Annotated in this window: 49 protein-coding genes and 1 pseudogene (1 of these 50 running past the window's edge); 24 read left to right on the forward strand and 26 right to left on the reverse strand. The window is 41.4% G+C overall.

The annotated features are described in order from the left end of the window. Nucleotides 1–480 precede the first annotated feature (480 nt). The 6 genes from ACKI4H_RS05750 to ACKI4H_RS05775 all read left to right on the forward strand — a co-directional run bounded on the left by ACKI4H_RS05750 (nt 481) and on the right by ACKI4H_RS05775 (nt 4982). The gene (locus tag ACKI4H_RS05750) at nt 481–1440 is read left to right on the forward strand and encodes a VacJ family lipoprotein (RefSeq protein ID WP_407304400.1); all 960 of its coding nucleotides are present in this window, start codon (nt 481–483) and stop codon (nt 1438–1440) included. A 110-nt stretch (nt 1441–1550) separates the two neighbouring features. Further along, nucleotides 1551–2519 carry an RsbU family protein phosphatase GigA gene (gigA, locus tag ACKI4H_RS05755; protein WP_407304402.1) on the forward strand — a complete coding sequence of 323 codons (969 nt, stop codon included), beginning with the start codon at nt 1551–1553 and terminating at the stop codon, nt 2517–2519. Nucleotides 2520–2632: 113 nt separating this feature from the next. Further along, nucleotides 2633–3151, forward strand: a complete 519-nt coding sequence (gene gigB / locus ACKI4H_RS05760) for an anti-anti-sigma factor GigB (protein WP_407304403.1) — start codon at nt 2633–2635, stop codon at nt 3149–3151. A 21-nt stretch (nt 3152–3172) separates the two neighbouring features. Beyond that, complete coding sequence (locus ACKI4H_RS05765) at nt 3173–3997, forward strand: carbon-nitrogen hydrolase family protein (RefSeq protein ID WP_407304404.1); 825 nt, start codon at nt 3173–3175, stop codon at nt 3995–3997. A 117-nt stretch (nt 3998–4114) separates the two neighbouring features. Continuing rightward, a complete protein-coding gene (locus ACKI4H_RS05770) occupies nt 4115–4540 on the forward strand; it encodes an organic hydroperoxide resistance protein (RefSeq protein WP_284066167.1) in 426 nt (141 codons plus the stop codon). 238 nt (nt 4541–4778) lie between these two features. Further along, a complete protein-coding gene (locus ACKI4H_RS05775; RefSeq protein ID WP_407304455.1) occupies nt 4779–4982 on the forward strand; it encodes a DUF4951 domain-containing protein in 204 nt (67 codons plus the stop codon). Here ACKI4H_RS05775 and gspE read toward each other — a convergent pair. Continuing rightward, nucleotides 4960–6447 carry a type II secretion system ATPase GspE gene (gspE, locus tag ACKI4H_RS05780; RefSeq protein ID WP_407304405.1) on the reverse strand — a complete coding sequence of 496 codons (1488 nt, stop codon included), beginning with the start codon at nt 6445–6447 and terminating at the stop codon, nt 4960–4962. The two genes, ACKI4H_RS05775 and gspE, sit on opposite strands and share 23 nt — an antisense overlap. 108 nt (nt 6448–6555) lie before the next feature. On the opposite strand from gspE, the gene ACKI4H_RS05785 reads away from it, so the two are divergent. Then, nucleotides 6556–7368, forward strand: coding sequence for a hypothetical protein (locus ACKI4H_RS05785; RefSeq protein ID WP_407304457.1), 813 nt, complete (start codon nt 6556–6558; stop codon nt 7366–7368). 8 nt (nt 7369–7376) lie between these two features. Continuing rightward, a complete protein-coding gene (locus tag ACKI4H_RS05790; RefSeq protein WP_407304406.1) occupies nt 7377–8303 on the forward strand; it encodes a mechanosensitive ion channel family protein in 927 nt (308 codons plus the stop codon). Nucleotides 8304–8424: 121 nt separating this feature from the next. On the opposite strand, the gene ACKI4H_RS05795 is transcribed toward ACKI4H_RS05790, so the two are convergent. Then, entirely contained in the window at nt 8425–11118 is a 2694-nt protein-coding gene (locus ACKI4H_RS05795) for a DUF2339 domain-containing protein (protein WP_407304407.1), read from the reverse strand. 163 nt (nt 11119–11281) lie between these two features. Between ACKI4H_RS05795 and polA the strand changes: the two genes are divergently transcribed. Beyond that, a complete protein-coding gene (polA, locus tag ACKI4H_RS05800) occupies nt 11282–14047 on the forward strand; it encodes a DNA polymerase I (RefSeq protein ID WP_407304409.1) in 2766 nt (921 codons plus the stop codon). Between the two features lie 221 nt (nt 14048–14268). Here polA and ACKI4H_RS05805 read toward each other — a convergent pair whose 3' ends face one another. From ACKI4H_RS05805 to ppx, 5 genes are read right to left on the reverse strand one after another with little or no spacing between them, the layout of a single operon-like run. After that, the gene (locus tag ACKI4H_RS05805; RefSeq protein WP_067721822.1) at nt 14269–14838 is read right to left on the reverse strand and encodes a YggT family protein; all 570 of its coding nucleotides are present in this window, start codon (nt 14836–14838) and stop codon (nt 14269–14271) included. 27 nt (nt 14839–14865) lie between these two features. After that, entirely contained in the window at nt 14866–15696 is an 831-nt protein-coding gene (proC, locus tag ACKI4H_RS05810) for a pyrroline-5-carboxylate reductase (RefSeq protein ID WP_407304410.1), read from the reverse strand. 28 nt (nt 15697–15724) lie between these two features. Next, nucleotides 15725–17074, reverse strand: coding sequence for a tRNA lysidine(34) synthetase TilS (tilS, locus tag ACKI4H_RS05815; protein ID WP_407304413.1), 1350 nt, complete (start codon nt 17072–17074; stop codon nt 15725–15727). Then, entirely contained in the window at nt 17011–17835 is an 825-nt protein-coding gene (locus ACKI4H_RS05820) for an acetyl-CoA carboxylase carboxyltransferase subunit alpha (RefSeq protein WP_407304414.1), read from the reverse strand. Before ACKI4H_RS05820 ends, tilS begins: the two co-directional genes overlap by 64 nt. A gap of 50 nt (nt 17836–17885) precedes the next feature. Then, a complete protein-coding gene (gene ppx / locus ACKI4H_RS05825) occupies nt 17886–19406 on the reverse strand; it encodes an exopolyphosphatase (protein ID WP_407304415.1) in 1521 nt (506 codons plus the stop codon). Nucleotides 19407–19665: 259 nt separating this feature from the next. On the opposite strand from ppx, the gene trxA reads away from it, so the two are divergent. The 3 genes from trxA to ACKI4H_RS05840 all read left to right on the forward strand — a co-directional run bounded on the left by trxA (nt 19666) and on the right by ACKI4H_RS05840 (nt 22307). Next, complete coding sequence (trxA, locus tag ACKI4H_RS05830; RefSeq protein ID WP_086175779.1) at nt 19666–19992, forward strand: thioredoxin; 327 nt, start codon at nt 19666–19668, stop codon at nt 19990–19992. Nucleotides 19993–20321: 329 nt separating this feature from the next. After that, nucleotides 20322–21590: a transcription termination factor Rho gene (gene rho, locus ACKI4H_RS05835; RefSeq protein ID WP_407304417.1), complete on the forward strand. Its 1269-nt coding sequence runs from the start codon at nt 20322–20324 to the stop codon at nt 21588–21590. 420 nt (nt 21591–22010) lie between these two features. Beyond that, on the forward strand, nt 22011–22307 hold the full coding sequence (locus ACKI4H_RS05840; RefSeq protein ID WP_407304418.1) for a hypothetical protein: 297 nt from the start codon (nt 22011–22013) through the stop codon (nt 22305–22307). A 187-nt stretch (nt 22308–22494) separates the two neighbouring features. On the opposite strand, the gene ACKI4H_RS05845 is transcribed toward ACKI4H_RS05840, so the two are convergent. The 3 genes from ACKI4H_RS05845 to pheS form a co-directional block, all read right to left on the reverse strand. Next, nucleotides 22495–22791, reverse strand: a complete 297-nt coding sequence (locus ACKI4H_RS05845) for an integration host factor subunit alpha (RefSeq protein WP_004649746.1) — start codon at nt 22789–22791, stop codon at nt 22495–22497. Continuing rightward, on the reverse strand, nt 22788–25169 hold the full coding sequence (pheT, locus tag ACKI4H_RS05850; protein ID WP_407304419.1) for a phenylalanine--tRNA ligase subunit beta: 2382 nt from the start codon (nt 25167–25169) through the stop codon (nt 22788–22790). The genes ACKI4H_RS05845 and pheT overlap by 4 nt, the downstream gene beginning before the upstream one ends. Nucleotides 25170–25317: 148 nt before the next feature. Then, nucleotides 25318–26298 (reverse strand): phenylalanine--tRNA ligase subunit alpha, encoded by a 981-nt coding sequence (gene pheS, locus ACKI4H_RS05855; RefSeq protein ID WP_407304420.1) that lies wholly within the window; start codon nt 26296–26298, stop codon nt 25318–25320. Nucleotides 26299–26454: 156 nt separating this feature from the next. Between pheS and ACKI4H_RS05860 the strand changes: the two genes are divergently transcribed. Beyond that, on the forward strand, nt 26455–27498 hold the full coding sequence (locus ACKI4H_RS05860; RefSeq protein ID WP_407304458.1) for a hypothetical protein: 1044 nt from the start codon (nt 26455–26457) through the stop codon (nt 27496–27498). A 129-nt stretch (nt 27499–27627) separates the two neighbouring features. On the opposite strand, the gene ACKI4H_RS05865 is transcribed toward ACKI4H_RS05860, so the two are convergent. From ACKI4H_RS05865 to orn, 3 genes are all read right to left on the reverse strand, one after another. Further along, a complete protein-coding gene (locus ACKI4H_RS05865; RefSeq protein ID WP_407304421.1) occupies nt 27628–28137 on the reverse strand; it encodes a pyridoxamine 5'-phosphate oxidase family protein in 510 nt (169 codons plus the stop codon). 406 nt (nt 28138–28543) lie between these two features. Continuing rightward, entirely contained in the window at nt 28544–29329 is a 786-nt protein-coding gene (locus ACKI4H_RS05870) for a ThiF family adenylyltransferase (RefSeq protein WP_407304422.1), read from the reverse strand. Between the two features lie 172 nt (nt 29330–29501). Then, complete coding sequence (orn, locus tag ACKI4H_RS05875) at nt 29502–30053, reverse strand: oligoribonuclease (protein ID WP_407304424.1); 552 nt, start codon at nt 30051–30053, stop codon at nt 29502–29504. 125 nt (nt 30054–30178) lie between these two features. On the opposite strand from orn, the gene rsgA reads away from it, so the two are divergent. The 4 genes from rsgA (at nt 30179) to secB (ending at nt 32508) form a co-directional block, all read left to right on the forward strand. Then, nucleotides 30179–31237 (forward strand): small ribosomal subunit biogenesis GTPase RsgA, encoded by a 1059-nt coding sequence (gene rsgA, locus ACKI4H_RS05880; protein ID WP_407304425.1) that lies wholly within the window; start codon nt 30179–30181, stop codon nt 31235–31237. 93 nt (nt 31238–31330) lie between these two features. Beyond that, the gene (locus ACKI4H_RS05885; protein WP_407304426.1) at nt 31331–31738 is read left to right on the forward strand and encodes a rhodanese-like domain-containing protein; all 408 of its coding nucleotides are present in this window, start codon (nt 31331–31333) and stop codon (nt 31736–31738) included. A 21-nt stretch (nt 31739–31759) separates the two neighbouring features. Next, nucleotides 31760–32014: a glutaredoxin 3 gene (gene grxC / locus ACKI4H_RS05890; protein WP_407304427.1), complete on the forward strand. Its 255-nt coding sequence runs from the start codon at nt 31760–31762 to the stop codon at nt 32012–32014. A gap of 38 nt (nt 32015–32052) precedes the next feature. Beyond that, nucleotides 32053–32508: a protein-export chaperone SecB gene (gene secB / locus ACKI4H_RS05895; protein ID WP_131216434.1), complete on the forward strand. Its 456-nt coding sequence runs from the start codon at nt 32053–32055 to the stop codon at nt 32506–32508. Between the two features lie 134 nt (nt 32509–32642). Here the strand turns inward: secB and ACKI4H_RS05900 are convergent, their stop codons facing one another. From ACKI4H_RS05900 to ACKI4H_RS05935, 8 genes are all read right to left on the reverse strand, one after another. Further along, nucleotides 32643–33449: an enoyl-ACP reductase gene (locus ACKI4H_RS05900; protein ID WP_407304429.1), complete on the reverse strand. Its 807-nt coding sequence runs from the start codon at nt 33447–33449 to the stop codon at nt 32643–32645. A 156-nt stretch (nt 33450–33605) separates the two neighbouring features. Then, the gene (locus ACKI4H_RS05905) at nt 33606–34340 is read right to left on the reverse strand and encodes a Bax inhibitor-1/YccA family protein (RefSeq protein ID WP_407304430.1); all 735 of its coding nucleotides are present in this window, start codon (nt 34338–34340) and stop codon (nt 33606–33608) included. 176 nt (nt 34341–34516) lie between these two features. Beyond that, the gene (locus ACKI4H_RS05910; RefSeq protein ID WP_407304431.1) at nt 34517–35338 is read right to left on the reverse strand and encodes a TatD family hydrolase; all 822 of its coding nucleotides are present in this window, start codon (nt 35336–35338) and stop codon (nt 34517–34519) included. After that, complete coding sequence (locus ACKI4H_RS05915; protein ID WP_407304460.1) at nt 35338–36315, reverse strand: RsiV family protein; 978 nt, start codon at nt 36313–36315, stop codon at nt 35338–35340. The genes ACKI4H_RS05910 and ACKI4H_RS05915 overlap by 1 nt, the downstream gene beginning before the upstream one ends. 66 nt (nt 36316–36381) lie before the next feature. Next, nucleotides 36382–37206: a hypothetical protein gene (locus ACKI4H_RS05920; protein ID WP_407304433.1), complete on the reverse strand. Its 825-nt coding sequence runs from the start codon at nt 37204–37206 to the stop codon at nt 36382–36384. Nucleotides 37207–37314: 108 nt separating this feature from the next. After that, entirely contained in the window at nt 37315–38907 is a 1593-nt protein-coding gene (locus ACKI4H_RS05925) for a peptide chain release factor 3 (RefSeq protein WP_407304434.1), read from the reverse strand. Between the two features lie 124 nt (nt 38908–39031). After that, entirely contained in the window at nt 39032–41101 is a 2070-nt protein-coding gene (locus tag ACKI4H_RS05930; protein WP_407304436.1) for an EAL domain-containing protein, read from the reverse strand. A 479-nt stretch (nt 41102–41580) separates the two neighbouring features. Beyond that, nucleotides 41581–43779 (reverse strand): carboxy terminal-processing peptidase, encoded by a 2199-nt coding sequence (locus tag ACKI4H_RS05935; protein WP_407304438.1) that lies wholly within the window; start codon nt 43777–43779, stop codon nt 41581–41583. A 200-nt stretch (nt 43780–43979) separates the two neighbouring features. On the opposite strand from ACKI4H_RS05935, the gene nagZ reads away from it, so the two are divergent. Both nagZ and ACKI4H_RS05945 read left to right on the forward strand, forming a co-directional pair. After that, nucleotides 43980–45002, forward strand: a complete 1023-nt coding sequence (nagZ, locus tag ACKI4H_RS05940; protein ID WP_407304439.1) for a beta-N-acetylhexosaminidase — start codon at nt 43980–43982, stop codon at nt 45000–45002. A gap of 181 nt (nt 45003–45183) precedes the next feature. Next, nucleotides 45184–46041 (forward strand): class I SAM-dependent methyltransferase, encoded by an 858-nt coding sequence (locus ACKI4H_RS05945; protein ID WP_407304440.1) that lies wholly within the window; start codon nt 45184–45186, stop codon nt 46039–46041. Between the two features lie 34 nt (nt 46042–46075). Here ACKI4H_RS05945 and ACKI4H_RS05950 read toward each other — a convergent pair whose 3' ends face one another. Continuing rightward, complete coding sequence (locus ACKI4H_RS05950) at nt 46076–47407, reverse strand: alpha/beta fold hydrolase (RefSeq protein WP_407304441.1); 1332 nt, start codon at nt 47405–47407, stop codon at nt 46076–46078. Between the two features lie 303 nt (nt 47408–47710). Between ACKI4H_RS05950 and ACKI4H_RS05955 the strand changes: the two genes are divergently transcribed. From ACKI4H_RS05955 to pta, 4 genes are all read left to right on the forward strand, one after another. Then, the gene (locus ACKI4H_RS05955) at nt 47711–48979 is read left to right on the forward strand and encodes a glutamate-5-semialdehyde dehydrogenase (RefSeq protein WP_407304443.1); all 1269 of its coding nucleotides are present in this window, start codon (nt 47711–47713) and stop codon (nt 48977–48979) included. 118 nt (nt 48980–49097) lie between these two features. Beyond that, nucleotides 49098–49499, forward strand: a complete 402-nt coding sequence (locus ACKI4H_RS05960; protein ID WP_407304444.1) for a hypothetical protein — start codon at nt 49098–49100, stop codon at nt 49497–49499. A 325-nt stretch (nt 49500–49824) separates the two neighbouring features. Continuing rightward, the gene (locus ACKI4H_RS05965) at nt 49825–51042 is read left to right on the forward strand and encodes an acetate/propionate family kinase (protein WP_407304445.1); all 1218 of its coding nucleotides are present in this window, start codon (nt 49825–49827) and stop codon (nt 51040–51042) included. A 56-nt stretch (nt 51043–51098) separates the two neighbouring features. Further along, on the forward strand, nt 51099–53240 hold the full coding sequence (pta, locus tag ACKI4H_RS05970; protein WP_407304446.1) for a phosphate acetyltransferase: 2142 nt from the start codon (nt 51099–51101) through the stop codon (nt 53238–53240). A 105-nt stretch (nt 53241–53345) separates the two neighbouring features. Here pta and ACKI4H_RS05975 read toward each other — a convergent pair whose 3' ends face one another. Together ACKI4H_RS05975 and ACKI4H_RS05980 are read right to left on the reverse strand one after the other, a co-directional pair. Beyond that, a complete protein-coding gene (locus ACKI4H_RS05975) occupies nt 53346–53807 on the reverse strand; it encodes a hypothetical protein (RefSeq protein ID WP_407304447.1) in 462 nt (153 codons plus the stop codon). Nucleotides 53808–53877: 70 nt separating this feature from the next. After that, nucleotides 53878–54461, reverse strand: a pseudogene (locus ACKI4H_RS05980) (class I SAM-dependent DNA methyltransferase). A gap of 649 nt (nt 54462–55110) precedes the next feature. Between ACKI4H_RS05980 and ACKI4H_RS05985 the strand changes: the two are divergent. After that, a complete protein-coding gene (locus ACKI4H_RS05985) occupies nt 55111–56637 on the forward strand; it encodes a fumarate hydratase (protein WP_407304448.1) in 1527 nt (508 codons plus the stop codon). 106 nt (nt 56638–56743) lie between these two features. Here ACKI4H_RS05985 and ACKI4H_RS05990 read toward each other — a convergent pair whose 3' ends face one another. Continuing rightward, nucleotides 56744–57457 carry a DUF2846 domain-containing protein gene (locus ACKI4H_RS05990; protein WP_407304449.1) on the reverse strand — a complete coding sequence of 238 codons (714 nt, stop codon included), beginning with the start codon at nt 57455–57457 and terminating at the stop codon, nt 56744–56746. A gap of 204 nt (nt 57458–57661) precedes the next feature. Continuing rightward, on the reverse strand, nt 57662–57671 hold the final stretch of the coding sequence (gene clpX, locus ACKI4H_RS05995; RefSeq protein WP_407304451.1) for an ATP-dependent protease ATP-binding subunit ClpX. Its footprint extends 1301 nt past the window's final position; the window shows 10 of its 1311 coding nt (coding positions 1302–1311); the start codon falls outside the window, past its right edge; the stop codon is at nt 57662–57664.

A 57671-nucleotide genomic window follows, 5' to 3' on the forward strand; every position in this document is an offset into this window, starting at 1 on the left:
AATAAACTTCGAGTCATTTCTACCATCAATCAATGAAAATAATTTCGATCGATCAACCGGTAAAAATCCACACAAGTTGTTCTTCATAATCTCTTAATGATCTTCTTGCTGATTCGTCACCAGCAAGCTAGGTCGGCTATATTACTCTCTATCTCTAGAAAGTCAACCAGTAATGCAGACTATTTTTAAACTTCCTCAAGACTTCCAGATTTTACCCTTTAGGCTAAATCCTTGTTTCTCAACAAGTTTTAATCAACATCACCGCCGATGGATGTGCATTCTACAGTATTTCAGGTCAGGCGCAACCCCTTTTTCTATCTTTTTTCACCATCAGGATGTTTTTTATTCATTTTATCGTTTTTCCCTACATATTTTGATCAAATTTGTTTTAATACCCTACTCTCAAAGAACTGTTAATATACTTTATTCAGTATTTTTAGCTTTAAGCACTGGCTTATTTATAAAGCTCTAGGATTTTTTATGCGTCACTTTCATTATGTTTGGGCTAGCCTTTTATCTCTTGGACTTATTGCTCCTGTTTGTGCAAATGATTCGATAGAAAGTCCTGAATCTCCTGCAACTGAAAACAAAAACATAGAAACTTCCACAAAACCAAGCCAAGCTGTCCAGCATCCACGTATTGAAGCGTTAAAAGAATTAAAAAATATTACCGCTAAAGATTTAAAAGTAAATGCCAATGCAACTCAGCCGGAAAGTCAAAAAGATCCTCTGCAGCCCTTGAATAGACAGATTTTTGCTTTCAATGATGTTTTAGATCGCCATGTGGCTCGTCCTTTAGCTCTTCAATATAAGGAAAAAGTACCCACTGATATACGCGGTTCATATCGTCAGTTCCGCAAAAATTTAGGCGAACCCTGGAATATGGTAAATCAACTAATTCAAGGCCGACCTGTTCGTGCTGCAGAATCTTTAGGCCGCTTCACCATTAATACCATCACCACTTTAGGCTTTGCCGACCCTGCCCGACGTATTGGATGGTCTGCTGAAGAAGAAAATTTTGGTACCACATTAGGTTATTACGGTGTTCCTTCGGGCGCTTATTTAGTACTTCCCCTTTTCGGACCAAGTACATTTCGTGATGGATTGGGTACCATAGTAGACAGTCAGGCACGTCCACAAAAATACATTTTAGATGATCAGGATGGTGTTTATTGGGCAGACCAATCTTTACGTGGCATTGATGCCCGCTCACAAATTTTAGATATAGAAAATGTATTACAAGGTGATAAATATGCAGCCATTCGTGATATTTACTTGCAGCGTAAGAATTTTGCTATTGCAGAAAAAAAAGGGCTAGAATCTGAAAGCATGTTCATTGAAGATGAACTCGATAGCACTGAGGACGATGTGCCAGAAAATAATTCAGATAGTACTGCTGATGAAATGCACACTGATGATGCAGACACACCAACCAAATAAGTCTCTGCCCTTTATAAAGAATATGATCCTTAGAGTCTCTTTCTTTGCTGATCATTAGCTTGTTATAGTACAGCTATACATTATTACCTTAAGGATCATACAATTTCTTTATGTATTTCATTCAACCGACTCGCAATATTCCTTATTTAGATCAGGTTCTAAGTACACTTCCGAGTGTGCAAATGATTCACATAGATGATATTGATTTGTATGATCCCACAATTTTAGCGATTGCGGATGTACAAGACTATCTGACGCGTCAGTGGTTATTACCCACGATTGTGCTGGCGTTTGAAAATGAAGGTACAGCTTTAGCCCAAGCCTGGGAACTAGGTGCTTTAGCCGGCTGGATCTGGAATAAATTACCCGGTGATCCCGAAGCGTCATTACTCAAAATTGATGCACAATATAAACGTAATCAGGATAGTCGCGACCTGCCCTCAGCTGCACATTTGCAACAGTGTTTACTTCCCAATCCAATTGAACTGATCAATTATAAAGTTGAAACCTTGTTTCAACCTTCTGCATATTTGTCAGGTGACTGGTACGATTACTGGAAAATCAGCGATAAAGAAATTATGTTTTATCTAGCTGATGTTTCTGGGCATGGCGTTACCAGCAGTTTATTAACGTCCTGGATGGCCGCTTTTCATGGTCGCTCTAAAACACCGCGCGAGTTGATTAAAAAGCTCAACGGAATGTTGGTTCAAGAAAATATCGAAAAACATATTACGATGATTGCTGGGGTCTTAAATTTAGAAACACATCAACTGCGCTGGTCCAGTGCAGGACATTATCCTCCTGCCATTATCTTTGAACCGAATCAACCACCGCAAATTTTAAATACCAGCAGCTTTCCTTTAGGACTCACTGAAGATCTTGAAGTGGAAGAGTTCGAATGTGTGTTAAATCGCCATGCGCGGTTTATTATTTGTTCAGATGGTGCACTCGAGCCTTATAACGGTGGACTCAATGAACAATTCGAAAAATTGGTCTTCGATTTACAGAATCACTCCTTCCAGGCGCCTGAACATGTTGCAGACGACATTGCGATCCTAAGTTTACGCCGAATGAATTAGCTATATAATCAATGCATTAACTTTCAACCAAGGGATATACGACCCTTGGGCACTTGAGTCTATAGTAGCCCTATGTGATAATTTTAGGATCCTTCTCTGCAAATGGCATTTATATGTCAACAGGTCATGTTGAATATGCAAGCTTGAATGGAACGCATATTTTTAAGCTTATTGGCGAAGTGCGTGCCCAATCTTGTATTAGTCTAGACAAACTCCTTAGTAAAATTGAACAGCAATCGAATGTCGTTGGGGCAATTGTAGATTTAACCCAAACCACATTCATTGACAGCACTGTTTTAGGCATACTTGCCAAGCTTGGTTTAAAGCTCAAGCAAATTCACCACATTCAGGCTGTCATGTTATCGACCAATCCAGATATAACCACCTTGGCCAATAGCATGGGCTTGGGTCAAGTTTTTGTGATCTTAAATTACTGTGATGATCCGAAAGTATGCACCCGCGAATTGATGGAAGAACACATTACCAATAATGCCATGTTAACCACTGTTCTAGATGCACATAAAACATTGATGAAGTTGAATGAAAACAACCAAAATATGTTTGAGCCTTTGGTTAAGCAGCTGCAAAAAGAACAAGACACCATAGAACAAGTGTCTCAACAAAACGTATAAAATATTATTTAGAGCCATCACATGACTTTACTCTCTGTTGTACAAATGAATTCCCAAGATGACATTGAAGCCAATTTCATCCTGATCGAGTCCTTGATACAGCAAAGTAAAGCAGATGGCGCAGAACTGATTGTTTTCCCTGAAAACTTTGTCTGTTTTGCAGCTGGAAAACAACGCGAAACCGCTACGCAGTTTGAAGCCATTCAGCAGCGCCTAGAAAAACTTGCGCATCAATATCAAATCTGGATTGTTGCAGGCACTCTTCCATGCCCGTTCCGTCCAGATGGCTCTGTGATTGCCGATGGTCGTGTACGTACCGTAAGTTTATGTATTGGCCCAGAACGTACCGAAGCGCGTTATGACAAAATTCATTTGTTTGATGTACAAGTTGGTGATGCCGTAGGTGGATATCAGGAATCTCAATTTTTTGAACCTGGAACAGATGTTGTGGTTGCAAAAACACCTTTCGGCAATATTGGGCTAATGGTGTGCTATGACTTGCGCTTTCCTGAGCTGGCTTTAACTTTACGCAGCCAAGGTGCCAACATTCTGACTGCTCCGGCAGCTTTTACTTACACTACAGGTCAAATGCATTGGCAATTACTCCTACAAGCACGTGCGATGGATAGCCAATGTGAGGTTTTAGGGGCTGCTCAACAAGGCTGGCATGGTGAAAAACGCCAAACTTGGGGTCATGCCGTTGCAAGCAATAGTCGTGGTCAGATTTTAGATATTATTACTAGCGAAGGTGCGAGCTTAATTACCGTTCCTTTTGACCTTGCCGAGCAAGAAGCTGTTCGTACTTCCATGCCTTTAATGCAGCATCGTAAAATTATCAATTTCTAATTCAATTTAGCTTTATATCGCAATTTTTTCTTCTATAAAAATTACAAAATCACTGCTTATTCTTTTATCAAAATCCCACACGATAAAAGCTCAATTCAATTCACAGGGATCATAACAATGCCTTTAGAAAAAGCAGTCTATACAGCAAAAGCGAAAGCAACCGGTGGACGTGATGGGCGTGCGACCTCATCCGATGGAATTTTGGATGTTCAATTAGCGGTACCTAAAGAAATGGGTGGACCAGGTGGTGGCACCAATCCAGAACAACTGTTTGCAGCCGGTTATTCAGCGTGCTTTTTAGGTGCGATGAAATTTGTTGCCAACCGAGATAAATTGAATATCAGTAAAGAGGCTTATATCGAAGGTGAAGTCGGCATTGGTCCGATCCCGACCGGTTTTGGTATTGAAGTGACCTTGAATATTCACTTAGAAGGTATGGATCAGGCAGAAGCACAAAAACTGGTCGATGCTGCACATATTGTCTGCCCTTATTCCAATGCAACACGTGGCAATATTAATGTAACGTTAAATCCAATTACCTAAGTAGAAGCTAAATCTATCCTAAAATGAATCAGGTCATTTTAGGATAGAGTCTATTCATCACATCTCAAATATCTCATCTACATAAATTATACCTGCTGATCTGATTCATTTAGAAAAGCGAGATAAATCTCAGGTGAATCTCGCCATGTAGGGAATATCTCCAAACCCCATAAAATATATTGAGTTTTATTAAAAGATAATTTGCTGAGAAAAAGTCTTAACAGCATCATTAACAGATATAAAAAGCTCAGATATTTTTACTTTAGAGATGCTACAAACTTGGCAAAAGTTTTATGAAAATGAAACTGAGTACAATCCAGATAATCCAACTGCCCCAGTTCTTGCTCAACTAATAAAAAAATTACCGAATTTTACTAAGTTCAGCAATTTATCAAATCATACAGGGTCAAAGGACTTCGCTAATCTGCTGCTTCATTGGTGACTCGAAGCACTTCTTCCAAGGTGGTTTTTCCTGCGATTACTTTGCGTAAACCATCATCCCGAATAGAACCCGACTGTTTACGCGCATAGGTTTCAATTTCATATTCCGCAGCATTGCCATGCACCAGACGGCGCATTTGATCATCGACAGGGACAATTTCATAAATGGCAGTACGCCCGATAAATCCGGTATGTGAACAGTGTTCACAACCTTTCGGTTGCGGTAATTTCAGTTCAGTGTCGACATCTAAATGGCGGAAAATTTCTGTTTCAAAAGCATCCGCTTCATGCCATGTTGCACAACGTGGACATAAGGTACGAACCAAGCGCTGCGCAATTACACCAATCAAAGAACTGGCAAGTAAAAACGGCTCAATCCCCATGTCTTTTAAACGCGTGACCGCGCCAATTGCCGTATTGGTATGCAGCGTCGAAAGTACCAAGTGCCCTGTTAAAGAGGCTTGTACTGCAATTTCCGCTGTTTCCAAATCGCGGATCTCACCGACCATTACTACATCCGGGTCCTGACGCAGCATGGCTTTTAAAGCCCGGGCAAAGGTCATATCCACTTTAGTGTTGACCTGAGTTTGCCCTATCCCTTCCAACTGATATTCGATCGGATCTTCAGCCGTTAAAATATTTTTTGAGCCGTCATTCAGGTCGGACAAGGCCGCATATAAAGTTGTGGTTTTACCCGAGCCTGTGGGTCCGGTCACCAAAATAATGCCATGTGGACGATGCACCAGATGGGTTAAACGCTCATAATCCGGTTGCATCAAGCCCAAATGCGTCATATTCAAACGCCCAGCTTGCTTGTCCAGTAAACGCATCACCACACGTTCACCATGCGACGAAGGTAAGGTCGAAACACGGACATCGACTTCACGCCCTGCCAGCCTTAAAGACATACGCCCATCTTGTGGAACGCGCTTTTCGGCAATATCCAGTTTGGCCATGACTTTAATACGCGATACCAAAAGTGGTGCCAGTTCACGGCGTGGCTGGACAATTTCTCGAAGTTGCCCATCAACACGTAAACGCACAGATAATTTTTTTTCAAAAGATTCGATATGAATATCGGATGCGCCGACGCGAATGGCTTCTGACAATAATGCATTGATCAGCCGTACAATCGGTGCATCATCTTCCTGATCCATCAGGTCTTCAGCTTCAGGCACCGAATCTGCCAGACTCAGTAAATCGGGATGATCTTCCAGACCTGCAGCCACTTGTTGCGATTCGCCAGTATCTCCGGCAAAGCTTGAACTGAGCAATTGATGAAATTCTTGTTCGCTACATAATTGATGCTGTGCAACATGACCTAAATAGCGACGTGCTTCTTGTATAGCCAGCAATGGCGTATTTTCACGGCGCACAATAAAGGCTTGATCACCCTCGTATCGAAGCAATACGCCATGACGCTTGGCAAAACTATATGGTATTTGTAATTGTTTAAGTATTTGCATCAAAGTTTATAATGATGAATAAATTGATTTGAGTGTACTCTAAGCATCAGACAGCGTGAAGTCTGTTTTTACTGATTAAGCAATAAAGGAAATGTGCCGTTGTCTAAAATCAATGAATTGATCGAACCAGAGCACCCGAATTTAAAATGGTGGGGTGAACACACTTTTGAATTGAATCAGCCCAAAGCATGGCAATTTGGTTCGCTGTTATTTCGTCTGACCCGGGGTATACAAGAATGGCGATTGGAATTTCACCGTCCCCAGGTTCAGTATGACTATGAACAAAAGTGGCATCAGATTGACGATCCAAATTTTGGTTTTCCTCATCCGGTAAAAGTAGAACGCTACATGTTCAAGTCCACGCAAAATAAGTTGCAGCTTATGCCGCGTCTGGCAGACCGTTCGGTGGTAATCAAACCGGTTGATCCAATTTATATTCCTGCGGGACAACGCGGGACGTTGTACATCAGTACCCCGCTATGGATTGCCGGCTTTGTAGAAGGACAAAAGGATCCGCTGTTTGATATTCCTGTGATTTTGCCTAAAGATACCTGGTTTGGACCCAATCATCGTATGGGAGAAATTTGCTATGCCACTGCGGTCGATGGTCGAACTGAATTGCATCAATTAAAACCGCGTGCTTTTCGGGCTGTGACCCCAATTGAATTTCATAACACCAGCCATCAACAGTTACGTTTTGACCGGATGAATGTGCCTGTTTCTGCACTCCCGCTGTTTTATAGTGAAAGTACCGGACGCTTATGGACTTCACAAATTAAAGTTCTGCATGAAAGTTTGGAACGACCGCCGCGAATTCGGATCGAAAACCGGACCCCACCGCATGCAGGCGAAGTGATGTATCTGCATCCGCCACGCGCTCCCGCAAGTGCTTTGTTTAATATGTTTGATTCATTTTTCTAGGGGGCAACATGGCAGATTCAAATATTCCAAAAGAAATTACCCAAAGCGTCAAAGGCATTTTTACCAATATCAATACGGAACGCCTGACTGAAATTATCGTTGCAGTGGTGCTATGTTTTATCGGTTTTTTAATTGCCCGTTTTGTTTCAAATACTTTTATCCGTACCATCGGCTCACGTTTTAATGCGCACCAAAGCCTAGTCTGGCGACGCGGTATTTTCTATTTCATCTTTCTGATTTTCGTGATGGCCAGCCTTAAAGAAGCCGGCTTTAAACTGAGTGTGTTTTTAGGTGCTGCAGGTATTTTAACCGTAGCCTTGGGTTTTGCTTCACAAACTTCTGCCTCCAACTTAATCAGCGGCTTGTTCCTGATTGGTGAGGGTTCTTTTGAAATTGGCGATACCGTGCAAATGACCCTGATTCGTGGTCATACCATCGAAGGTGAAGTAATTTCAATTGACCTACTTTCGGTAAAACTGCTGACTCAGGACAATGTCTATGTACGCGTACCGAATGAACAGCTGATTCGTGCGCCTGTTTATAACCTGTCCAAGTTTCCGATTCGGCGTATTCCAATTACCTTAGCCATCAACTTTCATGAAGACATCATTAAAGTACGTGAAGTGCTACTCGATGTTGCCAACAAATATCCACTGGTTCTAGCCGATCCAAAACCTGCCGTGACCGTCACAGCCTTCCGTGAATCCTCGATTGAGCTCTTATTTGCGATTTGGTGTGACCGTGAAAACTTTTTAAAAGTGCGGGATGAGATGCAGGAACGCATCCGTAATGGTTTCCTGGACAACCAGATTGAAATTCCTGTGCCGAAAATGGGCTTTGTCGATCGTCCTGCGAATGTTCAGCCTTTAACTGAAGAAGATATTGACCCATATGCCAATGCCAAAGAAGTGCAGCGTGAGGCGGGGTTAAAATAGTTTTATTTAAATCCCTACTCACCCTCACCGGATTTGTTTTACCTCAGCTTCAGTTGACCTTCGTTTTAAAAGCAGGGCTATAAAGCTTGCTCAGGGAGAAGGTCGGGATGAGGAATTAGCTTTATTCCCCATCAGGAATCGGAGCAATATAAGCAATCACTAACATTACAAAACCTGCGCCCAAGAATGAAATTACCCGGGTTAAGGTCCCAATATGCGATAAATCAAACAGCACCAACTTCAAGGTGACAATCACCAGAATACTGCCACCCAAAATCCAGACTGAACGCAATTTTTTTCGGTTGGCGAGGCTCATGGCCATAAAGGCCAGACTGACCCACAATAAAGTCAAACTGAGTTGAACGGTTGCATTGCCCCATAAAGCAAGTTGGTTAAACGGCGTACCCAAATACATATGTAATGCACGTAGCACAATATAACTACTGAGCCAAAGCAGACTGAGTACCATCAGCACCGCAACAATGCCTTTATCTAAGCCGGTTTTAAGCTGCAAAGACAACATCCAGATAAAGCCTGCCAGCATGGCAATACTCACCAGATCAAATGGATTGATGATCGGCAGGATATAACTTTGGAAGGCTTGTTGGGTAAACAGTTGCGAGCAGATTATCCAGGTTGCCATCAACAACAAAGTACTGCGCGCTTGCCAGAACATTTTCCAGTCCGGATTATTCACCTGCCAATAACACCAGGCACAGAACAGCAAAGGTAAGATCACGACACTGATATAAGGCATGCTCGGAAGCAAAGTTAGGCTGGTCATGGCAAGACTGGTTAAGGTCCCAAAACTGACCCATTCTTTTTCATTCCGTACACCCAACATAGGACGCAGCCATAAGGCAGTTAACATTAAGCCAGAAAATGCAAAACCGATTCGATCAAAAGCAGATTCCCACACAATAATGCCCTGCTTGCTCTGATCAATCACAATAATCAGGGCAAAAACAAAAACAGGAATTAAACCCAGCCATTTTGGAAATAACCACGACCACGTGGCTTTGCAACGCAACATGGCTTCATTCATCAATAGATAGAATCCACTAACCATCAACAGACTAATCACAAACTGCTGAGAACCCTTAATTTCATCCAACAATAGTACAATGAACATCGTAGTTGCAGAGAGCATCTGCAAACAGTGAAAAGCGATGGTTGAGTTACTCAGCTGACTTCTAAAAGATGCTTGGCTATTGGCGACCAGGACCACAGCAAAATAGCTTAGGCAGAGTCCCCAATACATCTCACGTGGGAATTCATTGAGCTCGACCAGATAATAAAAACTGGATAAGCCAGCCACAATCAGCAAGCCCATGGCCAAATAGCGACTGATCTCAGACTTGCGATACAACGCATAGCTAAAAATGATCAGCCCTTCAACTGCCCAGCCAATCACACTCCATTGTCCAGATAGCAAAATAGGCGGAATTACAGCCAGAAAGATCAGCATTAAACTAAAATAGCTTTGTGAAATCAGTTGCACTGCCTGATTACGTTTAGACAGTTGATACAACCCTGCATACACGACTGCAAAAGCCAGACTGCTACCTGCTTGCCAAAGCATTTCTTCAAAATGCATTAAATAAATAAAAATATAACCAACAATTGGTGCACCAAAAATCAGGGCAATATCTAAAGCAGGTTTCAGTTTAAATTGTGCCAGATCCTCTTTGGCAATCAGCTGGCTAAAGCGGAAACTGAGCCAGACAAATATGGCAGTATGCACAATCACCAATAAAGTTAGAGTATTTCGTTCCTGCTCTTGCCCCTGATAAAAGGCATAACCTCCTCCAACAATTACGGTCATTAAAAAGGCAATTTGATTGAGGGTTTTCCAGGGCCGTAATGTACTTAACACGGCAACAGCAAGATTAATCACCACATAATAAACAGTCAATTCAATGGCGGTCGCATTCCGAACCGGCAAGGTGAACGGTGCAATATAGGCAATGATCATCGCCATCAAGGCGAGTTCAATTGATTGCTGTTTTAAGCTTAGCGCCAGTGTCACGCCCATAATGACAGCAAAGCACAATGCAGCCATGCCTAAAGTCGGAATCAAGGCATTGTAATAGGCAAAGAATAAAGTCAGAAATAATGCAGCCAAGCCCAAGCCTTCCAAGGCCAATGCAAAACTGCGATTTCTGGCCTGTAACCCATAACCAAGGACAGTCACTGCGGCACTCACACCGGCCACAATTGTCAGTTTCAAGGCCAGACTAAACTGCCAATGTTCGGTAGCAAAACGCAGCAACAATACAATGCCCATCACCAGCACTACGATGGCCACTTTTAAAACCGGATTTCCTTGAAAGATCCACTGCTTTAACTGATCAATCAGTTCTAATGAATAAGGTGCAGTTTGAGAATCAGAACGTTGAGCAGGGGGAGTTTCGTTTTCGATATTAGAAGACAGGTTCATAGGCGTGTGCTGTAACCGCGTTTGAATTTGAGTTAATAAACCTTCTAAACGGCGCAACCACCTCAGAAAGAAAAAAATCCACGCTGTGATGCCCAGACCCACGACAAAACTCCATTCCATTGCACCACCGACAAGGGCAACAATGGAGGAAATATATAAAGGAACTTTTGAGGTTTCCTGAACTGAAAGACCTGTTTCTGCAGAAATTTTCACTGCAGATGTCTGGATGGCATCGACATATTGCATCACGCTCATGACAAAGGCCAGACCACATAAATAGGTAAATATGCGTACATCTAAAAACCACGCTCCGACCCCGACGATAATCAATACCATCAGCCAAATCATCCGGATTTCGCTCTGCCCTTTCCCCATCTTTTCATGATCTCAATCCCTAGGGATTTGATCATACAACAGCTCTGACCTTGATTTTTAAGCATTCATCAGATATTCGGTAACACGCGACTTTCATGATGTGACTATGTTCATGTTCAAAATCACGTACAATAAGGCCGATATTTGAATTAGGAATCTTTCAATGCCACCATTTGTTTTGGTCGATGGCTCATATTTTTTATTTCGTGCGTACCATGCACTGCCACCACTAACCACTTCGACTGGTTTACAGACCAACGCAATTCGTGGTGCCATTTCTGCAATTCAAAAGTTGATGCGTCGGATTCAACCGACCCATATGGCTGTGATTTTTGATACGCCTGAGCCAACTTTCCGTCATGCGCTTTCATCGATTTATAAAGGTGACCGTCCAAGTATGCCGGATGAGCTTTCTCAGCAGATTCCCTACCTTCACAACCTGATCCGGGCTTTGGGAATTCCTTTGCACACCCTTCCGGGCGCTGAAGCAGATGACGTGATTGGGACACTGGCTAAACGTGCTGAGAAAGCCGGTTATCAGGTCCTCATTTCCACTGGCGATAAAGACATGGCTCAATTGGTCACTGACAAAGTGACTTTGGAAGACAGCTTTAAAGACAAGCCGATGGATGTGGACGGCGTATTTGAAAAATTCGGGGTGTGGCCGAATCAAATTATCGATTATTTAACCCTGATGGGCGATGCCTCGGATGGCATTCGTGGCGTACCCGGCGTGGGTGCAAAAACTGCCGCTAAACTTTTGAACGAATATGGTTCCATTGGTGGAATTTTAGAAAATGTCGATAAAATCAAAGGTAAAGTCGGCCAAAGTATTAAAGACAATGTCGAAGGCATTACTCTCGATCATCAGTTGGCGAGTATTGTCTGTGATCTTGATATGGGTCTTACTTATGAAGATCTTAAAGTGCTTGACCCAAATGTCGAAGAACTGCGTCGCTTGTATACGGAACTTGAATTCCGCAATCAGTTACAGTCTTTAGACCATCCCAATAATCCGAATAATTCAGCTTATAAACAGGCATCTAAAGGAATTGAAACTTCTGTAGATACTGCAGTGGTAATTAATACCGAAGATGAGGCAGAGCTGACCAGTGTTGATGATCAACTGGGTAAAGCCACTTATCATACTATTTTAACTCAGCCAGACTGGGAGCAACTTTTCCAACGCTTAAGTCGCGAAAAACGCTTTGCTTTTGATACTGAAACCACCAGTCTGGATTATCGTATTGCCAAGATGGTCGGTTTTTCAGTGGCTTTTGATGCCAACGATGCCTACTACATTCCGCTTGCACATGACTATGAAGGTGCACCTGAACAGCTGAATCGTGAAACCATCCTTGCGCAAATCAAACCCATTCTAGAAGATGTTAGCATTGAAAAAATTGGCCATCATCTAAAATATGATGCTCATATCTTGCAAAATCATGGTATTGAATTACAGGGTTGGTATTTCGATACTATGCTTGCTTCCTACGTTTTAAACTCTGTGGCAACACGTCACGGCATGGATGATGTGGCGCGAGTCTATTTAAGCCATTTGACCACTACCTATGAACAGGTTGCCGGTAAAGGGGTTAAACAAAAAACCTTTAATCAAGTCGAGATTGAAACAGCTGCGCACTATGCCGCTGAAGATGCGCATGTGACTTATCGTTTATATGAAGTGCTGTCTAAAAAATTAAAAGCAGTGCCTGAACTTGATAGTATTTTGCATAATATTGAAATGCCGGTGGCCCGTGTTCTGACCATTATGGAAGAAAACGGTATCAAGCTGGATCTAAAATTCCTCGATCAATTGAGTGTAGATTTTTCCAATACTATTCAAAACCTGGAAAGCCAGATTATTGAAATGGCTGGACAAAGCTTTAATGTCAGTTCACCAAAACAGGTCGGTGAAATTTTATTTGATAAACTGGGACTCAAAGGAGGCAAAAAAACCGCGACCGGGCAATACAGTACCAGTGAAAGTATTTTAGAAAAAATTGACCATCCAATAACAGCTTTAATTCTGGAATACCGTGGCCTTTCCAAACTCAAAAGTACCTATACCGATGGTTTGCAAAAACAGGCCAACAATGACAGCGGACGTGTACATACCAGCTATCATCAGGCTCTAACCGCAACCGGGCGTTTGTCTTCAACCGACCCCAACCTGCAAAACATTCCGATTCGTGCCGAAATTGGCCGTCAAATTCGTAAAGCTTTTATTGCACCTGAAGGTCGTGTCTTGCTGGCAGCCGATTATTCACAAATCGAACTGCGTTTAATGGCGCATCTTTCCCAGGATGAAGCCTTGGTGAATGCCTTTAATCATGGCCAAGACGTACATCGCCGTACCGCGGCTGAAGTATTGGGCATTGCGCTGGAAGACGTGACCAATGACCAGCGTCGTCAAGCCAAAGCCGTCAATTTCGGACTTCTATATGGTATGTCGGAATTTGGCCTGATTCGTCAACTGGGCTTTACCCGCCAGGAATCACAAGACTATATCAAACAATATTTCCACCGTTATCCGGGTATTTACGAATACATGCAACGTACACGCCAGATTGCTTTGGAACAGGGTTTTGTCGAAACCATTTTTGGTCGCCGTTTATATACCCCCGATATAGACGCCCGTAATATGATGGTGCGTAAAGGTGCTGAACGTGCAGCCATCAATGCACCTCTTCAAGGCAGTGCAGCCGACATCATTAAAATAGCAATGGTTGAAGTCGATAAAATGTTACCAAAAGATCAGGCTAAAATGCTGTTGCAAGTACACGATGAATTGGTGTTTGAAGTCGATGCTGACATTGCTGATGAACTGGCACTAAAACTGGCTGAAGTGATGCAATCCGTGGTGAAACTTTCTGTTCCATTGATTGTGGAAGTGGGTAAAGGCATGAACTGGGATGAGGCGCATTAATCTTGCATTAACTCTTTCTCACTTTTAAAACTCCTTCTCCCTTTGGGAGAAGGCTGGGATGAGGTTATTCCAAAAGAGATTATGCCTCACATCTTCTAGAGGAAGAGGAACCTCCAATCTTCTCAACTAACTTCATGCCATTTTCTATTTCCATAAAAAATAGAGCGTTTCAATAGGCAATAAAAAAGGACTCCATCGAGTCCTTTTTTATTGAACAAATTTTAAAGCCCTGTTAAAAGTACAATCGCCACTTGATTCATGATGATTTCAGCAATATATAAAGTCAAAAATGCGATGATTGGAGATAAATCAATCATTCCCATATTCGGCAGAATACGACGGAATGGCGCCAACAAGGGTTCTGCCAGTTCTTGAATCACTTCAATATAAGGTGAGCGAGACTGTGTAAACATCACTACCCAGCTTAGAATAATGGTTGCAAAAATTAAGTAACGACAGAAACGAATCAGGTCCTGAATCATGGTGACAAAAGTCAAAATCACCAAATGCACTGGACTATTCGGCATGGCACCGGATAAGTACATCACCCCAAAAATCTTGAGTAAATATAATAATACCACCAAGGCCAAAGCCGCTAAATTGACGCGACCTTTTGCTACAGTGGGAAAAATACGACCAAAGACATCAACGATTTTCGTGGCTTTTACCGTAGACATGACCACCGGATTATAAGCATTCACCGCTGCCAACTGCATGAGAAAACGGAAGAACACGAGCAAAATCGCTACGTTAATGATAATGCCAAAAATTAGCGCAGAGTTTGCACCCATACTGGAACTTTCCTAAATAAAAACGAGTTATTTGCTACTTTCACTTAGCTCTTGAGCAAGTTCTTGACTGCGCTTTTGAGCTGCAGCCAAAGCGGCCTGAATATTTTGAGAAATTTGTGCACGATCAAATACTTCAAGTGCAGCCTGAGTTGTACCGTTTGGAGATGTCACATTTTTACGTAATTCTGCAGGTGAATTTGCACTGGTAATCGCCATTTGTGCCGCACCTAAGGCCGTCTGTAAAGTCAGCGCTGTCGCCACTTTCTCATCCAGACCCAAGTTTTTGCCCGCACGAATCATGCTTTCCATCATATAAAAGAAATATGCTGGACCAGAACCAGACACTGCAGTCACTGCATCAATCTGCGCTTCAGAATTTACCCACAGGGTTAAACCGGTTGCGGCTAGAACCTGGCTTGCAAGCTCACGGTCTTTGCTATCTACTGCATCAGTCGCATACAAACCATGTGCCCCAGTTTGTACCAAAGCAGGTGTATTCGGCATTACCCGAACAATTCGATCGGTGTCTAGCAGATTTGCGATGGTTGCAATTTCAGCCCCTGCAACAATAGACATCACCAATTTACCGTCAAACAACCCCTTCAACGGCTTTAATACATTTGCCAATACTTGTGGTTTCACCGCAAAAAGGACGATATCGGCATCACGAATGGCAGCAATATTGTCATCGGTGACATGCACATCTTTTTCTTCTAATAAAAGACGTACTTTCTCGACCGGATCGGAAACTGTAATACGTGCTGGTGGCAAACCACGCGAAATGAGTCCGCCAATTAAGGCTTGAGCCATATTACCGCCACCAATAAAACAAATATTACAATTTAAAGCTGCACTCATGAATCATACTCGACTTAGAATTTTTTAACTAAGAGATCAAATTTGGTTGCCAACCACCTACTTCACAATATTCAGATTGAGCTAACCAAAACCCTTTCGGGGTAAAAACACCAAGCATAACATTATCTATGCTTAATATTTGAATTGTATAACGCTGCCAAGGAAAAATTTGTGCTTCCTGAATGGCTTTTTTTAACGGCCAGGCCCCCATTCGTCCATGCAAATGAATTTTTTCTCCGCCTTGGCGCATTAGCAGATTCAATTCTTTATTTAACAACTTTGTAGATAAGCCTATTTTTGCAGTTTCCGCAATGTACTGTCCTGAAAGCACTTCAATATTGTTATTGAAGTCGAAACAGATTACTTGTGCTGAAGTATTAGCTTGGCTTTTTTCAGCCCGATATTCTGCTGAACTTAATCTATAAAGTTTTTGTTGATAACGCACATAATAATATTGGTTCCAGTGCAAGGCTGCCTGTGCATCAGATTTGGAATCAATCACTTCATGCAATACACGTTCCACCATCTCAAAACTCGGACGATAAGTATCCTGCCCTTTCATCCAGGCAGATAACAGTTGTCTTTGACGTGCATTTGATAATGGGGATAATTTTTTTAAATCAAGTTCAGTTGCCGATCCGCAAAGTGCTAAATCCTGTTGTAATACCTCTTGCAAGATTTCATCAGCATCCTGCATTAAATAGCTGGTACGACTCAATGCCTGCTGCATTTTTGGATAACGATTTTGCAGCACTGACCATAATTCATGACGGCACCAGGCACGATCATAATGGGTATCTAAATTGGTGGGATCGTGAATATTTTGCACATTCAGTTGGGCAGCCCATTGGCAAATCTGCTCACGCGAGAGATTCAGCAGCGGTCGCCAAATGGTAAATTGCTCACGCACATCGACCTGTTTCATGGCGGATAAACCGTGTACTCCAGCACCCGAGAGCAAACGCAAAATCAAGGTTTCTGCCTGATCTTGCTGATGATGGGCCAGAACCAGAATTTCATTGGGTTTTAAATGTTTTAAGTAGGCTTGATAACGTGCCGTACGTGCCTGATGTTCCAAATTGCCTGCTTGTACCTCGACAAGTTCAACAATACAAGGAATATTCAGCACAGCACATTGATCTGATACAAACTGTCCCCAATCTGCACTCACACTTTGTAATTGGTGATCGATGTAGATGGCACGGATTTTTTCAGGGCATAAACAAGACATTAAATGCAGCAGCAACATGGAATCCATGCCACCGCTACATCCAATTAAAAAAGTGCTCTCAGGAGGAAAGCACTGAATTTGCTTTAAGACGCCAGACCTAAATTGTTGCTGCCAAACTTCATTAAACGCTGGTAACGTGCTTCGCATCTTTCATTCGCATCCATCGATTGCAATTCCTCTAAAGCCTGTTGTAACACTTCTTTAAGAGCTTGCATGACTTGTTCAGGCTGCAAATGTGCGCCTTCACCTTCATCTACCACATATTCCACAATGCCCATTTTTTGTAGTTTTTCCGCAGTCAATGCAAGCGCTTCACTGGCTTGTTCAGCTTTTTCCGCGGTTTTCCACAAAATGGATGCACAACCTTCAGGAGAAATAACTGAATAAATACTGTGAGACAGCATCACCACACGGTCTGCCACACCAATACCGAGTGCACCACCTGAACCGCCTTCACCTAATACAGTTGCAATTACAGGAACTTTCAAGCTTGAAAGTTGTGCAAGACTGGTCGCAATTGCTTCTGCCTGACCACGTTCTTCAGCCCCTACGCCTGGATATGCGCCCATGGTATCAATAAAAGTAAATACCGGCAGATTAAATCGCTCGGCCATGTCCAGCAAACGCTGTGATTTACGATAGCCTTCCGGATTACTCATCCCGAAGTTATGTTGCAATTTTTCACGCGTGCTACGGCCACGGTGTTGGCCAACAATCATGACTGGCTGACCATTAAAACGTGCCAAGCCACCGATCATTGCACCATCATCACCAAATAACCGATCACCGTGTAAAGCATCGAATTCAGTGAAAATTTCACCAACATAATCCAAAAATTGCGGACGTTCCGGATGACGTGCAATTTTAACCGTTGTCCATGCTTTAGATTGAGCAGCTTTATTTTTCATAGGTCGACCATTATCCCAAAACTAACAATAGCTTGTTAACCAATAACTTGTTAATAGATAAATTGTTCCGACTGAATATTCAATTCAATATCCCAATGCTTGAACTGCACCTGTTCATCGTGCAAGTCTGCTACAAGCAAAGGCCATTGTTTGGCATCGCCAGAAACGCTTAGTTGCCATTGTTGCTCATTGTCGACACTTAATTCAATGGCAGGAAGCATCTCATCGCTACGACTATGATTTAGCAAAACAGCTAAACGCAGTAATAGACTGAGGTAAACTAATTTGCGACCACCTACCTTCATCACATCTACACGGCTGTCACTGCGTAACTTACGACGATGATGCGCCACCAAGTGTGAAAGATGGTTTTGATCAATTTGCGAGAAGCCGGCGATATCTGAATGTTGCAACAAATATGCCCCGTGACGGTGATAACCTGCATGACTAATGGCCAAGCCAATTTCATGCAAATATGCAGCCCGGCGCAATAAATCACTGTCTTCGCTGTTTAAATTCAGTGTTTTAGCGACACCTTCAAATAAATATTGTGCAGTTTTCACGACACGTTCTGCCTGTTTGGGATCTGCGTTATAACGCCCCATCAAAGCTTGCACACTTCGATCGCGAATATCTTCATGCTGGAACCGTCCTAGCAAGTCATACATCACACCTTCGCGTAATGCACCATCGGAATACACCAACTTGTTCAACTCAAGCACATCAAATACAGCGTATAAAATGGCAACCCCTGCTGGCAAAACTGCTCGGCGGTCTTCTTTTAAACCATCAAAATCTACATCAGAGATATGTTTAAATTTGAGTAATTTTTCTTTGAGCTTTTCCAGACCCTCGCGAGTCAAGTTCTCTTGTCCATCGCTCCAGCCCATGTTTACAGTAATTTGACGACAGGCTTTAATGGTGCCACTTGAACCGACAACCGTGTCCCAACCCGCTGTTTTATAGGTATTGGCAATACCTGAAAGTTCTTTACGTGCAGCAACGACCGCTTTATCAAAATTTTTCTGGTTAATTTCCCCATCACTAAAATAAGCTTTGGTAAATGCCACGCAGCCCATTTGTAAAGATTCAGTATGAATGGGTTCGAATTCTTCTCCAATAATCAATTCTGTCGAACCGCCACCAATATCAATGACTAAACGACGACCGCTATTGGCCATGGTATGTGATACGCCCAAATAAATCAGACGCGCTTCTTCACGACCGGCAATAATTTCAATCGGTTTGGGTAAAATCTCTGCGGCTTTTTGAATAAACTCATGACCATTCTTGGCTTGACGTAAGGCATTGGTCGCTACAATTCGCATACGGTTCGCTTGTACCGAACTTAACCGTCCGACAAAGCGTGCCAAACAGGCCAGGCCACGTTGCTGTGCAGCTTCAGTCAGATTTTTATTTTCATCAAGACCTGCAGCCAATTGCACTTTTTCTGACATTGAAGCAACTTTCTTTACTTCGCCGTGATCTACACGCGCAATAGCAAGATGAAAACTGTTCGACCCCATATCGATGGCAGCAAGCAACTCTTCATCAATCAAAAAATCAGACATTATTCAACGAACCTATAAGAATTATGCTTAGAGTAATTCACATAACTGCAATTTAAAAGCCATTTATAAACACAAATGAAGCAGTTTTTAGGTTTATATGGATTGACAATTGCATGACACGATTACCAATATCGTGAGCATCAATTAGACAAACTCAATATAATGTTTGAAAATCTATATATCCCCCTACATAGTTAAACGAGGCTATGTAATACTTATAGATATAAAACTATCTTAAAATCTTATTTGGAGCATATCCATGTCTGGCAATATCGTAAACACAACTGATGCAAACTTCGAAGCTGACGTTTTACAATCTGACGTTCCTGTACTTGTCGATTTCTGGGCAGGCTGGTGTGCACCATGTAAAGCGATTGCACCTGTATTAGAAGTACTTTCTACAGAATTCGAAGGCAAAGTTAAGGTTGTTAAAGTTGACGTAACTGCTTGCGAAGCAACAGCCGTGAATTACAACATCCGTAACATTCCTGCATTATTGATGTTCAAAAATGGTGAAGTGGTGGCGCAACAAGTAGGCGCGGCTCCAAAATCTAAGTTGACTGCATTTATTGAAGAAAACATCTAATTTAAAAGCCGTCCAATTTAATCCGATACGCTATCTCCGGATAGCGTATTTTTTTCCTCTATAAATTGACAAAAGCTGTATTCTCTCTTATATTATATGTTCAAGAAATAAAGGATTTTCAATCCGCAATTTTCTTACAAGACACAACACATAAGATCGCCGCTCGGCAACAGAAATTGTTTTTATACTTTTTTCTTCGAAACAATGAATCAGACCTCTGAATTGTTATTGTGCAAATACAATTACGTTACTTTTATTGCGTGCAAGCGGCTGAATGTTGCTCCCTTTCCTCATCTCTATTCCAGAATTTTGATTCTATCTGACCCCCTATGAATTTAACTGAACTCAAGAAAAAACCGATTGGCGAACTCATCAAGATTGCCGAGTTTATGGGCCTAGAAGGAATGGCTCGTAACCGTAAGCAAGACATCATTTTTGCCATCTTAAAGCGCCATGCAATGAATGGCGAAGAGATTTTTGGTGATGGTGTTTTAGAAATTCTATCTGATGGTTTTGGTTTCCTCCGCTCTGCAGCAGGTTCATATCTTGCAGGTCCTGATGACATTTATGTCAGCCCCTCTCAAATTCGTCGCTTTAACTTACGTACGGGTGACACCATCACAGGTACGATTCGCCCACCGAAAGAAGGCGAACGTTATTTTGCTTTATTAAAAGTAAATCAAATTAACTACGACACGCCTGAAAACTCACGTAACAAAATTTTATTTGAAAACTTAACTCCATTGTTCCCAACTGAACAATTGATTATGGAGTTGGGTAATGGCACCACGGAAGACTTAACCTCACGTGTGGTTGACTTGGTTGCACCCATTGGTAAAGGACAACGTTCAATTATTGTCGCACCGCCTAAAGCTGGTAAAACAATGCTATTGCAAACGATCGCACAGTCGATTGTTCGTAATAATCCAGAAGTATTCCTGATTGTTCTTCTGATAGACGAACGCCCAGAAGAAGTTACTGAAATGGAACGTACCGTTCGTGGTGAAGTTGTTGCCTCAACATTTGATGAAGCACCTGCTCGTCACGTACAAGTCGCTGAAATGGTGATTGAAAAAGCAAAACGTCTGGTTGAACACAAGAAGGATGTAGTTATTCTGCTTGACTCAATCACCCGTTTGGCACGTGCATATAACACGGTTATTCCTTCATCAGGCAAGGTACTTACTGGTGGTCTGGATGCACATGCACTAGAACGTCCAAAACGCTTCTTCGGTGCAGCACGTAATATTGAAGAAGGAGGTTCACTGACGATCATTTCCACTGCATTGATTGAAACCGGCAGTAAAATGGATGACGTGATCTACGAAGAATTCAAAGGTACAGGTAACCAGGAAATTACCCTTGATCGCCGTATTTCTGAAAAACGTGTGTTCCCTGCGATGAATATCAAGAAATCAGGTACACGCCGTGAAGAACGTCTCATGAGCGAAGATAACCTGCGTAAAGTATGGATTCTGCGTAAGCTGCTTCACCCTATGGATGAATTGGCGGCAATGGAATTCTTGCTCGACCGTATGAAAGAAACCAAAACCAATGATGATTTCTTTGATCAAATGAAACGCAAAGCAACCAGCTAATTCGATTCATTATTGTTTTTATGTATAAAAGGCTATCTATAACGATGGCCTTTTTATTTGGTTGACTTTACTTACATAAAAATACAATTGGTTTTTGGGATTGTAAACTTTTATGCAAGTTTCTGATTATTAAAATAATGAGACAAAAAAATGATATTTTTTAGCAGCTTATTTAGTACTTATCCAATATAAACCCACTACTTGATTGTTATTTTCTGTTAATAAATTGCCCATTTTGCATCCTTTTTCGCATTTTTTGCTCGCGCAGTAGTAGTAATTAAAAATGCGCAGTGATAGCATATTTGCAGACCAGTTAGACTGCCTTTGCATTGTTACTGCCTAACAAATATTAGGAAGAATAAAAGCACTCAACAGGCTAACAAAGGTTTTTTTTTATCTCATATTTTAGAGAGTGATGCCATGTTATTCAAAAAAATCGCTATTGCTGCTGCAGTTGCTACTACTTTAGCTTTCGTTGGTTGTGCTAAAAAAACTGAAGAAGCTGCTGCTGACGCTAACTCTGCTGCATCTGAAGCTGTAGAAGCTGCATCTGAAGCTGAAGCTGCTGCTTCTGCTGCTACTGTTGAAGCTGCTCCTGCTGACGCTGCTGCTGCTGACGCTGCTGCTTCTGAAGCTGTTGACGCTGCTGCTGTAGCTGTTGACGCTGCTGCTGATGCTACTGCTGCTTCTGATGCTGCTGCACCTAAAGCTCAATAATCTTTACGATTATTAAGTAAAAAAGAGAGCCATTTGGCTCTCTTTTTTATGGCAAAAATAAAGATTAATAAAATAAAAAATCTCTCATCTTATTCAGCTAAAATCTTACTTTCTGCTATAGCCAACTCCACCCTCACTTAAGTGTTAAGTGAGAGAAACTAAGCAAATTTAAAATAAAAAAAGCAGATCAATCGATCTGCTCATTTCCTACGCGCTGGCGGAATTTCTGCCCTGCGCGGAATGTGACTACACGGCGTGCAGAAATTGGAATCTCTTCACCCGTTTTCGGGTTTCGACCTGGACGTTGACGTTTATCACGCAACTCAAAGTTACCGAACCCCGAAAGTTTTACTTGTTCGCCTGAGATTAGCGCTTGGCTAATCTCATCGAAGAACAACTCGACCATTTGTTTTGCTTCACGACGGTTTAAACTCGTGAGCTCACTTAAATGATCAGCCATTTCTGCTTTTGTTAATGCTGTCATGAAGCCCTCAATGTCGCCTGATAAGTGTTTTGCAACACTTCAATTATTTGATCCATACCCGATTTAATTTCAGCATCTTCAAGTGTACGTGATGGATGTTGCCATAAAAGTGCAAATGCTAATGAGCGTTTACCCTGTTCGACACCTTGTCCAGTGTATACATCGAACAACCAGGTCGAGCCTAATAACTCTCCACCCGTTTTCTCGATAAGTTGCTGAATTTCGCTAACATTAATCTTATCACTAATTAAAAGCGCAATATCACGTCTAACCGATGGAAAACGTGATAATTCTGTAAAATTAGATACATAAGTTTGCAAAACAGCCTGTTGATCGAGTTCTGCCACCCAAGTGATGCCCAGATCAAGCTCATCCTCTAAAGATGGGTGTAAACGGCCTAGGTAACCTACCGACTTGCCATCTATCAAAATTTCAGCAGATTGACCAGGATGTAACCATGCACGTTCTGAACGAACATATTCAACCTTGACACGACCAGCAGCTAAAATCTCTTCAACTTCACCTTTGAGATCAAAGAAATCCATCGGCTGTGCTTTCTCATGCCAAGATTCAGCCGTTTTAGCACCTACCGCGATTAAAGCCAAAGTCGGGATTTGTTTCAGATCATGGATGCTTTTTGCATCCTGATAATCAAAACGCAAACCCAACTCAAAGAAGCGTACGCGGCTTTGTTGACGGTTGATATTGTATTGCACACAAGGGATCAAACTTGAGAGTAAAGTCGAACGCATTGCAGCCAATTCACTTGAGATCGGATTTGCCAACATCAATGGATTAACGTTTGGATTTAACTGCTTTTCAAGTTTGGCATCGGCAAAGCTAAAGCTGATTGCTTCTTGATAACCTAAAGTCACCAAGGTTTGACGAAGCTGAGGCAATTCAAACTGATCTTGATGTTTTGCAAGTTTCACATCAATCACAGGCAGGCTGATTTGAATGTTGTCATAACCGTGAATACGGGCAACTTCTTCAATCAGGTCTTGATAAATAGCCATGTCATAGCGATGGGAAGGTGGAACAACAGTCCACTCGCCTTGTGCTTTTACCGTTACGATACAACCGAGACGTTGTAAAGCATCGGTAATAAAGTCACTTTCAACGCGATAACCCAACAATTGATCCACTTGAGATTGATTCAGTTCAATTGCATCACGTGTTGGTAAAAGCTCAGTTTTTTCTGAAACTGTAATTGGACCAAACTCACCACCTGCCAATTCAGCAATAAGCTGTGATGCACGGTTCATGGCGATACTTGGCAATTCGAAATCCACACCGCGCTCATAGCGTTGTGATGCATCGGTATGTAAACCATAACGACGTGCACGACCTGCAATGTGTAAGGGTGCAAAAAATGCAGCTTCTAGGAAGATTTCATTAGTAGCATCAGTCACTGATGAAGACAAGCCACCCATGATACCGGCAATCGCTAATGCTTTTTCATCATCAGCAATCACCATCACATCTTCAGTCAATTCAACTTCTTGTTCATTTAATAGAACAAGTTTCTCTTGAGCTCTTGCCTGACGAACATGGACTGAACCTTGAACTTTAGCACTATCAAAGGCATGAAGTGGTTGACCAAGTTCAATCAATACATAGTTGGTGATATCAACCAAAATACTGTGCTGACGGATACCGGAACGAGCAAGCGCACGTTCCATCCATTCAGGTGTGGGTGCTTTGGTGTTGACGTTTTTGATCACACGGCCCAAATAACGGGGACACCCTGCTGTATCAACCACCACATTTTTAACGTCGGTAATTGTTGCGGCAACTTCTGTAATTTCAGGTGCGGTCACAGCTAATTGGTTAATCACCCCAATTTCACGTGCGATACCACGAATGCTGAAGCAGTCACCACGGTTTGGTGTGATGCTAATATCAATCACATTGTCATCAAGGTTTAAGTATTCACGTACATTTACACCCACTGGTGCATCGCTCGGCAATTCTAATAAACCATCAATTTTATCTTCAAGGTCAATTTCAGAAGCACCACAAAGCATCCCTTGTGATTCAACACCACGAAGCTTGCCTTTCTTGATTTTGAAATCACCCGGTAAAACCGCACCAATCGTTGCTACTGGTGCTTTCATCCCTGTACGTACGTTCGGTGCACCACATACAATCTGTAATGGCTCACCTGAACCAATGTTTACTGTGGTGACATGTAAACGGTCTGCATCTGGATGTTGCTCTACAGTCAGAACCTCACCTACAACTACACCTGTAAATGGTTTTGCTGCTGGCGCCAACTCATCGACTTCCAGACCCAGCATAGTCAATTGATCAGATAATTTTTCACTATCGATGGCTGGGTTTACCCATGTGCGTAACCAATTTTCGCTAATTTTCATTTCTATAAAAACCTGTAAATTTAATTTCTTGAATCCCCCTAACTCCCCATTTTTAAAAGGAATAGAACTCCAATCATTTCGCGGAGTCCCTCTCCTTTTTTAAAGGAGATGAGAAGCACTGCTTCGCAAGAGAGGTTAATAAATTCGTTTAAGCAAATTGGCGTAAGAAACGCACATCATTTTGGAAGAACATACGCAAGTCATTCACACCGTAGCGAAGCATTGCAAAACGTTCTACACCCAGACCAAAAGCAAAACCTTTATATTTTTCAGGATCGATGCCCGCAGCTTGAAGCACATTCGGATGCACCATACCGCAACCCAAAACTTCTAACCAACGACCGCGCTCATCCATAATGTCTACTTCCGCACTTGGTTCAGTGAACGGGAAGTACGATGGGCGGAAACGTACGGTTAAATCTTTTTCAAAGAATTCATTTAACAGGTTAATCAACAAACCTTTCAGTTCCGCAAAACTGGTATTTTCCGCAATAAACAAGCCTTCAATTTGGTGGAACATTGGTGAATGGGTTTGATCCGAGTCACAGCGATAGACACGGCCTGGGCAGACAATGCGAATCGGTGGCTGTTGAGTTTCCATAGTACGGATTTGCACACCAGAAGTATGCGTACGTAGTAAATGGTTTACATCAAAATAAAAGGTGTCATGCATGGCACGTGCAGGATGATGACCGGGAATATTCAATGCTTCAAAGTTGTGATAATCATCTTCAACTTCAGGACCGGTCGCAACCGTAAAACCTGCTTTGGTAAAGAATTGGCAAATACGTTCTTGCACTTGAGTCACAGGGTGGATGCTTCCCACGCTCTGACCACGACCTGGCAAGGTAATGTCGATCATTTCGCTAGCAAGTTTTTGTTCTAGTGCAGCTTTTTGTAATTCCGCCTGGCGTGTCGTTAACGCACAGGTAATGGTCTCACGTACAGCGTGAATTTTCGCCCCAAAAACTTTACGTTCTTCAGGATCCATTTTACCCAGTGCCTTCGATTGTTCCGCAAGCTGGCTTTTCTTCCCTGTAAATTGCACTCGTACTTGATCGAGTGTAGCAAGGTCTTGAGCTGCTGCAATCGCAGCGAGCGCTTCAGTGGTCAGGGCTTCCAGTGACATAGTAACTCTCAAAGCAACAATTTAAAAATATAATAAAACCCCATATTCTAACAGTTTTTGAACGTATTGATGAAGTTCCCTGTAGAGGAAAATTAGATTGGCATCCAGATTTATAAAAAGTATAAGATAAAGGCATTATTCATGAGATCAATAACAATGGCACTCGATCCAATTTGGAAACAACAATTGACCTTGGTCACCTATGGTAATGAGTATCTCAGCCAAAATTTAAGCTTTAATTATTGGGTACAACATTCCATTTTTAACCAGCATAACTTGCGTTTCCGTGATCTCATGTCACAACATTTACTGGCACAACATTTTCAAATCTGGCTTGAAGGTCTAAAAAAACAAGGCAGTCATCGCATTAGCTTACATAGTTCAAGTCTTTTAATTGATGAAAAAAATCCCAATGTCAATGTAGAGTTACTCGCCATCCCCCATTTTATTGTCAGCCATGAACATCATAAAAAAACCGCATGGATCTTTGGTAAAGAACTACCCGAATGGTATAACGCTGACAATGATTATGAAGCGCCAAAACCGCAACGGGAACACTGCCGTCAAGAAACATTTTGGCGTTTTGAGTTGAATCCCAAACTTGCAAAACGCCTTGATGCCGATTTGCAACAGCCCAATTGGGATGACATCAAGACCTATACCGACAACGAGTTGTTCGATAGCAAATTTGCACAAGGCTTTAGCGAACCGGCAAACCGGGATTTCCCTTATTACGGCCTCACTCAAGCCGAAACCGAAAATGCTGATGGCTCGCCTTTGCTCGAAAGTAAGTATTTGCCCTTGCTGCCGACTGAGTATCAAGCAGATTATGCACATACCACCCTACATCGTTTAGACGCACTATCCACTTACATTCAGCATAAACAACACCATCCATTTCATGCCGATGGCAGTGAACTTAATCCGGAAGAACAACTGAATCTGCGCCACTTTTCGCAAAAACTGGATGATTTAAGAGCAAAATTTATTGTCAAAGTGGCCAATCATTATCAGTCTGCAAGACTCACCCAAGTAGAAATGGCCAACCCCCTGGATGGAGCACATACGGCTATCCCGGCAGCAGCACATTTAAAAACCCACAAAGCACCTGCTTCCCATAAAGTCGGTACATCAGGAGTAATTAAACTGATTTTGCTGACCATTGGGATTTGTATATTGGCTTATTATTTTGGCCTTTAATTTTGATAGCGATATTAAAAAAATCAGCGCAGCAAATATAAAAAAGAACACGTATTTTGCTCTATACGTGTTCTTCATGCTCACTCTAAAAATACTTAAACTATATTTTCAGCACCTAATAGCGGCGGATTATAAATCCAGCTTTTGATGATCCGAATCTACTTCACCGGCATGCCCTGTAATATTGCCTTTCAGCAGTTTGAAGAGCTGAGTCACTTTATTGTCGGTCACGTTCCAATATTCTGCACTAACTGCTTCAGCGACCAAGACCCGCACGCTTGGATCATCTTTTCCTGCAAACCAGTTTTCAGCCCACGGATTCCAGAGTAAATCAATCAAAGCTGGATCGGTGCTGATATGTGCATGGGCGCTGATCGAAACATAAATGCCATCCGACGGTTTCGCAAAAGATAATCCAATCTGATGACGCCCCAAATTGACTGCACTCACCAGATCATTGCTATCTTTCAAGATAAAATATAGATTATGACTTGCACTTATCTGCTCAGTCTTCTTAGAATTGAGCATGGTCATGGGTTGTGAATGTAATTCCTGCGTTTCAGTCGTATAACTAATCATGGCATATCGTACATCCTGAATGAGTTGCCATAATTTTTCGCGATTCTGATTATCCGTCATGACTCTTCTCCTGAAGCTAAACTTTAGAAATAAGAAATAAAAAAATATTTAATTTTCTGCTTTTCCTGTTTTCTAGAGTAGTGATATTTTTCACTTTGAATATCCCACCTTACTCAACTTATACATTTGAATAATAAAAGATTGGCTTAAAGCTCAGAAGAAACAACGAAAAAGAATTTGCTTATAAAGAGAGTTAAGAAGTCTAATTTCTCTTTAGATTTCTAAAAGGCTCATTAGCGATAAATTTTATAGTTGCTCAAGTACTTGAACTATTTTTAACTTGGTTAAATGTCTTTGCCTCAATTGTTTTAATTTTTATAAATAGCAGGAATGGCTGCTGAAATTTAATAGGAGCGTCCAAATGTATTTAATGCTCAGCTTAAAGATCAACAGACTCAGGTTTATATCATGATTGTAATGCTTCCGTTTTTGTTTTTTTAGCCGTCAGCTTTTTCAATACCTCTGACACAGCCACCATAGCAAAACTTGAAGTGACCACAACGGCCGAACCATAACCGCCACAACGTAGGCCAGCACTTGGACAAACATCTGCACTTGAGAACGGATTATCAATCGAATACACACAGGTAATACCGAACTTTTCTTTGGTTTTTTTACAGATGCCTTTGGCACGCAACTGACTGCGCAATTTGGCCAGCATCGGGTCTTGTTCAGTCTTAGATAAATCTGCAACACGAATTTTCAAAGGATCAAGCTTGCCACCTGCCCCACCCGACACAATCAAGGGGATTTTATTAAACCGGCAATGCAGCATTAATGCAAGTTTAGCTTTGACATCATCAATGCAGTCCAAAACCACATCAGGTTTGTTTTCTAACAGTTCTAGAACATTGTCAGACGTTAAATAATCATCCACCAGATTAATTTTGATCCGCGGGTTAATCGAATGACAGCGCTCTGCCATCACTTCAATTTTTTCACGCCCTAAGGTCGAGCTCATGGCCGGTAACTGACGGTTAATATTGGATGCTGCCACCACATCCATATCAATGATAGTCAACTCCCCAATACCGGTACGCGCTAAAGCTTCAACCGCCCACGAACCGACACCGCCAATGCCAATCACCATTACATGACTGTGTTCATACTGACGGAAAGCTTCCTCTCCATAAATTTTTCCCACACCTGCAAAGCGGCGGTCATATTCATCATCTTCAGGAAGATCAGCCATTCATCATCTGGTATCAAAAAACACCGGTGCATTTTATCAAATTCTAGCCGTATGCGATAACCTATATCTTCAGCATTATTCAATGAATGAAATATAAAAAATATTTATAAAATAGAAAAAGAATTTTTAGTTATAAAAAAAGAGGCTTCCGCCTCTTTTTCTCACTCTTTATTTAATTGGTAATAAAGAAATACTGGCGATAATATTTGAGTTCAACAATCGAATCACGAATATCATCCATGGCTAAATGTGAGGCATTCTTTTTCAAGCCGCCCATAATTTCTGGACGCCAGCGTTTCGCCAACTCTTTCACTGAAGATACGTCAAGATTACGGTAATGGAAAAACTGTTCCATTTCCGGCATTAAACGGTGCAAGAAACGACGGTCTTGGCAAATGGAGTTGCCACACATCGGTGATGATTTTGGTGTTACCCATTTTTTCAGGAATTCTAGTGTTTGTTGTTCGGCATCTTGCGCAGTCAATTTGCTGCGACGTACACGTTCAATCAGACCCGACTGTCCATGTTGACGGGTATTCCATTCATCCATCGCATTTAACACGCGATCTGACTGGTGAACAGCAAGCACAGGGCCTTCCGCCAAAATATTGAGGTTATCGTCCGTCACAATGGTTGCAACTTCAATAATTTGGTCATTATCAGTATCGAGACCTGTCATTTCAAGGTCAATCCAAATCAGGCGTGTATCAGGAGTGCTGCTCATAAATGTGCAATCTTATTAGGCTTAAAAACCGCTATAGTAGCAAATTTATTGCATCTTGGCTGTAACTCGTACCCCGCTTCATGCTATTTTTGACATTCTTAATTCATGGTTTTTTTAGGATATGAATGGCTTTAATTCGTAAACGTCGTTTAACTGAACAGCAGCAACGCCGTATTCAGAAACAACATCAAACACGTCAAGAAGAACTCGACACTTCAAGTGATTTAGAGGGCTTGGTGGTACAGCACTATGGTCGTCAACTTGAGGTTCAAGCCCTATCAATGCCTGATGAGCATCCGATCAAACCTGAAGTACCTGCAGGTGAACCAGAACCGTTTTGGAAGCCAATTGAGCTCGGCAGTGTCTGGCGCTGCCATACCCGAACCAATTTAGAAGCACTGGTTACAGGTGACCGGGTCAAATGGCAGGCTGACCCCAATACCGGACTTGGCATTATTACTGCGATTCATCCACGTCAATCTCTGCTGACCCGTCCTGACCGTTACCATAAAGTTAAACCGGTCGCTGCCAATGTCAGTTTAATTGTGATTGTGTTTGCATCCTTCCCAGAAGTTGCACCCAGCCTGATCGACCGCTATATCGTGGCATGTGCCGATGCAGAAATTCCTGCACTCTTGGTGTTAAACAAGGCCGATTTAATCAAAAAAAATGATCCAATTTTGAACTTAATGAAAGAGTATCAAGCATTGGGTTATGAAGTAATGCAAACTCAATCTGATGGTGATTTAACTGAACTGGCCAATCGTTTGGCGGGCGAAACCGTGGCCTTTGTGGGGCAGTCGGGGGTCGGGAAAAGTTCCCTGATTAATGCTATGGTTCCAGATGCGGCGCAAAAAACCAACATTATTTCGGAAAATTCTGCGTTGGGTCAGCACACCACCACCTCTACGCGTTTAATTGCATTTGGTGAAGGTGCAGCCCTGATTGATTCCCCCGGAATTCGCGAATTTGGTTTATGGCATTTGAACCCCGACAAAGTTCAGCAAGGTTTTCCTGAAATTGAGAATCTGCTTGGACATTGCCAGTTCCGTAACTGTACCCATAAGCATGAAAAACAATGTGCTTTACGTCAGGCAGCCGCGAATGGTGAAATTTTACAGCGTCGTTTGGACAGTTATTTGCGTTTAAGTGATGAAATTGCTGAGGCACAGCAAAAAAATTAGTTTTTCTTAACCCTTAGCCCTTGAAGCGGCGATTTTGATCGCCATATTTATGAGCTATACTCTACGCAATTTTAAATTGTAATTAGGTGACTTGTGGAACGTTGGTTGGAATTTATGGGGAATCATCCCTTCTTGTTTGGAACACTTGGGGTTCTCATTGTTTTGTTCTTCGTTTTAGAAGGACAACGTAATGGTCGTAAGATTTCACCACAGTCTTTGGGTATTTTAGTCAAAGCTAAAAATGCCATGCTGATTGATTTACGCGATGCGAAAGACTTTCGTGAAGGTCATATCAGCGGTAGCCGTAACATTCCATATAGCCAACTTACAAGCCATATTGAAGAGTTAAAATCTTCGGATCGCCCACTGGTGTTTATTTGTAACCTCGGTCAAATCGCAGGTACAGCTTTGCAACAAGTGGGTCATGCTGATAGTTACCGTTTAGATGGCGGCGTAAACAACTGGAAAGTTCAAGGTTTGCCCCTCATTAAAAGTAAATAATTCGCTTAAGGAGATATTTTAATGGCTGAAGTCGTAATTTATTCAACATCTGTATGCCCTTATTGCGTTCGCGCGAAACAACTTCTTGAGCGTAAAGGCATCGCATATAAAGAAATTAATTTATCTAAAGAAGCGCCTGAAGTACGTATGGAATTGATGCAACGCACCAATCACCGTACTGTTCCACAAATTTTTATTAACGACCAATTTATCGGTGGTTTTGATCAACTTTATGCTTTAGAGCGTGAAGGAAAACTCAACGAATTATTGGCTTAGTAGTTTTATTAAGTCACCCTCATATTAAGGATTAAAAAATGAGTGAACAACAAGCTCAACCGCAATTAGCACTTGAACGTATTTATACTAAAGATATTTCTTTTGAAGTACCTGGGGCTCAAGTATTTACCAAAGAATGGCAGCCTGAATTAAATATCAACCTGTCTTCTTCTGCAGAAAAAATTGATGCAACCCATTATGAAGTTGCGTTACAAGTGGTTGTTCAAGCGAATAACGCTGGGGAAACAGCATTCATTGTTGATGTCACCCAATCAGGAATTTTCTTGGTGGATAGTGTGGAAGAAGAACGTCTTCCTTATATTTTGGGTGCATACTGCCCAAATATCTTGTTCCCATTCTTACGCGAAGCTGTCAACGATATGGTAACTAAAGGAAGCTTCCCGCAATTGTTGCTTACCCCAATTAACTTCGATGCTGAATTTGAAGCAAATATGCAACGTGCTCAAGTTGCCGCTGCTGAAGGTCAAGCTTAATCATTTAAGCCGACCTCATATAAAAAAGACCGTATATGCGGTCTTTTTTATTGGCTAAACTCCCTCTCCTTTTAGGAGATGAGAATCCTCAGAATATATTCTGAGTTCGCAAGGGAGAGGGAACTAACAGATGATTATTCAGTATCCGCCATCAAACCTGCGCTCATACCCACTGTATTAAAGCCTGCATCAACATACATAATTTCGCCAGTAATACCGTTTGCCCAAGGCGAGCACAAGAATAATGCTGCATTACCCACATCTTCAATCGTCACATTACGTTTAAGTGGCGCAACTTTTTCATTTAAATCGAGCATTTTACGGAAAGATTTAATGCCTGATGCAGCAAGTGTACGAATTGGACCTGCTGAAATAGCATTCACACGAATACCTTCGCTACCCAAGCTGGATGCTAAATAACGCACACCTGCTTCCAAAGATGCTTTCGCCATACCCATCACGTTGTAGTTTGGCATCACACGTTCAGAACCTTGGTAAGTCAACGTCAGCAAGCAACCTTGGCGAACCTTGAGTAAAGGTTTCGCAGCGCGTGCCATCGCAACAAAGCTGTATGCACTAATGTCGTGGGCAATGTTAAAACCTTCACGGTCGGTAACATCGGTAAAGTCACCATCCAAAGTATGTGCTGGTGCGAAACCGATGGAATGAACTACGCCATCCAAACCATCCCAATGTTTCGCCAAGTCTAGAAAAGCCTGGTCAATTTCAGCATCAACGGCCACGTCACAAGGGAAAACTAAAGTTGAACCAAACTGTGCAGCAAAATCATCAACCCGTTTTTTTAATTTTTCATTTGGATACGTAAATGCAAGTTCTGCACCTTCACGGTGTAATGCTTGAGCAATACCAAATGCAATGGATAATTTACTTGCAACACCCGCGATTAAAAAGCGCTTACCCGCCAATAGTCCTTGTGCCATGTGAATCTCACTCAAAATAATTTATAAGCATAATGCCAAGTCTGGAGCATTTGCGAAATTGCATAATGCACCTTTTTTACCATGTTCTGTAAAAATCATAAAAATGCCCCTAGATGTAGGAGCATTTTATTTAAATTCATTTCGCATTAAAGAGGATCAATCATTACTCTGTAATAAACCAAGCAAACGCAGGAAGGAATAATACATCCAGACCAAAGTTGCTAATAAGGCAATACCACACAGCCACTCCATCGCTTTCGGTGCGTACTGCGCAGCTGATGATTCAATCAGGTCAAAGTCTAGAATCAGATTTAAAGAAGCAATCACGGCGACAAATGCAGCAAATCCGATCCCCAGCCAGTTGCTTTCAAAAATATAAGGAATGCTTGAGCCAAAAGCCAGACGCATGACAATTTGCACCACAAAGACAATTGCGATCGCAATGGATGCAGACAACACTACCGCTTTAAATTTTTCTGTGGCACGAATAATCTGAAAGCGATATAAGGCAAACATCACCAATGTCGTAACAAAAGTAGCCAGTAAAGCTTGTAATGGTACGCCGGGGAATTTCATCTGGAAGATCACTGAAATCCCTCCTAAAAAGGCACCTTCAAACAAGGCATAAGGAATCGCCAATACCGGTGCCGTGTTCGGCTTAAATGTCGCGATGAGTGCCAGAATCAATCCGCCAATCGCACCGATCATTGCCCCGGCATAGGCCAGTGATAAATTTAGGGTCATGAAGCTATAAAAAAACAGAGACAAACCCACCGCAGCAGCAATCACTGTCAGTAATACAGATTTTTGAATCGCGCCTTGTACCGTCATGGTCTGGTTAAAATCACTTTGGGTTTCCACCCGGGTCAAAATGGGGTTATTACTTTGCATAATTCACTCATTCTTTTTCATTTGGATTTTTAAAATAGTATAGACAGGTTTTAACAATAGAAAATGGATCTTTGCAATATTCCATAAAAACCGCCGAAACAAGCAAAATATATTCATAGCAAATGATGAAATCAAATACCAATATTTATAGATAAAAGGTTATTTCATAACATCTTTTAAGAATCAAGATGTAAAGCCTGAAGTGAATTTTGCCATAATTTTGTGGCAAGAATATCGGGTGTAAGATCAAGAAATTGTGCCACGCCCATTAAAACATGCGGTAAATTGACCGGGGTATTTCGGGTACGTTGCTCGGTAGAACTTTGACAACATAGGGGCGTCATATCCGGACAGTCGGTTTCCAAGACCAAATGTTCAGCCCCAATTTCTTGGATTACGGCATGTAATTTTTTTGCATTCGGGTTGGTGATTTGCCCAGTGATACCAATTTTGAAACCCAGTTTGATAAAAGCCTTGGCTTCTTGTAGGCCGCCACTAAACGCATGCGCAATACCGCCCAGTTTAAACTGATGCTGTTTCAAGATAGACAAGGTTTCAGCATGCGATTTACGGATATGTAATAACACGGGCTTATCAAATTGTTGCGCCAATTCAAGTTGTGCAGAAAAAAAATCTTGTTGCTTTTGAAAAGCACCAGCTTGCTTGTGCTGTTTTAAAAAAGTATCCAGACCAATTTCACCAATGGCTACACACAATTCAGCTTTTAAAAGTCCCTCTAAATCGGCAAGATGGGATGCTTGGTGCTGTTCAATATAAAAAGGATGCAGACCTGGTGCCAAATAGCTTTTAGGCGCATCTTGTAATTGATTTAAAAAATGCTGAGTCTGAATTAAAGTTTGAAAGCGAGACTGTACAAAACCAATTAAAATCAACCGTTCAACCCCCCCTGCTTTTGCTGCATGCGCCAGTTGTTCCCGATCATGATCAAAATCGGCAACATCAAAATGGGTGTGGGTATCAAACAATGGATAAGGCATTAAGATTGAACTTTATTTTCCATAGCTGCACTTGCTGGTGCTTCAACTGGAGGTAAATACTGTTTCTTGAGCACAGTTTGTAATTGATCATAAGGAATGGTCAAACGCGGCAATCCCACCACATAGGGGCCAATTTCATATTCACCATACTGCAAAATCAAACCTTGGGTGGATAAATAAAAATTATCCGATAAGGTAAATTTCCATGCCTGTTCATATTCTTCAATGTTATTCGCCAACTTGGATTCAATCACCCAGTTTTTAAATATCTCATGCGCTTTCTTTTCCAAAGCCGCTTTTTGATTTGGCCCTAGAATATCATTCAGCACAACCTGCTTTTTCTTTTCCAGATCAAAATTATAGTAGCGCTGTGATGATGAACCATGTGCCCCACCCAAATAACTACTCGAATTTAAAACCACAGTCGCTAAAGGCAAGTCAGCATTTAAGATCTTTGGTTTAATCATTAAACTGATTTGATGATTGGCACTTAAAGCCTTCAGCTCTTTATCCAAAGCTAAAAAATTCGCCAAATAAGGGACAACCTGTTGTTCCATTTTCTGCTTTGGTGTTTCAACCGCGAGTGATGCGGATTGTTCAGCAGCTTGAACCTGAGCTTTAGAATCTTTTGAACTTACTGCTACTGTTGCCTGCTGATTTTCTTTCTGCAACTTTGGAGAAATCTCTAAAATCTGATCCAGCTGCTTTAAAATTTGCTGGTCAATAATGTCATCAATAAAAGCCTGATTACTGAAAAGACGTTCAATCGAAATTTCAGGACAATTGTTGCCATCACATTCCGGCAAATCTAAAGTTAACTTTTCAACGTCCCCTACCAATTTTAATCCTTCAGCTTGAACCGCTTCAAATGCTGCTGCTTGATCCTGTTTAGGCTCAGTAGGTTTAGGCTGGCAGGCACTCAATGCAATTGCTGCTGCAAGCATACTCATGGTAAAGATTGTTTTATTTTTTAGCATCATCTGACCTATCATTTTAATCGGGTAAACTGATTTCTGTTAGAAATCTGTATTTACTACGGATTACTAGAACATATGCTGATACACATCAGCTTTCAATATCTGTTGCGTTTGTTCGTTGCTTAAATAAATATCCAGTTGTTTGCCATCCTGAACAATTTCATGGGTACGATAATGCAAACCTATCCCTTCTTGATCAAAGAACCAGTCAGCCTGCCCCCAATACAGTTTTTTAGGTGCTTTCTGTTTCACTTCTGTGGTTTGATCTTTTAGCCATTTTTGATAGGCCTGCTGCACAAGGTTATTCATCGTGTTTTGCTGCTTGGGCTCAATCACTTCCAATAAAGCCACTGGTTTATGTTTTTTACGGTCGGCCACAAAGAAGTAATAACGTTCCTTAACCTTAATACCTTCTTGATTGGTATCCACACCTAATTGCATCAGCACATATTGATTACGCTGATAGGCAATTCGAGTATACATCGAGAGTTCATAGGCTTTATTTTTGGAAAATTCTGCTTGCCATGCATCCGATTTTTTTACGTATGCATTGATGGCTTGTTGCAGGCTCATATTTTGTTTCATGCCGACCTGATCCTGGATCACCACCGCTTGGCTTTTTGCAATCCAGTCATTTAACCAGGCATCTTCGGTATGTACGGTTTGAATACTCAGATCAATACAATTTTTGGTTTCACAAAAGGGTAAAGCAATTTTTGCCTCTTGTTCTTGAATATTTAAATACGGTAAAACTTCTGCTTTCTCAGTTTTCAACACTGCAGATTCAGACTTTTCATGTGATTGATCTGGTTGTTGTTTTTTTGAAGCATCGCAAGCACTGAGTATCAGACCGATGGCGATCACTGATGCGCCCACTATTTTCCCATTCATGCTTACAACTCTTTTTCTAAAGTGACTAATCTGTATATATGTATCTATATTAATGATTCTACATAATAAAACAGCTTCATAAAGAAGCTGTTTTATTTTTCGTTATGTTTAGTGTTCGCGTGTAGCACGGAATTGAATATCTGGATAACGCTCTTGCATAAGTTGCAAGTTCACACGACTTGGCGCCAGATAAGTCAAGTGACCACCACCATCAATCGACAATTGGTCATGCGCTTTTTTCTTAAATTCGTTGAATTTCTTTTCATCCGCACATGTCACCCAACGTACGGTATTAATGTTTACCGGCTCGTAAACACAGTCAACCTTGTATTCTTCTTTCAAGCGATACGCGACCACTTCAAACTGAAGTACACCGACTGCACCCACAATCAAATCATTACTGATTTGCGGCATAAATACCTGAGTCGCCCCCTCTTCAGAAAGTTCTTTCAAACCTTTTTGCAATTGCTTGGATTTTAGCGGATCTTTTAAACGTACACGACGGAACATTTCTGGTGCAAAGTGTGGAATACCAGTGAAGTGAATATCCTCACCCGATGTAAAAGCATCTCCAATCTGAATGGTCCCGTGGTTATGCAAGCCAATAATGTCGCCCGGCCAAGCTTCTTCGAGCTGTTCACGCTCCCCAGCCAAGAAGGTTAATGCATCACTAATCCGCACATCTTTACCCAGACGGACATGATTCATTTTTAAACCTTTTTCATACTTACCTGAGCAGATTCGCATAAAGGCAATACGGTCACGATGTTTCGGATCCATATTGGCCTGAATTTTAAATACGAAGCCGGTGAAACCTTCTTCAGTCGCTTCTACAATACGTTCTTTGGTTGGATGCGCCTTCGGTTCAGGTGCCCATTTAATGAAAGCATCCAAAACATGATCCACTGCAAAGTTGCCTAAAGCGGTACCAAACAAGACTGGGGTTTGCTTACCTTGCAAGAATAGCTCACGATCAATCGGATCATTGGCCATTTGCACCAATTCTAAAGATTCTTCAAAGGCAGCAAAAGCAAGATCACCGACTTTTTCACGCAAGTCTGGATAATCGTAACCATCACGGATTTCAATATCGGTAATGGTCGAACCAAACCCGGCTTTGTAAACGTAAAATTTTTCTTCTAAAAGATTATAAACACCGGCAAAATCACGCCCTGTACCCATTGGCCAAGTCAATGGTACACAACGGATTTTCAACACGTTTTCAATCTCGTCAAGCAATTCTAATGGCTCGCGAATTTCACGGTCCATTTTGTTGACGAAAGAAATGATTGGCGTGTCGCGCATACGACACACTTCCATCAATTTAATGGTACGTTCTTCGACACCTTTTGCACCGTCAATCACCATCAGTGCAGAGTCAACTGCAGTTAAGGTACGGTAAGTATCTTCCGAGAAGTCTTCATGCCCCGGGGTGTCAAGCAAGTTAATGACATGCTTTTTATAAGGAAACTGCATAACCGAGGTCGTGATGGAAATACCACGTTCTTTTTCCATTTCCATCCAGTCAGACGTTGCAGCACGGTCTGACTTACGGCTTTTGACCATCCCGGCAACCTGAATCGCTTTACCCCACAACAACAGTTTTTCTGTCATGGTGGTTTTACCAGCATCGGGGTGGGAAATAATCGCGAACGTCCGTCGCTGCGCGACCTGTGCCGCTAATTCGTCTTTAAAACTCATGAAAGATACCTACTGCAGAATGGCAGTGTAAAAGATCAGAACTGATCAATATAAAAATTTGGCGATATTGTAGCAGATCATCAAACTTTTGAAATGAACTAAACTTGTTCAAAATTGACCAATCTTAAATAGGTAGCGCGTATTTGCTCTTTTCCAATCGATCCACATTCACCGGCATTCCCAACAGGTAACCTTGCAATTGCTGGCAACCTAAACGGGTTAAGATATCTGCCTGCGATGGTGTTTCTACCCCTTCCGCTGTGACCACCAAGCCCAATTTTATCGCTAACTGGATAATACTTTCTAGAATCATTTCATCTTTTGAACCAACGGACAGATCACGAATAAATTCTCGGTCTATTTTCAATTCATCTACAGGCAGGTTCTTTAAATATAAGAAACTCGAATGTCCCGTACCAAAATCATCAATGGCCAGTTTAATGCCCATCTGACGCAGGCGCTCAAAACTTCGGATACTGGCATCGATATGATGCATCGCAGTAGATTCAGTAATTTCAATGGCTAAATGATTGGGATTAATTGGATACTTTTCAAATAAGCGCTCAAGCGTTGAAAACAGATGTTTATGTTCAAATTGCACCGCTGATAAATTGACCGCGAGCGGAAAATAATTTGTATCATTTCGTTCCCAAATTTGAATTTGTTTACAGGCTTGCTCGAGTGCCCAATAACCCATTTGAATAATCAGTCCGGTTTTTTCCGCACCCTCGATAAACATATTCGGAGGCAACAACCCCAAGCTCGGATGATTCCAGCGGATTAGCGCTTCTACACCACAAATTTCATGGCTTTTGGTACTAAATTTGGGTTGGTAAAATAGCGTAAACTGTTTTTCTTCAACGGCTTTATATAAATCATTGATCAGTTTGGTTTGGCTTTTAGCTTCTTGTTGACCCACACTATAACTAAATACCGAATAGGTATTTCTACCTTGATATTTAGACATCCGCATTGCAGCATCAGCATTGATCAACAAATCTTGTAAATTATTGCCATGGTCGGGATACATCGCAATTCCGATACTGCTCGAAATATTAATTTCTTTGCCGGCAATTAAAAAACTGTCTTGGATCAACCTCAATACTTGCTCTGACTTTTCGACGGCTTGTTCAATGCTTGCACTTTCGAGTACCATCAAAAATTCATCACTACCAATACGCAACAATTTTTCATTTTCTGCGAGTATATGCTGAATGCGTGCAGCGAGTTGAACCAACAATTGGTCACCGACATGATGTCCAAATACATCATTCACTGCCTTAAAGCGATCTAAATTAATATAAAGAAATGCAATTTTTTCATCTCGATAACGATGCGCAGTAAAGAGCAAATGTGAATATTCAGCCAGAAATAAACGGTTGGGCAATCGGGTTAAGTTATCCTGAACTGCTTGGTTGGCAAGTTCACGATTGGCTTCAGCAAGCTGTTTATTGCGCGCTTCCAAGCGCTGTTCCAAGACCGCTACGGTAAATGCACCCACCAGAATTAAACTGCTTACAAAAATAATGCTAAATAAAATTAACCCTTGTCCATTTCTATAATTTGAAACCAGTTGATCCGCATCAATCGAGTAAAAAGCGGCAGAAGCCATTCCCATATAATGCATGCTAACAATCGTCAGTGCCATTATGAAAGCAATGAAAGATTTAATATGCAGTCTTTTATGCACTGCATTTTTATATTTGAAAGTCAGCCAAAATGATAAGCCTGAACCACTTATGCTGATCAAGACTGAAAAGATGACTAATAATGGATCATAATAAATTTCATGTTGATCCATGACTAAACCCATCATTCCAGTATAGTGCATCCCCGCGATACCCAATCCCATCAGTACCGCACCTAAAACAAGGCGTAAAAATGGCAAGGTTGCTCGGGTAGTAAGCCACACCGCAAAGGTAGAAGTGATAAATGCGATCACATAAGATAGAAAAGTCAGGCTGTAGTCAAAAGAGTATTCAGCAGGCAAATAACAGGCAAGCATGCCCACAAAATGCATGCACCAAATTGCAGCACCCAGCATACAGCCACTTATAACAAGAAGCGTCTTTTCATATTGTTGACGTAAACCACAGAATAATGATTGTTCAATCGACACTGCAAAATAACAGGCCAAAACAGCAACAATAACTGAACATACCACGAGGCTATAATCATAATGCATATGAGCCATATCAAGCTTCCGTATAGGTTATCTTTCTTCTTTTAATCCACGTTATTAATACCATTTACCTTTTCACAAAACTTCCACCCTTACAGAATACTTATAAAAACAATCAATTAAAACAAGCATCTAATACTATTCTATTTTGGTCAAGTGCTATTTACGCCATTCATTTTTATTATGAATTTATTTATTTTAATTATAGAAAAATAGATCAACCTTTTGACTATTATCCTTACACCGTTCATCTTTTCTGCTATTCAAGTCGTTTTTTATTTACCGATTAAACTGAGCATTGATCAAAAAAACTTTTCGTCAGCTTTAATCAAAAAACAACCGGATGGATTTTATACATGGTGTTTATCGCTTGATTTGAAAAACAGTGATTCGATTCAAAACCAGCGATATAAGGATAAATAAAAAAACCAGTCAGACGAACTGACTGGTTTTTTCGGAATATTGAAAAAATTAAGATGTAATGAGTAAGCCTAGTTTGCTGCTGTTTTACCAGATTGCAATTTTGCATAATCTAATAAAATATTGGCTGACTCTATGACAAACACTTCTTCTTCAGGTAAAGCAGGTCTTTGTGTAGCCTTCATTCTTGAACGTGATTCAATCAACGCATCCATAGAGGCCTGGTAGCTTTCCCAGTTAGGATACGGCTTTTGACCGGTTACAGCACGACGCTGATTCTCTGACTCTAAGGTTTTTTGTTCCAGTGCCTGCAACTCTGCTTTACGCTGATCAATATCAAGAACTACACGTTTTTGCTCTTCTGTTTTTTTGGCAATTGCTTTGCGTTGTTCTAAATATTTAAATTGTGGATCAGCCAATACGCGCTGTTGCGACATTTGAGCCAGATTTTGTACATAGGGTTGTACCGAACCTTCACGCTTAAATGGTGCCGTTGGAATGGTGTCCCATTTCAAGGCATTCTTGGCTTTACGCTCACCAAATTCTTCGTTGTAGATATCTACCAGTTTAATATCAGGCACTACGCCTTTGTTTTGGGTACTTCCACCTGTAATGCGATAGAACTTACGTTGCGTCAAGGTCGCTTGACCATGTGCCAAAGTATCCAGTTGAACTTGCGCTGTACCCTTACCGGTAGTTGTACTGCCAATCACGATACCGCGTTCATAATCCTGGATTGCTGCAGAATAAATTTCACTGGCAGATGCCGATGCTAAGTTAACCATGACGGCAAGTGGACCTGCATAAGTTTGTGCTCCACCATCATCATCTTCAAATACACTGACCTTACCATTGCCGTCACGAATTTGTACCACGGGACCTGACTTGATCACTTGGCCCAGCATGCGCGCAACTTCTTCAAGTGAACCGCCTGGATTATTACGTAAATCAATAATAATCCCGGTCACATTTTTAGCAGCCAAAGCTTTTAAAGCGTTGTTGGTGTCTTCAGAAACCGAGCGATAATCTGTGCCTGCACGGCGCGCACGATAGTTCAAATAGAATGACGGGATTTCAATTACACCAAAAGTATAGTTTTTACCATCACGTTTAATATCAACCGTACGTGAACGCACACCGGCATCCTCTTCCTGAATCACATCACGAACCAGACTTACGGTACGCGCCTGACCCATCGATGCACCAGGACCCAGTAAACGCAAGCTGACTTTGGTTCCGCGCTTACCCCGGATTAAGCCCACCACTTCATTACTTGCCCAACCGATCACATCAACCATTTTGTCGCCGTCTTGCGCAACACCAATAATGCGATCGCCTGCTTTAATCTGACCTGATTTGCTGGCCGGGCCCCCTTCAACAATGGTTTCAATCTTGGTGTAATCTTCATTACCGCGTTCAGGACGAATTGATACCCCAATCCCCTCTAACTGCAAGGTGGTTTGACGGTTCAACTCCATCGCATCTACAGGCGGGAAGTAATTACTGTGCGGATCATAAGTCAACATCATCGCATTTAAAGTTTTGTCCAATACATCATCACTTTTAATTCGGCTAATGCGTTCAAGCTGGCGGGTATAACGCTTGGTCAAGGTTTGTACAGGGGTTAAATCTTCAGGACTGGCTAAATCCTGACCATTGGCTAAAGCTGGATCATCTTTTAACGCTTTTTGCTTCGCAGCCTCTTCCTCTTTACTGATGTTTAAATTGATGAGCTGTGACACTAGCATTTTTTGCCAATGGGCTCGTTGTTCTGCAGCAGTTTTGAAATAAGGTGCTTTTTCACGATCGGTATCAATATACACATTCGGTTGTTTCAAGTTTTGCGGTTTCTTCAACTCAGCCAGCATGAACTCATAAAACTGTTTTAAACGTTCACGATATTGAGCATGAATTAAATATGGACCCGATAAATCCCCGGCTTTAAGTGCAGCACCAAAATTGGCACCATAATTTTTCTTATATTGTTCAACTTCAGGGGCCAAAAATAATGAATGATCAGCATCTAAGCTATCTAAATAAAAATCAAGAATTCGATTAGAGGTCGCTGCATCTAAACGTTGATTTAAATAATGCTGACGGTCAACCAACGTCGCCAATTGGCGAGATACAAGGGCTTGTTCTTGCGTAGGTTGGATAGCTTGAGAAACTGCAACTGTATCATTAGCTGCAATAGCCTCGTTCACTACATGGGAAAAGAAAAATCCACCAGTCGCAATTGCAACTGCACAAGCTAATGTTTGAAGTTTCATAAATAATTCATAATTCCTTGGTCTTTGACCAATATTGCAACGTCGTTTTTCAACCTGAATGCAGTATATTCAAAATTTTAAACAACTTAATATGTGTATGACGTGTAGTTTTATCATATTCTGCACTGTCAAAATGTAGCAAATCATTGCAGAATTCGGGTATTGTTTTTTCTTTATAAAATTCCAACACGGACACCGATATGATTGGCGCATTGATGCTAGACATCGCTGGCACAGAACTTACTCAAGAAGATATTGAACTATTACGAACACCGCAAGTAGGTGGCATGATTTTATTTTCACGAAATATAAAATCACCCCAACAAGTTCGTGCTTTAACCGATCATATGCGTCATATCAGACCAGATATTTTAATTGCGGTTGATCAAGAAGGTGGTCGCGTACAGCGTTTAAGACAGGGTTTCACCCTACTTCCTGCCATGGGACGTCTGGGTGAACTCTACCTCACTGAGCATGAAAAAGCAGTTGATTTGGCTGAGCAATGCGGTTGGTTGATGGCAACTGAAGTGCTTGCTGTCGGTATCGATTTTAGTTTTGCACCGGTATTGGACTTAAATGATGTCAGCGATGTAATTGGCGATCGTGGCTTTGCCAAAAATATTCAGGATATTGTCCCGCTTGCCAGCGCCTTTTTAAAAGGAATGAAACGTGCAGGTATGGCCAATACAGGCAAGCATTTCCCAGGTCATGGTTCAGTTAAAGCGGATTCGCATGTTGCAGCACCAGTAGATTCACGTTCTTATGAGGAAATCTACAATAAGGATATGCAAACCTTTATTCAGCTCATGCCGCAGCTGGATGCACTCATGCCGGCGCATGTGATTTATGATCAGATTGATCCTAACCCTGCCGGCTTCTCACCCTACTGGATTCAAAACATTTTACGCCAAACGTTGAACTTTGATGGCATACTTTTTTCAGATGACTTAACCATGCAAGCAGCCTGTTTGGCAGGTGGCGCAGATGCCCGTATTCAGGCTGCGCTTAAAGCCGGTTGTGACATGGGTTTGGTATGTAACGACCGCTCTGCAGCATGTACAGCTTTAGAGGGGATTCGTGACTTAGCTTTACCAAATCAGGAACGCCTGGAACGTATGCGTGGGAAAATTCCTGAACTTACGGTTGGCGAAGCACTAGACTTGGGTAGTGAATGGAAAAAAGTTCGAGATACTATCGAAAACTTTAAAAATTCATTTAATTAATGCAACAAAAGGAACACGACAAGGTGTTCCTTTTTCTTTATGATAATCAAAAATAAAGCCATAGACTTGTTATATATATTTGCTGATGTTAACTTTTAACAGATACGAATCAACCATACCAGAGATCTATCAAACAGCACTTATACATTTAAAACTACAAAAACATACAGGTCAGGATGACATGACACAACCGCTTTCAGAACATCGACACATTTCATTTACTGCACATTACACCGGCTATATTTGGTACACCATGGGAATTTCCCACCCGGTCTTTGCGACATCCAAAGGCAAAATGCTCGCCAAACTGGTTCACCCTTTAGAAAGTTGGGCTGAAAAATTTGTCGGTGGCAGTATGCGTACCACGCTAAAACAGCGTCACCGCATGATTGATCAGCATCTCACTCAACTGATCGAGCAACACCCAGATTTACAGGTCCTTGAAATCGCCAGTGGCTTATCACCACGCGGCTGGAACTTTCGACAAAAATATCCCAGCATTGATTATCGTGAACTTGATTTACCCGGTATGGCAAAAGTCAAAACTGAAGCCTTGAAACAAATCGATGTGAATAGCCCTGAAGTTTTATCGGTTGATTTATTCACTGCAGATTTTGAACAGGCTTTTCACGTATTTGACCCCACTCGCCCATTGTTGGTGATTAGTGAAGGTTTGATTAACTACTTCAACAAAGACATGCTATTGCAATTGCTGCAAGCGATTATACATTACGGTCAGGACTTTAAAGAACTGCAGTACCTGACCGATATTTATCCGGAACCAGTCAGAAATAAACTGGCCAATTTTATTTGGGCTAGCAGTAAATTATTGAAATGGATGTCGCGCAGCGCGTTTAGTTTCCATTTTATTCATCCTCAGCAAGCGCAAGACTTTTTCCAGCAAGCGGGTTTTAAAAATATCACTATTGTTCAACCTCAACAGTATTTTCAAGACCAGACGATGAATGAATTAGCTAGTGATGAACATCTGGGTGATTTGGTCTGGATGATTCATGCAAGTATAAAAAAACAGCGTTAAATACGCTGTTTTTTTATACTCAGTAGAAAGTCGATTAACTGACTGATTCCAGTACCAGCATCGCTTCTTTTTGTCGTTGTACATAACGCAATAAACGTTCTGCCACTTCAAAACTGCCATGTTTAAATAAGGCGCGAATTTGTGTTGCACCTACCTCAAAAATCAAACATTCAATCTTGAATTGACCTTCTTCATCTTCCAGATGCAAAGCTAAATCACGTGGATATTGCTCCGCTTTTGCAATTAAGCCTTCCGCAAACTCAAGTAGAACCCCAAAGAAGTTTAGATCAATAATATGAGTGGGCAGTTGCAATGCTGAATGACGATGAGTCAATATCGTCATTGGATTTTGTACTGTAATACGCTCTTCACCGCGACGTTCTAAGGTCAGTAACTGCGCACGTGTCATCGGGATAATCCCTTCTACAGTGTGAATCGGCTGAGCCTGTAAGAAAGTTGCAAACAAACTCATGGTTTCTTTACGACGCTGCAATTGCGGTACGTGATCTGCATTGGCAATCAAGGCAAATTCCATGTCAGGACATTGCAAGGCAAAATTTGCATTTTCATGGGGCAAGGTGAAACTGTCATATTGCCCACATGCGACCAGTACTTTGCATTGTGGAATAGGCACATCCATTAAACGCAGTAAGCGGCTACAGTTGATTTCATAGCGATCTTGCTCTGTTGCAGTAAATTCAGCCATCTGTTTAAAGAATAAACGTTTTGCAGTCGGTGACATGCGGGTTTTATCCATTTTGGCATGATTGACCAAATACAAAATCACCGCCTGACCAAACTCGTCCATACGTTGTTCTTTCATTAAATGCAAAGACTCTTCCAACAACATGCGCCAGCTTTTACGGGTTTTTTGCATCACGCCCATTAAAATCATGCGGTCAATCAATTCAGGACGTTGATGTGCTAAGCCTGAAGCCACCACTGAACCGAGAGACATGCCCATCACCGAAACCTTGGACAAATTTTCTATATCCAGCCATTCACCGAGCATACGTGCCAAGTCCGGCAATTCCAGAGTTCCGGCGGAAACCCCTGTATCACGATTGGCAATTTGTTGATTGGCACCCATAGAAGGCAAATCAATGAGAATAATCGGACCTGCACTGAGCAATTGTTCAACACAATATTTATAAGAATTGAAGTTTTGAAATGCCCCGCCAACAATGACGATTGGAGTGTTGTGAATCGTTTCAGGTTGAGTAATTGCCATATACTCAATTTTCCAACCATTGATCCACGTTGTACGTGCAGGCTCTTTAAAACTGTTTCTATGGTAAAGATCAAAAAAGCCAAAACTCGTGTTCGATTCTTGTACTTCCGAGTCCATTTGGATCATGGAATTCATATCCCTTCCTCCACTCTTGCCTTATTGTTATTTTGCAAGAAAATAAATATAGAATTTCTGCACTGCACTGCGTCCATTCATTTGCTTTAATTATCAGACATCAATGTCATTATTTTTTATAATATACAGAGGATCATTTGACACGCAACTTATTCCACGACCACTCATCTAAATTTACAAACAAAAGAATTTCAAAATATGAATGGCTTGAAAAGTTTCAAAGATTTTTTCTATATGGATGCTTCATTGTCTTGTTCCAGACTGTTACTATCGAATGTGTAATTTTTAAGTGATCAAACCGCTATGCAAGATTCAATTGAACAATATATGCAAACGGTAGGACAACAAGCACGCCAAGCTTCTCGCGTGTTAGCAAGCGCTTCTACTGAAACAAAAAACAATGCTTTATCTGCTATTTACACTGCTTTACAAGGCAGTGAAGCTGCAATTTTAGCTGCGAACCAAATAGATATGACTCTAGGTCGTAACAATAATTTGGACAGTGCATTACTTGATCGCTTAGAACTTACGCCCACACGCTTTAAAGCTATGCTGCATGGCCTAAAAGATGTTATGAATCTGGTTGACCCCATTGGTGAAATCACTGATTTAGCTTACCGTCCTTCGGGAATTCAGCTCGGTAAAATGCGCGTGCCTTTAGGCGTGGTTGGCATGATTTACGAATCACGTCCGAATGTGACCCTTGAGGCAGCATCACTTGCGCTCAAGTCTGGAAATGCCATTATTTTGCGTGGTGGTTCTGAAGCATTGCAATCCAATCAAGCCATTGCTGAGGCCATTCAGCATGGTTTAAAAACATCGGGCTTACCTCAAACTTCAGTACAAGTGATCAATACTGCGGATCGTGCTGCGGTCGGCCATCTGATTACCATGTCTGAATATGTGGATGTGATTGTTCCACGTGGGGGCAAAGGGCTGATTGAACGTGTGAGTAATGAAGCGCGTATTCCGGTGATTAAACATCTGGATGGAAATTGTCATGTCTTTGTTGAAGCACAGGCAGATTTGCAAAAGGCGTTACCGATTGCGCTGAATGCCAAGACTCATCGTTATGGTGTATGTAATGCCATGGAAACCTTGCTGGTCGATGAGAAAGTTGCTGAAGACTTTCTGCCTAATATTGCAGAATTGTATGCAGAAAAACAGGTTGAACTGCGTGGCTGTCGTGAAACACGGCGCATTCTAGGTTCTTCAAGCGTTAAACCTGCCAGCGAAGAAGACTGGTACACCGAATATTTAGGTCCAATTCTGGCAATTAAAGTGGTCAGCGGGATTGATGAAGCGATTGATCATATCAACAAATATGGATCACATCATACCGATGCCATCATTACTGAAAACTATAGTCTTGCCCGCCAGTTCCTGGCGCGTGTAGATTCAAGCTCAGTCATGATTAATGCCTCTACCCGTTTTGCTGATGGCTTTGAATATGGTTTAGGTGCAGAAATCGGCATTTCTACCGACAAAATTCATGCCCGTGGTCCTGTGGGTCTTGAAGGTCTGACTTCGCAAAAATGGGTGGTATTTGGTGACGGCCAAATTCGCCAATAATTCCTGAAATTAATAAATACATTTCGTGTTCAGCTTCAAAACGAGGCTGAACACACTGACTGCATGCCCCAAGCTAAATTTCATAACATGATAAAATAACCATAAAAGGGAAAAATTGATGTTTTATTATTTAATGATCAGCACATTTGTATTGGCATTAGTGGTTTCCTTTGCCGTAATGAAAATTTTTTCCAATTCTATTAATCAGATTCTGGCTCGAATCATTAACGATCCGATTCATGAAGCCTGGGCAAAATATACCAAGTTTGCAGGCATGGTCGTCGGCACATCTTCCGGCATTCGTATTTACGATATGGAAAAATACATAACTCCACTCACCTATACCGACAATGACAAGAAAATTGTTATTGAACTGACCCAGGAACGTTGGGTACTCGAGATTTATCGAACCATTATTGAAACGCTACAGGGCTTGGCCTGGATGATGCTGGTATTTTTTATGGTGGCATTGATTGCTTATGTGATCGTGCGTTGGTCAGAAATAAAATATCAAAAGTAAGCATTAAAATAACGTTTATAGCCTGCTCAAAATTTACCACCCATGTTATTTTTAAAATTCATACAAAAAAATACTTTAGGATTCAGTACTATTTAATTATCAGTACTATTTAATAAATGAAAACTATCAGCTGATAAATTTTAATTATTATTATCGTATTGGTCGATAGTGCTTAAGTCTAATCACCTAAAGTCTAGCTTGTGGCTATAAAAACTCACATGGTACAACTATTAAACAGATCGGATGATGCCTAGCAAAATGAATATCAACGATCAGGGGTAATACAACAATTCAAGTACGATAATTTTCAGTTAAGGAATACGTCATGCCTAAGTCAGTACTGGTCATCAATTGCGGATCTTCATCCATTAAATTTGCATTATTGCTTGAAGATCAAGAATTCCGCATCCATGGTTTGGCTGAGAATTTGGGTACACCTGAAGCGCGGATCAAAGGTGTGACTGTAGGCAACGAACCTGTTGATATTCGTATTCCGAATGCGGATCATAAAGAAGCGTTAGAAGTGGGTTTAGAACGTCTGGCCAACTATAAACCTGACGCCATCGGTCATCGTATCGTGCATGGGGGCACGCTCACCAAAGCAGAATTATTGACTGATGACATTATTGAAAAAATTCGTCAGGCAACACCACTTGCACCGCTACACAACCCTGCACATTTAGTCGGCATTGAAGCTACCCAACGTCTTTTCCCTGATTTACCACAAGTGGCAGTATTTGATACGGCATTCCACCAAACCATGCCGGAACATGCTTTCCGTTACGCCTTACCAAAATTCTTATATACCGAACACAATGTTCGCCGTTACGGTTTCCATGGTACAAGTCATGCTTATGTATCTGAACGTGGTTCAGAACTGGCAGGCAGCTTCAAACAAGGGGGCTGGTTAACGGCTCACCTCGGTAACGGCAGCTCGACTTGTGCGATTTGGAATGGCCAAAGTGTTGATACCTCTATGGGCTTAACCCCACTTGAAGGTATCGTGATGGGAACCCGTAGTGGGGATGTTGACCCAAGTATTCATAGCTTTCTAGCAAGCAATTTGGGCTGGGACATTTATAAAATCGATAAAATGCTGAATAATCAAAGTGGTTTATTGGGTTTATCTAATCTGTCCAATGATATGCGCACCCTCATTGAAGCCTCTGAACAGGGCAATGAAGATGCCGCGATTGCCATTGAAGTATTCTGTTACCGCCTGGCTAAATCACTTGCCGCTTTAAGCTGTGGCTTGCCGCGTATTGATGGCCTGTTCTTTACCGGTGGTATCGGTGAAAACTCGGCTTATATCCGTGAAAAAACTTTGACCTACCTCCCGCACTTCGGCTTCAACTTAAGCAAAGAACAAAATAACAGCTTGAAACGCGGCACAGAAGGTCGTATCGATGCAGGTAAAGGTCCGCAAATATGGGTGGTTCCTACCGATGAAGAAGGTCGCATCGCGCAAGAAACCGAACACGTTGTGAATGAGGTCTGTCAAGCGGCTGCAAAAAAGTTTGAAGCAGATGTGGCGATGGCTTAAGCCATCGCAACATTTTATGCTACTCATCACTGAATCCTTTTATTTAGAATCAAGCTATGAAAACAATTTTATTGGTGCCAACTGGGGAAGGTGTAGGATTAACGTCAGCCAGCCTAGGTCTAGTCTACGCTTTGGAATGCCAAGGGGTGAAAGCCGGTTTTGTTAAACCTTTTTCACAAGAAAAAAATCAAACAACGGATCGTACAACAGCGCTGTATCATCATTTATCGAATAGTGAAACAGTTGAACCAATTACTTATGAAAGGCTTATTCAGCAACTAGGTCTGGGTGAAAGTGACGAGTTACTTGAAGAAGCTGTACGCCTACATCGCCAAATTGCAAAACAGCATGATGTCATTATCGTTGAAGGTTTGGTTCCGACCAGTCGCGACGCTTTTGCATCCGAGTTTAATGCAACTTTAGCCAAAGCTTTGGATGCCCAAGTAATTGTGGTGAGCAATGCAGATGTGAATCAGCCTGTCGCGACTGCGGACAAAGTGGATACACAGTTACGCCATTTAGGCGGCACTGCCAATGACCGTATTGCTGGTGTACTGTTCATGCGTACCAAAGGTTTGCCAGAAGATTCTGCACAAATCCCTGTTACGTTGGATCCAAGTCTGCGACTTATTAGCGACACCAATAAATTTGTTGCAGCAATTCAAAAAAACCATGCGTATATTGGTTCTGAATATCTTCCAGTGATTGGTTTAGTGCCGTTTAGTAATACCCTGAGCGTTCCGCGCATCTCTGATCTGGCAGCGCATATTTCCGCAGAATGGATTAACCAGGGTGAAGCATCACAGCGTCGTGTGTTACACAGCAGTTTAATTGCTTCAAATATTGAACATGAACTAAATAAATTTGTGGCTGGTGAACTGATCATTAGCGCATCTGACCGAATTGATGTTTTATTGGCAAGTAGCTTGGCCAGCAGTAACGGTATTCCCCTAGCAGGATTGGTGCTGACGGAACACCATGAACCGAATGCAACTGTTCTAGAATTTTGCCAAGCTGCGATTAAGAATGGTTTACCGATTCTGCATACCTCATTAAGTACTTTTGAAACTGCACAAAGCCTGTCAAATTTAAGCAATGAAATTCCAGTTGATGATACTGAGCGCGCGGAACAGGTGACGCGTTTCGTATCCAGTCACATTAATGTGGATTGGCTGGTACAAATCCTGAATGGTTCATACAAACCACGCTTGTCCCCTTCGGCTTTCCGTCATGAATTGGTGCAAAAATCCATTGCGGCAAAAAAACGTATTGTCCTGCCTGAAGGGGATGAACCGCGTACCATTCAAGCGGCAGCAATTTGCCAATCACGGGGGATCGCCCACTGTGTTTTACTGGCGAAACCTGAAGTGGTAATTGAGGTTGCCAAAGCACGTAATATCGAATTGCCGCACGATCTTGAAATTATCGATCCAGATCTGATTCGTATTAATTACGTTGAAAAAATGGTGGAGCTTCGCAAAGGTAAAATTAACGAATTACAGGCACGTGAACAGCTACAAGACACCGTTGTACTCGGCACCATGATGTTGGCACTTAACCAAGTGGATGGTTTGGTCTCTGGCGCAGTCCACACCACTGCCAATACGGTTCGCCCTGCATTCCAGCTGATTAAAACCGCACCAGATTACTCACTGGTATCCTCGGTGTTCTTTATGTTATTGCCAGATGAAGTCTACGTTTACGGTGACTGTGCAATCAATCCTGATCCAGATGCTGAACAGCTCGCTGAAATTGCCATTCAATCGGCAGATTCGGCCAAAGCCTTTGGTATTGAGCCGCGTATAGCCATGATTTCTTACTCAACTGGTACTTCTGGTACCGGTGCAGATGTAGAGAAAGTGGCTGAAGCCACCCGGATTGCTAAAGAACGTCGCCCTGATTTATTGATTGATGGTCCATTGCAATATGATGCGGCCTCGGTTGAAAGTGTAGGTCAATCCAAAGCCCCTGGTTCACCTGTTGCTGGCCGTGCTAATGTGTTTATTTTCCCTGATTTAAATACTGGCAACACCACCTACAAAGCCGTACAACGTGCTGCAAATGTGGTAAGTGTGGGACCAATGTTGCAAGGTTTAAATAAACCGGTAAATGACTTGTCTCGTGGTGCATTAGTGGATGATATCGTGTTCACGATTGCTTTGACTGCGATTCAGGCGGAACAGCAAGCTGTACAATAACGCTTAAACTAAGTTCTCCATGCCATCTGATTGAAAAATTGGATGGCTTTTTTTATGTAAATTTCGTATACATCATTAGATTAAATAAAATGGAACTCAGCTGAATTAATCAGTTAAAGCTATTTTTATTTTTGTTAAAGTTGGATTATTAGTCTTAACGATAGAAATATTTCCATTCGATTTTACACAAGCCATTTTGCTGTTAGCGTCAAAAAAACTCGATCGAAAAATTTGCTGAATTTTATTGCCGCTAAAGGCTACCAGGTAAAGACTCTGGTCGGGATAGGATGGTATTTTTTCCAAATATTTTTGCTGATCTTGGATAATATTTTTTGAAAAATATTGATGAAACTTAGGATCAATGAGAGTTTCATAGACTCCTAATATACAAACAGTATCACTATCAGGAAAAATCGAGCTTATTTTTAATGGTTCATCCAGTATTTTTAGTTTCCAATAGATGTGCAATGCTTTTTCAAAAGGCTTATCCAAATATATCGGCCAAAATTTAACAAATAAATATAACAAGCCAAAAGTGATATACCCTAATAGTAATATTCTAATCATGCTAACTGCTCTTTTTATTTTATAAAGATCATTTATTTAATCATTGTTCCACATTTTTATTTAGTCTGGCTTAATCAATTTTTTGTGCCAACCACACCGTATATCCTGCACATTCCCCATCTTCAGCAACCATTTTTATGACCTGAAAACCATGATCATTCAATAACTGCTTATATTCTTCAGCTGCAAGACTTGCATAATATAAAGCATCTCCAAACAGATCTCCAACTGCCTCACCATGACGTGGACCACTGGTAAACATCAATGCCGCTCTTGGCTCAGCATGTTTTTGGAATATCGAAAACATTGCACGCTGATCATTTTGGGCAAGATAAAAAAAACTATCCCAAGCTAAAATCCCTTGAAACTTTTGCCTTAAATTCATCTGACGCATGTCTGCCTGAATTCAGTTCTGTTCAGGAAAGTTTTCCTGCGCTATTTCAATCATGACCTCAGAACTCTCTACACCCACCAATGAATGACCTTGTGCAATTAAATAGGCTGCAATAGGCTTCGCTGAAGCACAGCCTAAATCAAGAATTATTGAATGTTTGGAAGCAGTAAAAGAAAATGATCGAGCCATGTTTTTTCATAAACGAATTGATCACGTAACTCTGTCCATGTCCGTGCATGTTTTCTATAAGTCTCAATAATATTTTGTGCAAGTTCAGACTAATCTTTCATTCCCAAAGGTATCAAGTTTTTAAAATAGTATAGTTAGATTTAGATCGAGATTTGAAGATTTGAAGATTTGAAGATTTGAAGATTTGAAGATTTGAAGATTTGAAGATTTGAAGATTTGAAGATTCAGAATGTTTTTATTTTGATAAAATTTAAAGCAAAAAAAAGAAGATAGAGCTTAAGCCTGATCTTCTTTTTGACCGTAGAACCATGTCGCTACGATATATAATGAGAAACCAACCACGGAAACCACTGCAGTAATCATATACTTACACTCTAGATTTGATGAGCTCATTATGTAAAAGTTTTATGACAACTTTATGACAATGCTGTCATATTTAACACGCTTTAAAATAATTAAATTAATTATTAATTTTCAATAATTTAAGATGAAAAATAAATTCAAACCATTCTGATTAATGTAATAAATGACATATTTCTAATCAGATAGAACTTTCTTTTATCATATTTATTACAGAAATATGCACAAAATGACAACTGACCCACAGCTGAAATTCACTATTAAACTTTCGGCCAAAAAGCAGTCAAAATGCCCACAAAACTTGCTTTTTATCTTATAATTTAGCCCGCTAGCTAACAGCCCGCTCAAGAGATATTTGATATGACAACTATTATCAAGCAAGATGACTTGATCACATCGGTAAAAGATGCGCTTCAGTTCATTTCTTACTATCATCCACAAGACTTTATCCAAGCGATGAGCCGTGCCTATGATCGTGAAGAGAACAAAGCCGCAAAAGATGCTATTGCACAAATCTTAATTAACTCTCGTATGTGTGCAGAAGGCCACCGCCCGATCTGCCAGGATACCGGGATTGTTAACGTATTTCTTGAAGTTGGTTTAGACGTTAAATTTGATTTAAGCATGAGCTTAGATGATGCAATTAACGAAGGTGTACGTCAGGGTTATCTAGAAAACTCGAATATTCTTCGTGCATCAGTTTTAGCCGATCCTGCTTTTGGTCGTAAAAATACCAAAGACAACACGCCTGCGGTCATCCACTACAAACTCGTACCGGGTAACAAGGTAGATATTACTGTTGCTGCTAAAGGTGGCGGTTCAGAAAACAAATCTAAACTTGCGATGTTGAATCCATCCGATTCAATCGTGGATTGGGTACTTAAAACCGTTCCGACGATGGGTGCAGGCTGGTGTCCTCCAGGTATGTTGGGTATCGGTATTGGTGGTACTGCTGAAAAAGCCATGATGCTTGCAAAAGAAGCATTGATGGAAGAAATCAACATGGACGAATTGCTTCGTCGTGGTCCACAAAGCCAACTAGAAGAACTTCGTATCGAAATCTTCGAAAAAGTAAACGCCTTGGGTATTGGTGCACAGGGTCTTGGCGGTTTAACGACTGTTCTGGATATTAAAATCAAAGATTACCCTTGTCACGCTGCGGGTAAACCAGTCGGTATGATTCCTAACTGTGCGGCTACACGTCACGCACACTTCCAGCTAGATGGGACGGGTATTGCCCATATTCAAGCGCCTAAACTTTCTGACTACCCTGCTGTAACCTGGGATTCTTCTACTTCTAAACGTGTTGACCTAGACAACATCACGCAAGAAGAAATGAACTCTTGGCAGCCAGGTGACACATTACTTCTTAACGGTACAATCTATACCGGTCGTGATGCTGCGCACAAACGTATGGTTGACATGATCAACAATGGTGAAGAACTACCTGTTGATTTGAAAGGTAAATTCATTTACTACGTTGGTCCTGTAGATCCAGTGGGTGATGAAGTCGTTGGTCCTGCAGGTCCGACCACTGCTACACGTATGGACAAATTCACACGTCAAGTTTTAGAACATACTGGCTTATTCGGTATGATTGGTAAAGCGGATCGTGGTCCTGCTGCTATTGAAGCAATTAAAGACAACAAAGCGACTTACTTAATGGCTGTAGGTGGCGCTGCTTACCTGGTGTCTAAAGCTGTTCGTCAAGCTGAAGTAGTTGCATTTGCTGACTTGGGCATGGAAGCAATCTACAAATTTGTAGTTGAAGATATGCCGGTATCGGTAGCAGTAGACGTGAATGGTACTTCTATTCACGCAACTGCACCAAAAATCTGGCAAGCGAAAATTGGTAAAATCCCAGTAGTTGATGCTGCTGCAGTTTAATTTTCCAAGCTAAAAAAGCACCCTTTGGGGTGCTTTTTTATTTCTAAAAAAATATTTCTGATTCAACCCACAATAAGTTTTGTATTTTAAATCCAGAGATGTGTATTTACCACGTTCTCGGATCCCATGGTTTAAAGGGTGTAGTCAGTTGCACATCTTCCGCAGGATCATATTTCCCTGGTTTTAGTTTCTGAGCTTTTTTACGTACCTTACCTGTATTTGAATCTTGGGCCACAAAGTTAAAACTTTCCGACTTTAACTGGGTAAATGCGATTTCATTTAAGCCTGTTTTTTCAGACACGATCATTAACGGTCCAGAAACTTCACGACGGGTACTTAAATTTTCTTCATCATATTTAATAAAATAGGACTGCCCCGCTTCCACGGTAAAATCTAAATATTTAGGCTTTTGAAAATGCTGTGTACCCAAAGGACGACTACTCGACAAACGATACGTTCCTGCGGGTAATTCCATCCAGTAATAGTGATTATTCAATAGACTTGGAATACGCTCACTATTAATAAAAAGACTGGATGCCACAATTTCTAGACGGTTCCATTTACTGTCAGGTCGGTACATGTACACAATGGCCGCTTGATCATTTTGTACTTGTACAGGCTGAAAGCGCTGTCCTAATTTTTGGTTGACCCAAGCTCCAATAGTAAACATACCCAGACGGTGCTGCTCAATAAAGCCAGGTTCGCTGTTAAAATCAACAGGTTTTAAGGTTGATGTAGCTTGAGCATGTTCAACAGCAGATTTACCATGGCAACCCATTAAAATAATACTTGCACAAACCGCAATACAGATTCCACGCATGATTTTCCCTCACCGCGTATTTTTTATTTTTGTACTCAATTAAACACTTAATTTTTCGCTATATTGATCGCGACATTAATTTTATTTCATTGATTTTATTTAGGCATCCACACCTAGTAATTTAGATTAACATCGGGTTTTATTTTTGGAAATAAAAAACGTGCGAAAACACTAGTTTTCCGCACGTTTCAGACGAATAACGAATTAAGCAGAT

The sequence above is a fragment of the Acinetobacter sp. genome, from assembly GCF_045628685.1.
Lineage (GTDB): Bacteria > Pseudomonadota > Gammaproteobacteria > Pseudomonadales > Moraxellaceae > Acinetobacter.

What these genes read in the sequence shown, in the direction of transcription:
- ACKI4H_RS05750 (WP_407304400.1), top strand. Translation starts at nt 481, where the DNA reads ATGCGTCACTTTCATTATGTTTGGGCTAGCCTTTTATCTCTTGGACTT.
- gigA (WP_407304402.1), top strand. Translation starts at nt 1,551, where the DNA reads ATGTATTTCATTCAACCGACTCGCAATATTCCTTATTTAGATCAGGTT.
- gigB (WP_407304403.1), top strand. Translation starts at nt 2,633, where the DNA reads ATGTCAACAGGTCATGTTGAATATGCAAGCTTGAATGGAACGCATATT.
- ACKI4H_RS05765 (WP_407304404.1), top strand. Translation starts at nt 3,173, where the DNA reads ATGACTTTACTCTCTGTTGTACAAATGAATTCCCAAGATGACATTGAA.
- ACKI4H_RS05770 (WP_284066167.1), top strand. Translation starts at nt 4,115, where the DNA reads ATGCCTTTAGAAAAAGCAGTCTATACAGCAAAAGCGAAAGCAACCGGT.
- gspE (WP_407304405.1), bottom strand. Translation starts at nt 6,447, where the DNA reads ATGCAAATACTTAAACAATTACAAATACCATATAGTTTTGCCAAGCGT.
- ACKI4H_RS05790 (WP_407304406.1), top strand. Translation starts at nt 7,377, where the DNA reads ATGGCAGATTCAAATATTCCAAAAGAAATTACCCAAAGCGTCAAAGGC.
- ACKI4H_RS05795 (WP_407304407.1), bottom strand. Translation starts at nt 11,118, where the DNA reads ATGGGGAAAGGGCAGAGCGAAATCCGGATGATTTGGCTGATGGTATTG.
- polA (WP_407304409.1), top strand. Translation starts at nt 11,282, where the DNA reads ATGCCACCATTTGTTTTGGTCGATGGCTCATATTTTTTATTTCGTGCG.
- ACKI4H_RS05805 (WP_067721822.1), bottom strand. Translation starts at nt 14,838, where the DNA reads ATGGGTGCAAACTCTGCGCTAATTTTTGGCATTATCATTAACGTAGCG.
- proC (WP_407304410.1), bottom strand. Translation starts at nt 15,696, where the DNA reads ATGAGTGCAGCTTTAAATTGTAATATTTGTTTTATTGGTGGCGGTAAT.
- tilS (WP_407304413.1), bottom strand. Translation starts at nt 17,074, where the DNA reads ATGCGAAGCACGTTACCAGCGTTTAATGAAGTTTGGCAGCAACAATTT.
- ACKI4H_RS05820 (WP_407304414.1), bottom strand. Translation starts at nt 17,835, where the DNA reads ATGAAAAATAAAGCTGCTCAATCTAAAGCATGGACAACGGTTAAAATT.
- ppx (WP_407304415.1), bottom strand. Translation starts at nt 19,406, where the DNA reads ATGTCTGATTTTTTGATTGATGAAGAGTTGCTTGCTGCCATCGATATG.
- trxA (WP_086175779.1), top strand. Translation starts at nt 19,666, where the DNA reads ATGTCTGGCAATATCGTAAACACAACTGATGCAAACTTCGAAGCTGAC.
- rho (WP_407304417.1), top strand. Translation starts at nt 20,322, where the DNA reads ATGAATTTAACTGAACTCAAGAAAAAACCGATTGGCGAACTCATCAAG.
- ACKI4H_RS05840 (WP_407304418.1), top strand. Translation starts at nt 22,011, where the DNA reads ATGTTATTCAAAAAAATCGCTATTGCTGCTGCAGTTGCTACTACTTTA.
- ACKI4H_RS05845 (WP_004649746.1), bottom strand. Translation starts at nt 22,791, where the DNA reads ATGACAGCATTAACAAAAGCAGAAATGGCTGATCATTTAAGTGAGCTC.
- pheT (WP_407304419.1), bottom strand. Translation starts at nt 25,169, where the DNA reads ATGAAAATTAGCGAAAATTGGTTACGCACATGGGTAAACCCAGCCATC.
- pheS (WP_407304420.1), bottom strand. Translation starts at nt 26,298, where the DNA reads ATGTCACTGGAAGCCCTGACCACTGAAGCGCTCGCTGCGATTGCAGCA.
- ACKI4H_RS05860 (WP_407304458.1), top strand. Translation starts at nt 26,455, where the DNA reads ATGGCACTCGATCCAATTTGGAAACAACAATTGACCTTGGTCACCTAT.
- ACKI4H_RS05865 (WP_407304421.1), bottom strand. Translation starts at nt 28,137, where the DNA reads ATGACGGATAATCAGAATCGCGAAAAATTATGGCAACTCATTCAGGAT.
- ACKI4H_RS05870 (WP_407304422.1), bottom strand. Translation starts at nt 29,329, where the DNA reads ATGGCTGATCTTCCTGAAGATGATGAATATGACCGCCGCTTTGCAGGT.
- orn (WP_407304424.1), bottom strand. Translation starts at nt 30,053, where the DNA reads ATGAGCAGCACTCCTGATACACGCCTGATTTGGATTGACCTTGAAATG.
- rsgA (WP_407304425.1), top strand. Translation starts at nt 30,179, where the DNA reads ATGGCTTTAATTCGTAAACGTCGTTTAACTGAACAGCAGCAACGCCGT.
- grxC (WP_407304427.1), top strand. Translation starts at nt 31,760, where the DNA reads ATGGCTGAAGTCGTAATTTATTCAACATCTGTATGCCCTTATTGCGTT.
- secB (WP_131216434.1), top strand. Translation starts at nt 32,053, where the DNA reads ATGAGTGAACAACAAGCTCAACCGCAATTAGCACTTGAACGTATTTAT.
- ACKI4H_RS05900 (WP_407304429.1), bottom strand. Translation starts at nt 33,449, where the DNA reads ATGGCACAAGGACTATTGGCGGGTAAGCGCTTTTTAATCGCGGGTGTT.
- ACKI4H_RS05905 (WP_407304430.1), bottom strand. Translation starts at nt 34,340, where the DNA reads ATGCAAAGTAATAACCCCATTTTGACCCGGGTGGAAACCCAAAGTGAT.
- ACKI4H_RS05910 (WP_407304431.1), bottom strand. Translation starts at nt 35,338, where the DNA reads ATGCCTTATCCATTGTTTGATACCCACACCCATTTTGATGTTGCCGAT.
- ACKI4H_RS05915 (WP_407304460.1), bottom strand. Translation starts at nt 36,315, where the DNA reads ATGCTAAAAAATAAAACAATCTTTACCATGAGTATGCTTGCAGCAGCA.
- ACKI4H_RS05920 (WP_407304433.1), bottom strand. Translation starts at nt 37,206, where the DNA reads ATGAATGGGAAAATAGTGGGCGCATCAGTGATCGCCATCGGTCTGATA.
- ACKI4H_RS05925 (WP_407304434.1), bottom strand. Translation starts at nt 38,907, where the DNA reads ATGAGTTTTAAAGACGAATTAGCGGCACAGGTCGCGCAGCGACGGACG.
- ACKI4H_RS05930 (WP_407304436.1), bottom strand. Translation starts at nt 41,101, where the DNA reads ATGGCTCATATGCATTATGATTATAGCCTCGTGGTATGTTCAGTTATT.
- ACKI4H_RS05935 (WP_407304438.1), bottom strand. Translation starts at nt 43,779, where the DNA reads ATGAAACTTCAAACATTAGCTTGTGCAGTTGCAATTGCGACTGGTGGA.
- nagZ (WP_407304439.1), top strand. Translation starts at nt 43,980, where the DNA reads ATGATTGGCGCATTGATGCTAGACATCGCTGGCACAGAACTTACTCAA.
- ACKI4H_RS05945 (WP_407304440.1), top strand. Translation starts at nt 45,184, where the DNA reads ATGACACAACCGCTTTCAGAACATCGACACATTTCATTTACTGCACAT.
- ACKI4H_RS05950 (WP_407304441.1), bottom strand. Translation starts at nt 47,407, where the DNA reads ATGAATTCCATGATCCAAATGGACTCGGAAGTACAAGAATCGAACACG.
- ACKI4H_RS05955 (WP_407304443.1), top strand. Translation starts at nt 47,711, where the DNA reads ATGCAAGATTCAATTGAACAATATATGCAAACGGTAGGACAACAAGCA.
- ACKI4H_RS05960 (WP_407304444.1), top strand. Translation starts at nt 49,098, where the DNA reads ATGTTTTATTATTTAATGATCAGCACATTTGTATTGGCATTAGTGGTT.
- ACKI4H_RS05965 (WP_407304445.1), top strand. Translation starts at nt 49,825, where the DNA reads ATGCCTAAGTCAGTACTGGTCATCAATTGCGGATCTTCATCCATTAAA.
- pta (WP_407304446.1), top strand. Translation starts at nt 51,099, where the DNA reads ATGAAAACAATTTTATTGGTGCCAACTGGGGAAGGTGTAGGATTAACG.
- ACKI4H_RS05975 (WP_407304447.1), bottom strand. Translation starts at nt 53,807, where the DNA reads ATGATTAGAATATTACTATTAGGGTATATCACTTTTGGCTTGTTATAT.
- ACKI4H_RS05985 (WP_407304448.1), top strand. Translation starts at nt 55,111, where the DNA reads ATGACAACTATTATCAAGCAAGATGACTTGATCACATCGGTAAAAGAT.
- ACKI4H_RS05990 (WP_407304449.1), bottom strand. Translation starts at nt 57,457, where the DNA reads ATGCGTGGAATCTGTATTGCGGTTTGTGCAAGTATTATTTTAATGGGT.